The sequence below is a fragment of the Viridibacillus sp. FSL R5-0888 genome, from assembly GCF_038009105.1.
Lineage (GTDB): Bacteria > Bacillota > Bacilli > Bacillales_A > Planococcaceae > Viridibacillus > Viridibacillus arenosi.
The window spans coordinates 1441791-1499461 of record NZ_JBBPAU010000001.1 but is presented as its reverse complement, the minus strand read 5'-3'; the positions used below and the strand labels follow the sequence as shown (position 1 = coordinate 1499461).

60 protein-coding genes (2 of these 60 cut by a window edge) are annotated in these 57671 nt (G+C 35.6%); 14 read left to right on the top strand and 46 right to left on the bottom strand.

All coding sequences use genetic code 11. The annotated features are described in order from the left end of the window. The 11 genes from MKY02_RS07425 to MKY02_RS07375 form a co-directional block, all read right to left on the bottom strand. Positions 1-12 carry the 5' end (the start) of a YveK family protein gene (locus MKY02_RS07425; protein ID WP_340710887.1) on the bottom strand. Its footprint begins 720 nt before the window's first position, so 12 of the gene's 732 nt are visible here — the first part of the coding sequence; its start codon is at positions 10-12; the stop codon falls past the left edge of the window. A gap of 51 nt (positions 13-63) precedes the next feature. Beyond that, positions 64-819, bottom strand: coding sequence for a tyrosine-protein phosphatase (locus MKY02_RS07420; RefSeq protein ID WP_340710885.1), 756 nt, complete (start codon positions 817-819; stop codon positions 64-66). Positions 820-1224: 405 nt separating this feature from the next. Further along, on the bottom strand, positions 1225-2982 hold the full coding sequence (locus MKY02_RS07415) for an ABC transporter ATP-binding protein (RefSeq protein ID WP_340710883.1): 1758 nt from the start codon (positions 2980-2982) through the stop codon (positions 1225-1227). Between the two features lie 337 nt (positions 2983-3319). Next, positions 3320-3622: a hypothetical protein gene (locus MKY02_RS07410; RefSeq protein ID WP_038184735.1), complete on the bottom strand. Its 303-nt coding sequence runs from the start codon at positions 3620-3622 to the stop codon at positions 3320-3322. Positions 3623-3624: 2 nt separating this feature from the next. Next, positions 3625-3822 carry a helix-turn-helix transcriptional regulator gene (locus MKY02_RS07405; RefSeq protein WP_038184737.1) on the bottom strand — a complete coding sequence of 66 codons (198 nt, stop codon included), beginning with the start codon at positions 3820-3822 and terminating at the stop codon, positions 3625-3627. Positions 3823-4125: 303 nt separating this feature from the next. Further along, a complete protein-coding gene (locus MKY02_RS07400) occupies positions 4126-4905 on the bottom strand; it encodes a sulfite exporter TauE/SafE family protein (protein ID WP_340710881.1) in 780 nt (259 codons plus the stop codon). 66 nt (positions 4906-4971) lie between these two features. Then, positions 4972-5199 (bottom strand): sulfurtransferase TusA family protein, encoded by a 228-nt coding sequence (locus MKY02_RS07395; RefSeq protein ID WP_038184741.1) that lies wholly within the window; start codon positions 5197-5199, stop codon positions 4972-4974. 134 nt (positions 5200-5333) lie between these two features. Next, positions 5334-6461, bottom strand: coding sequence for an MBL fold metallo-hydrolase (locus tag MKY02_RS07390; protein ID WP_076065774.1), 1128 nt, complete (start codon positions 6459-6461; stop codon positions 5334-5336). A gap of 96 nt (positions 6462-6557) precedes the next feature. After that, positions 6558-6953: a DsrE/DsrF/DrsH-like family protein gene (locus MKY02_RS07385; protein ID WP_076065773.1), complete on the bottom strand. Its 396-nt coding sequence runs from the start codon at positions 6951-6953 to the stop codon at positions 6558-6560. A gap of 18 nt (positions 6954-6971) precedes the next feature. Next, positions 6972-7523 (bottom strand): sulfurtransferase TusA family protein, encoded by a 552-nt coding sequence (locus tag MKY02_RS07380; RefSeq protein WP_038184753.1) that lies wholly within the window; start codon positions 7521-7523, stop codon positions 6972-6974. 52 nt (positions 7524-7575) lie between these two features. Next, positions 7576-8052: a DsrE/DsrF/DrsH-like family protein gene (locus MKY02_RS07375; protein WP_038184756.1), complete on the bottom strand. Its 477-nt coding sequence runs from the start codon at positions 8050-8052 to the stop codon at positions 7576-7578. Positions 8053-8817: 765 nt separating this feature from the next. Here MKY02_RS07375 and MKY02_RS07370 point away from each other — a divergent pair. Then, on the top strand, positions 8818-9564 hold the full coding sequence (locus MKY02_RS07370; protein WP_340710879.1) for a YqcI/YcgG family protein: 747 nt from the start codon (positions 8818-8820) through the stop codon (positions 9562-9564). A gap of 25 nt (positions 9565-9589) precedes the next feature. Here the strand turns inward: MKY02_RS07370 and MKY02_RS07365 are convergent, their stop codons facing one another. Together MKY02_RS07365 and MKY02_RS07360 are read right to left on the bottom strand one after the other, a co-directional pair. Beyond that, complete coding sequence (locus tag MKY02_RS07365; protein WP_340710878.1) at positions 9590-10915, bottom strand: amino acid permease; 1326 nt, start codon at positions 10913-10915, stop codon at positions 9590-9592. Between the two features lie 34 nt (positions 10916-10949). Then, positions 10950-11897: an arginine deiminase family protein gene (locus tag MKY02_RS07360; protein ID WP_038184765.1), complete on the bottom strand. Its 948-nt coding sequence runs from the start codon at positions 11895-11897 to the stop codon at positions 10950-10952. Between the two features lie 225 nt (positions 11898-12122). Here MKY02_RS07360 and MKY02_RS07355 point away from each other — a divergent pair, with 225 nt between their 5' ends. Beyond that, positions 12123-12455 carry a DUF3862 domain-containing protein gene (locus MKY02_RS07355; protein ID WP_143691085.1) on the top strand — a complete coding sequence of 111 codons (333 nt, stop codon included), beginning with the start codon at positions 12123-12125 and terminating at the stop codon, positions 12453-12455. A 135-nt stretch (positions 12456-12590) separates the two neighbouring features. Here MKY02_RS07355 and MKY02_RS07350 read toward each other — a convergent pair whose 3' ends face one another. Further along, a complete protein-coding gene (locus MKY02_RS07350) occupies positions 12591-13940 on the bottom strand; it encodes an FAD-binding oxidoreductase (protein ID WP_340710877.1) in 1350 nt (449 codons plus the stop codon). A gap of 411 nt (positions 13941-14351) precedes the next feature. On the opposite strand from MKY02_RS07350, the gene MKY02_RS07345 reads away from it, so the two are divergent. Continuing rightward, a complete protein-coding gene (locus MKY02_RS07345; protein WP_038184771.1) occupies positions 14352-14615 on the top strand; it encodes a DUF3949 domain-containing protein in 264 nt (87 codons plus the stop codon). Positions 14616-14803: 188 nt separating this feature from the next. On the opposite strand, the gene MKY02_RS07340 is transcribed toward MKY02_RS07345, so the two are convergent. Next, positions 14804-15583: a YqhG family protein gene (locus MKY02_RS07340; protein ID WP_038184774.1), complete on the bottom strand. Its 780-nt coding sequence runs from the start codon at positions 15581-15583 to the stop codon at positions 14804-14806. Between the two features lie 84 nt (positions 15584-15667). Continuing rightward, positions 15668-17194: a DEAD/DEAH box helicase gene (locus tag MKY02_RS07335; RefSeq protein WP_038184778.1), complete on the bottom strand. Its 1527-nt coding sequence runs from the start codon at positions 17192-17194 to the stop codon at positions 15668-15670. A 261-nt stretch (positions 17195-17455) separates the two neighbouring features. Between MKY02_RS07335 and MKY02_RS07330 the strand changes: the two genes are divergently transcribed. The 4 genes from MKY02_RS07330 (at position 17456) to MKY02_RS07315 (ending at position 21778) form a co-directional block, all read left to right on the top strand. After that, the gene (locus MKY02_RS07330) at positions 17456-17881 is read left to right on the top strand and encodes a YugN family protein (protein ID WP_038184781.1); all 426 of its coding nucleotides are present in this window, start codon (positions 17456-17458) and stop codon (positions 17879-17881) included. A gap of 170 nt (positions 17882-18051) precedes the next feature. Beyond that, complete coding sequence (locus MKY02_RS07325; RefSeq protein ID WP_038184783.1) at positions 18052-19149, top strand: endospore germination permease; 1098 nt, start codon at positions 18052-18054, stop codon at positions 19147-19149. Positions 19150-19173: 24 nt separating this feature from the next. Next, the gene (locus tag MKY02_RS07320) at positions 19174-20631 is read left to right on the top strand and encodes a spore germination protein (RefSeq protein ID WP_076034679.1); all 1458 of its coding nucleotides are present in this window, start codon (positions 19174-19176) and stop codon (positions 20629-20631) included. After that, complete coding sequence (locus tag MKY02_RS07315) at positions 20624-21778, top strand: Ger(x)C family spore germination protein (protein ID WP_340710875.1); 1155 nt, start codon at positions 20624-20626, stop codon at positions 21776-21778. Before MKY02_RS07320 ends, MKY02_RS07315 begins: the two co-directional genes overlap by 8 nt. Before the next feature lie 384 nt (positions 21779-22162). Here the strand turns inward: MKY02_RS07315 and MKY02_RS07310 are convergent, their stop codons facing one another. Together MKY02_RS07310 and MKY02_RS07305 are read right to left on the bottom strand one after the other, a co-directional pair. After that, positions 22163-23278 carry a PRK06851 family protein gene (locus MKY02_RS07310; protein WP_340710873.1) on the bottom strand — a complete coding sequence of 372 codons (1116 nt, stop codon included), beginning with the start codon at positions 23276-23278 and terminating at the stop codon, positions 22163-22165. Between the two features lie 277 nt (positions 23279-23555). Beyond that, positions 23556-24062: a YfiT family bacillithiol transferase gene (locus MKY02_RS07305; protein ID WP_179078289.1), complete on the bottom strand. Its 507-nt coding sequence runs from the start codon at positions 24060-24062 to the stop codon at positions 23556-23558. A 151-nt stretch (positions 24063-24213) separates the two neighbouring features. On the opposite strand from MKY02_RS07305, the gene MKY02_RS07300 reads away from it, so the two are divergent. Beyond that, entirely contained in the window at positions 24214-24771 is a 558-nt protein-coding gene (locus MKY02_RS07300; RefSeq protein WP_038184800.1) for an AAA family ATPase, read from the top strand. Between the two features lie 89 nt (positions 24772-24860). On the opposite strand, the gene MKY02_RS07295 is transcribed toward MKY02_RS07300, so the two are convergent. The 5 genes from MKY02_RS07295 to MKY02_RS07275 form a co-directional block, all read right to left on the bottom strand. Further along, positions 24861-25466, bottom strand: coding sequence for a hypothetical protein (locus tag MKY02_RS07295; protein WP_038184802.1), 606 nt, complete (start codon positions 25464-25466; stop codon positions 24861-24863). 247 nt (positions 25467-25713) lie between these two features. Further along, the gene (locus MKY02_RS07290; protein WP_246832440.1) at positions 25714-26328 is read right to left on the bottom strand and encodes a hypothetical protein; all 615 of its coding nucleotides are present in this window, start codon (positions 26326-26328) and stop codon (positions 25714-25716) included. Between the two features lie 45 nt (positions 26329-26373). Then, positions 26374-26571 carry a cysteine-rich CWC family protein gene (locus tag MKY02_RS07285; RefSeq protein WP_340710871.1) on the bottom strand — a complete coding sequence of 66 codons (198 nt, stop codon included), beginning with the start codon at positions 26569-26571 and terminating at the stop codon, positions 26374-26376. A 708-nt stretch (positions 26572-27279) separates the two neighbouring features. Beyond that, positions 27280-27669: a hypothetical protein gene (locus MKY02_RS07280; RefSeq protein WP_038184808.1), complete on the bottom strand. Its 390-nt coding sequence runs from the start codon at positions 27667-27669 to the stop codon at positions 27280-27282. Positions 27670-27881: 212 nt separating this feature from the next. Next, a complete protein-coding gene (locus MKY02_RS07275) occupies positions 27882-28460 on the bottom strand; it encodes a DUF305 domain-containing protein (protein WP_038184811.1) in 579 nt (192 codons plus the stop codon). Positions 28461-28610: 150 nt separating this feature from the next. Here MKY02_RS07275 and MKY02_RS07270 point away from each other — a divergent pair, with 150 nt between their 5' ends. After that, entirely contained in the window at positions 28611-28925 is a 315-nt protein-coding gene (locus tag MKY02_RS07270; protein ID WP_081730084.1) for an antibiotic biosynthesis monooxygenase family protein, read from the top strand. 209 nt (positions 28926-29134) lie between these two features. On the opposite strand, the gene MKY02_RS07265 is transcribed toward MKY02_RS07270, so the two are convergent. Both MKY02_RS07265 and MKY02_RS07260 read right to left on the bottom strand, forming a co-directional pair. Further along, a complete protein-coding gene (locus MKY02_RS07265; protein ID WP_038184816.1) occupies positions 29135-29722 on the bottom strand; it encodes a hypothetical protein in 588 nt (195 codons plus the stop codon). Positions 29723-29860: 138 nt separating this feature from the next. Beyond that, positions 29861-30142 (bottom strand): phage holin, encoded by a 282-nt coding sequence (locus MKY02_RS07260; RefSeq protein ID WP_038184818.1) that lies wholly within the window; start codon positions 30140-30142, stop codon positions 29861-29863. Positions 30143-30693: 551 nt separating this feature from the next. On the opposite strand from MKY02_RS07260, the gene MKY02_RS07255 reads away from it, so the two are divergent. Further along, positions 30694-31887, top strand: coding sequence for a YbfB/YjiJ family MFS transporter (locus MKY02_RS07255; RefSeq protein WP_340708841.1), 1194 nt, complete (start codon positions 30694-30696; stop codon positions 31885-31887). A 191-nt stretch (positions 31888-32078) separates the two neighbouring features. Beyond that, positions 32079-32525 carry a VOC family protein gene (locus tag MKY02_RS07250; RefSeq protein WP_038184824.1) on the top strand — a complete coding sequence of 149 codons (447 nt, stop codon included), beginning with the start codon at positions 32079-32081 and terminating at the stop codon, positions 32523-32525. 108 nt (positions 32526-32633) lie between these two features. Here MKY02_RS07250 and rnz read toward each other — a convergent pair whose 3' ends face one another. From rnz to MKY02_RS07225, 5 genes are all read right to left on the bottom strand, one after another. Then, the gene (rnz, locus tag MKY02_RS07245; protein ID WP_076034684.1) at positions 32634-33578 is read right to left on the bottom strand and encodes a ribonuclease Z; all 945 of its coding nucleotides are present in this window, start codon (positions 33576-33578) and stop codon (positions 32634-32636) included. Between the two features lie 227 nt (positions 33579-33805). Then, a complete protein-coding gene (locus tag MKY02_RS07240) occupies positions 33806-34216 on the bottom strand; it encodes a hypothetical protein (protein ID WP_038184830.1) in 411 nt (136 codons plus the stop codon). A 25-nt stretch (positions 34217-34241) separates the two neighbouring features. Beyond that, positions 34242-35492 (bottom strand): DNA polymerase IV, encoded by a 1251-nt coding sequence (locus tag MKY02_RS07235; RefSeq protein WP_038184832.1) that lies wholly within the window; start codon positions 35490-35492, stop codon positions 34242-34244. Between the two features lie 260 nt (positions 35493-35752). Continuing rightward, positions 35753-36238 carry a chemotaxis protein CheW gene (locus MKY02_RS07230; protein WP_076034685.1) on the bottom strand — a complete coding sequence of 162 codons (486 nt, stop codon included), beginning with the start codon at positions 36236-36238 and terminating at the stop codon, positions 35753-35755. Positions 36239-36266: 28 nt separating this feature from the next. Beyond that, positions 36267-37385: a M20/M25/M40 family metallo-hydrolase gene (locus MKY02_RS07225; RefSeq protein WP_038184836.1), complete on the bottom strand. Its 1119-nt coding sequence runs from the start codon at positions 37383-37385 to the stop codon at positions 36267-36269. Positions 37386-37705: 320 nt separating this feature from the next. On the opposite strand from MKY02_RS07225, the gene MKY02_RS07220 reads away from it, so the two are divergent. Beyond that, on the top strand, positions 37706-38215 hold the full coding sequence (locus MKY02_RS07220; RefSeq protein WP_076034686.1) for a GNAT family N-acetyltransferase: 510 nt from the start codon (positions 37706-37708) through the stop codon (positions 38213-38215). A 205-nt stretch (positions 38216-38420) separates the two neighbouring features. On the opposite strand, the gene MKY02_RS07215 is transcribed toward MKY02_RS07220, so the two are convergent. Both MKY02_RS07215 and mce read right to left on the bottom strand, forming a co-directional pair. After that, on the bottom strand, positions 38421-39968 hold the full coding sequence (locus MKY02_RS07215; protein WP_038184838.1) for an acyl-CoA carboxylase subunit beta: 1548 nt from the start codon (positions 39966-39968) through the stop codon (positions 38421-38423). A 6-nt stretch (positions 39969-39974) separates the two neighbouring features. Beyond that, entirely contained in the window at positions 39975-40385 is a 411-nt protein-coding gene (gene mce / locus MKY02_RS07210; protein ID WP_038184839.1) for a methylmalonyl-CoA epimerase, read from the bottom strand. A gap of 124 nt (positions 40386-40509) precedes the next feature. Here mce and prli42 point away from each other — a divergent pair, with 124 nt between their 5' ends. After that, positions 40510-40602, top strand: coding sequence for a stressosome-associated protein Prli42 (gene prli42, locus MKY02_RS07205; RefSeq protein WP_168170728.1), 93 nt, complete (start codon positions 40510-40512; stop codon positions 40600-40602). Between the two features lie 371 nt (positions 40603-40973). Here prli42 and MKY02_RS07200 read toward each other — a convergent pair whose 3' ends face one another. Together MKY02_RS07200 and MKY02_RS07195 are read right to left on the bottom strand one after the other, a co-directional pair. Then, positions 40974-41513 carry a GNAT family N-acetyltransferase gene (locus MKY02_RS07200; protein WP_340710867.1) on the bottom strand — a complete coding sequence of 180 codons (540 nt, stop codon included), beginning with the start codon at positions 41511-41513 and terminating at the stop codon, positions 40974-40976. A gap of 239 nt (positions 41514-41752) precedes the next feature. Beyond that, positions 41753-41992, bottom strand: coding sequence for a hypothetical protein (locus tag MKY02_RS07195; protein WP_143691312.1), 240 nt, complete (start codon positions 41990-41992; stop codon positions 41753-41755). A gap of 330 nt (positions 41993-42322) precedes the next feature. On the opposite strand from MKY02_RS07195, the gene MKY02_RS07190 reads away from it, so the two are divergent. Further along, on the top strand, positions 42323-42559 hold the full coding sequence (locus tag MKY02_RS07190; protein ID WP_038184853.1) for a hypothetical protein: 237 nt from the start codon (positions 42323-42325) through the stop codon (positions 42557-42559). 47 nt (positions 42560-42606) lie between these two features. On the opposite strand, the gene MKY02_RS07185 is transcribed toward MKY02_RS07190, so the two are convergent. From MKY02_RS07185 to MKY02_RS07130, 12 genes are all read right to left on the bottom strand, one after another. Then, positions 42607-43605: an aromatic acid exporter family protein gene (locus MKY02_RS07185; RefSeq protein ID WP_038184856.1), complete on the bottom strand. Its 999-nt coding sequence runs from the start codon at positions 43603-43605 to the stop codon at positions 42607-42609. 78 nt (positions 43606-43683) lie between these two features. After that, entirely contained in the window at positions 43684-44124 is a 441-nt protein-coding gene (locus tag MKY02_RS07180) for a BrxA/BrxB family bacilliredoxin (protein ID WP_038184858.1), read from the bottom strand. A 94-nt stretch (positions 44125-44218) separates the two neighbouring features. Beyond that, the gene (locus MKY02_RS07175) at positions 44219-44626 is read right to left on the bottom strand and encodes a hypothetical protein (protein ID WP_038184861.1); all 408 of its coding nucleotides are present in this window, start codon (positions 44624-44626) and stop codon (positions 44219-44221) included. A gap of 149 nt (positions 44627-44775) precedes the next feature. Beyond that, positions 44776-45861, bottom strand: a complete 1086-nt coding sequence (meaB, locus tag MKY02_RS07170; RefSeq protein ID WP_038184863.1) for a methylmalonyl Co-A mutase-associated GTPase MeaB — start codon at positions 45859-45861, stop codon at positions 44776-44778. After that, entirely contained in the window at positions 45861-48014 is a 2154-nt protein-coding gene (gene scpA, locus MKY02_RS07165) for a methylmalonyl-CoA mutase (RefSeq protein ID WP_038184866.1), read from the bottom strand. Before scpA ends, meaB begins: the two co-directional genes overlap by 1 nt. Further along, positions 48011-49702, bottom strand: coding sequence for a methylmalonyl-CoA mutase family protein (locus MKY02_RS07160; protein WP_235175730.1), 1692 nt, complete (start codon positions 49700-49702; stop codon positions 48011-48013). The genes scpA and MKY02_RS07160 overlap by 4 nt, the downstream gene beginning before the upstream one ends. Before the next feature lie 130 nt (positions 49703-49832). Further along, on the bottom strand, positions 49833-51140 hold the full coding sequence (locus MKY02_RS07155; protein WP_076065763.1) for a dihydrolipoamide acetyltransferase family protein: 1308 nt from the start codon (positions 51138-51140) through the stop codon (positions 49833-49835). 19 nt (positions 51141-51159) lie between these two features. Then, on the bottom strand, positions 51160-52143 hold the full coding sequence (locus tag MKY02_RS07150) for an alpha-ketoacid dehydrogenase subunit beta (protein WP_038184875.1): 984 nt from the start codon (positions 52141-52143) through the stop codon (positions 51160-51162). Further along, positions 52143-53159 (bottom strand): thiamine pyrophosphate-dependent dehydrogenase E1 component subunit alpha, encoded by a 1017-nt coding sequence (locus MKY02_RS07145; RefSeq protein WP_038184878.1) that lies wholly within the window; start codon positions 53157-53159, stop codon positions 52143-52145. The genes MKY02_RS07150 and MKY02_RS07145 overlap by 1 nt, the downstream gene beginning before the upstream one ends. Before the next feature lie 16 nt (positions 53160-53175). After that, positions 53176-54603, bottom strand: coding sequence for a dihydrolipoyl dehydrogenase (lpdA, locus tag MKY02_RS07140; RefSeq protein ID WP_038184889.1), 1428 nt, complete (start codon positions 54601-54603; stop codon positions 53176-53178). Between the two features lie 184 nt (positions 54604-54787). Next, positions 54788-55882 carry a branched-chain amino acid dehydrogenase gene (gene bcd / locus MKY02_RS07135; RefSeq protein ID WP_038184894.1) on the bottom strand — a complete coding sequence of 365 codons (1095 nt, stop codon included), beginning with the start codon at positions 55880-55882 and terminating at the stop codon, positions 54788-54790. A 196-nt stretch (positions 55883-56078) separates the two neighbouring features. Beyond that, positions 56079-57671: the 3' portion of a sigma 54-interacting transcriptional regulator gene (locus MKY02_RS07130; protein ID WP_340710864.1), read on the bottom strand. The gene runs 456 nt beyond the window's last position; only the last 1593 of its 2049 coding nucleotides appear in the window; its start codon lies off the right edge, out of view — the gene reads right to left on this strand; the stop codon is at positions 56079-56081.

The window sequence follows — 57671 nt, the reverse complement described above, 5'->3', positions numbered from 1 at the left end:
CGTTTCTTCCATAAGAGTTGTTCCCTCCTTTTTTACCTTTCTTTTTGAAAGTTATTCAGTACATTAATCTCGACCTTTTTTGAAACTGATTGGACGTTTAGGTTGAAAACTAGTGCCATTTATAACGTGCTTTGCATTTTCACTATAATAAGAAACAAGTCCCTCGGAGAATTTTTCTCTTACGTATTGATATGCAGCTTTCAATAAAAATGGTCGCTTTATATGATGATGTGAATCTGAAGATATAAAATGGACTATATTATGTTTAACCAAATACTTAATGTATCTTTTTATAGCTCTACCATTTACCCCGATCAAACTTGAAGCTGTTACTTGTACGAGAGATCCTTTATTCACTATGTCATATAGCTTCTGCTTGTCTTTTCTAAATACCATATTCCTTTCAGGATGAACTATTATGGGAATATAACCTTTTAACTGTATTTGGAAAAGGATATCAAAAGTATAGGTAGGAATATGGTTTATCGGTAGTTCTATTAATATATATTTGCCACTATTAGCTAGTGTTAATAGATCCTTATTTAAATCAGATATCAAGCTATTGTATATATGCGTTTCTTGACCTGGTAGAATTTCCAATGGAATGGATCTTTCATAAAGTTCCTTATTAAAATTGAACACAGCCTCTTCAACTACAGAGGATGAGTTCATGTATTTACCGTCATGATGATGAGGGGTGGCAATTATGTGTGTTATCCCGTTTTCTACTGCATCTGTGGCAAGTAACAAGGCCTCTTCTATTGACTTAGGGCCATCATCAAGTCCAGGTAAAATATGATTATGAATATCTACAAGCAATTGCTCCGCTCCTCCAATATGATTGTGTTGACTAAACTAATGTCGTTAATAGTTTATTTAATGAAACCAACAGTAAAACCTATTTTTTATTGAATCATTCATCAAAATATAGTTCTTGTAATTACTATTTTTCATCTAAAATCTAATAAAACGCCTAATTCCTTGAATATTAATATATATGAGCTTGCTAAGAGTTTATTCGACTTTTAGAGTAAAAAGAACAAAACAAATTTAACTTTTGAAAAGTAAATGAATAGAAAAAAGCCGCCCTATGGATTTACATAGGACAGCTCTTAAAATTATTTTATTTAACTTTCATAATACGAAAATAGCATATCTACCTTAAAGTATTTGAACTCAAGATACCTTGTTAGCAACTACATTATTTATAACAACTTATCATATTCATTTACTAAAACCATGTCTTTCTATTTCTTGAATATCTTGAAACTCATCTGCCATTACTAATTGACTGTAAAGCGAGTGATTGTTTTTTAAGTCATTGTGTTTACCACATGTAATGGTTCCATCAGTGTCTACGACAAGAATTTGATCCACTCGTGAAGCAAAAGATAGTCGATGGCTGACAATAATTTTAGTTGAAACCAATTCTTTACTCCAAATCAACTCCGTGATTTCGGCGCTTAGTATAGGGTCTAATGCCGATGTTACCTCATCAAATATAAGAATAGCCGGATTTCTCAACAATGCACGTGCCAGTGCAATCCGCTGCCGTTCCCCACCCGAGGCTTGAACAGCGTTAGGGCCAAGAACCTCTTCTAATCCATCAGGCAATTTTTTCACAAATGACTCTAATCGAGTGATTCTTATTACTTCATCAATTCGTTCGGAAGATATTTGATGCGCATTTGATATGCCATACAAGAGATTTTCTCTTAAAGTACGGTTCCAAATGACAACGTTTTGGGGTACGATTCCAATTTGTTTACGTAATTCGTCTTTGTTCCAATCAACAGTAGGTATACCTGCAATGCTTACTTCACCTTTGTTTGGATAGTACAAACAAGTTAGTAAATCAATTATTGTACTTTTCCCTACTCCACTTGGGCCAACAATCAAGGTAGTCGAATTTTGTTTTGCGGTAAAATTTATATCTATTAACCCTTCTTGGCGGTCAGGATAATGAAAATCCACTTTTTTAAACTCGATTTCTAAAGCTTTATCTTCCATATTTTTTCCTTTGTTTTTAGGATGCTCTGACTGCGAATCAAGTAAAGTATAAATTTGATTGAGTACAATTTTCACCTTTTTTGTGCCGAGTTGAGCTCTTTGTAAACTTGACACAGATTGAAAAACCATAGGGACATATGCTATAAAAGCAACGATACTGCCGAGGCTTAGCAAATCATTTTGAACTCTTATGTATCCATAAATAATGACAATACTTAAACAGAGCGATTGAATAAAAATCAATATACCATTTACATTTAAATCTGAAATTAGTCGTCTTTTCATCCAGAAACCACGATCTATTTCCAACCACTTCTTCCAATTTGCAATTTCTCTATCTCTATTAGTAAAAAGACGCACTGTTCTAACGTTTGCCAACACTTCTTGAAGAAAATCCGCACTACCTATTCTTGCACCTCTATATTTACTTTCAACCTCCTTAACCTTCGTCCCTGTCATCGCTGTTAAGAAAACTGTTAGTAGTGAAAATGCTAATATTATTAGGCTAATAGGTATATCAAGCAACAGCATGGATCCAAAAGTTAAGAGTAACGTAAAAACAGATAATATGGCTGGAACCAGCTCGTAATCAATATAGCCATCGCCAACTATTATAGAGTCTTGTACATTTTGATACATGCTGCCAGCTGAATTTTTGTCCAGATACTCTGTTGGTTGATTTAACATACTTTGAAATGTATCTTCACGGAGTTTTTGTGAAATTTTTTGGCCAATACCAGATAGGAAATATGTTTGAATATAGGAGATTACAGTAGCTAATATAGGAATAGAAATAAGTAGAGTAACATTCCTAATGAAAGAAGTCGTTTGTCCACCAGTAAGTGTATTAATAAGATTCTTCATGACGAGTGGCTGTGAAACCATAAGTAGTGTCGATACTAAAGATAAAGCTAATCCTATTATAATGGGTTTCCATAATGGTCGAACATAATTAACGAACAGACGTTTCAATACGTTTCCCCCTATTATAAATTCAGTTTTTATTAGAGATTTATTAGTTGCCATTTGGCGTTTACTAGAGTGAGAATATACTAAAAAAAAATCCAAGTAGATTAAATCACTTGGATGCACTTTAGAATAAGCATATTTCCTTTGAACCCTCTATAATAAAGTGATTATTTAGATAATTAAAATTAGAAATAAGTAAATACTAAGTAGACGAATTTATTTCACTTCTCTTTAAAAGAATTATCACCACACATTCTACTAGATAACATAAATTTAATGTAACTCGAGATGTTAAATTGTACCATAAATAGAGTTAAATATAAATATAAATTAAATGATACTAATTTTGACTTTGGGCAACTGCTGCTCCAATGATGTAGGATACCATGTGACCTACAAATATTGCTGTAATTAAGAAAAAGGACAGTAATGAATCAAAGACAATAAGCGCTAATAGCCATACAATGACAATAATCCCTGTTGACGCAAACCATGAATATGAACGACCTAGATGATGGATACGATTAAACCGCTCATCAACAATTTTCTTCTTTCTCAAGTACATATGGGGTCCTACAAATGATAATAATACAGTTGCCACTATAAAAGTAATCATTCCAATCCCAATCCACATTCTTTCCATTCTTATTCCTCCTCATAAATAAAAACATCTTCAATTGAACAGTTGAATAGTCGAGAGATCTTAAAGGCTAAAGTAATTGAAGGATTGTATCGTTCCTTCTCCAAAGAAATAATTGTCTGTCTAGATACCTCTAATTTTTCCGCAAGATCATCTTGCGTGTAATGATGTTTTACCCGAAATGCTTTAATGTTATTTTTCATTTTATCTCCATCTTCTTAGTAAAGTTACCTTTACATTTATATTAATTTACAATTTATTGAAAGTCAAGTTCACTTTACATTATACAAGAATTAAAAAGTACCAACAAACAAAGTATTTCCATCTACCTCTCCTATAAAGCTGTTCGGATACAGCAAATTAGCTAAAAGACTTTGCTCTAATTGTTGATATAAGCAATAAAAAGTCATAAAAATAACCATTCTTACACCTTAGTTATCATCTATTTCTTACATTCAATATTAAAATGCAGGATATATTTGCATATCCTGCATCTACAACTTCTTCTACATTAATATGTCCACCCAGATTTTTATAGCAGTTGCACCAATGAGCACTGCTAGAATCATCTGTAATAATTTTGTATTCATTGATTTACCGACCTTGGCTCCAATTGGCGCTGCAATCAAACTTGCCGTTACCAGCACTAACACTGGCCCCCATTCTACTTGTCCAGTTGTAATTTTCCCAATTGATCCACCTATGGAAGAAATAAACGTAATTGCTAAACTAGAGGCGATTGTTATACGGGTCGGGATTTTTAAAATGACAAGCATGATAGGTACTAAAATGAAACCATCTCCTGCTCCGACAATACCGGAACCTATGCCAACGATAAACGCTAAGCCAGCAGCAAGAGATTTATTAAACTGCACTTGATGCACTTGCACATCAGGAATTTGTTTTCGAGTAATAAACATCAAAATTGCTGCAAGTAATGCAAACATTCCGTACACAACGTTAATACTTTCCGCAGATAGCTCTTTCGACACTAAGCTACCAAGTAAGCTACCTGCTAATACTGCTATGCCCATTATAAAGATCAATGATTTATTTAAATACCCGCCTTTACGATACGCCCATACACCAGCAATAGATGTCACCAGTATTTCAACTGCACTAATACCCGCAACTTCGTGTGAAGTAAAACTTGTTAAACTAAGTAATGCTGGAATATATAACAGCATCGGAAATTTAATAATAGCGCCACCAATACCAAGCATTCCAGAAATAAATGAACCTACAAAACCAATGAGAAATAAGACAATTACTAATGAAAAACTCATTTTTTCTCCTTCTTCCTATCTAAAAAAGCGAGCATCGATTGCTCGAGTACTCGCCCATTTATTCTTTTATGCTTTTTCTATGAAGAAGCTTAATACACCTGCATCTTCTTTCTGTTCTACAATATTGTGACCTCCAGATTTTGCCCAAGCTGTAAAATCATTCAATGCGCCTTTATCCGTTACCAATACTTCTAGTACTTCGCCAGAAGCAATAGTATCGATTGCTTTTTTAGTTTTTACTATTGGCATTGGACAGGCTAACCCTTTTACGTCTAAAGTTTTTATGATATTCATCTTTGTTTCTCCTTTTCAATTCGTTTTATTATTTTTGTTGGAAAAGATCTTTACCTTTCCTTATTAAAATTGCATGTAAGTAATATGCAAACATATACATGACATTTCTATCTTCTATTTCTAAGTTCTAAAAATCATCTTACAGCACAACGGTTTGGTCCAATTTCCATCTCCGTTTGTGCCTCATTATCTGGTGTGATTTTACCCATGTTCACTCGTCGAATTTCTTGGTATGCGTTTGGCTGTGGTGGTAAATTCTCGGTTACAAGCGTACGAAATTCATCTTCTTCTTCGATATTCAAACCGTGGTTTTCTACAAATAAATCACCTAAGCGTTTAGCGACTGTACCATCTTCATTTAATTCATCAATGTTCATAAAGTGCGAAGGATGAACGATTAGGTCCTCTGCTAAATCACGGTAACGTCTATAAAGCGTTTCACGTAAGTCACCTACCCAGTCCTCTGCAAGGCCAGCTAGGTCAGGACGGCCAATTGAATCGATAAATAAAATATCACCAGTAAATAAATATTGACCGTCGACTACTAAAGAAGTTGATCCAATTGTATGACCTGGTGAATATAGCGCACCAACATCAATTTTTGAGCTACCTAGTTTTACTGTTAAACCGTCTGCAAGTTCTGTATACTCGAAAACAACTTCTGTAGCATCCGCTTTTGGTAAGTAATACTTAGCGCCAGTCGCAGTTGCTATGGTACGACCACCTGAAATATGATCAGCATGTAAATGTGTATCAAAAACATGTTTTATTTCAACACCTTTTTCATGAGCAAAGTTTGTAAATACTTCTGTAAAACGTACCGCATCAATTAAAGCTGCTTCTCCATCAGAAACCACCATGTATGAAAGACATCCTTTACCCAGACGAACAAATTGGTATATTTCACCGCAGTTCGGAAGTTCACCTACTTTAATTGGCTCTAAGTACATACTCCAAGATTTCATACCTCCTACAAGATAACAAACGTCAAGTCCTTCGTCTGAAAGCATTTCAGCGATCATAATTGATGAACCTTCTTTTGCACAAACGATTAATACATCTTTATCCGTTGGAATTTTTGGAAGGATTTCTTCCACACCATCAAGTAGCTCGAAATAAGGTATATTTAAGTACTCAAATTTCTGACCTTCAATTTTCCAATCTTCAAATGCATCTGAATTTCGTACATCTAAAATGAATAATTCCTTCTTTTCGATAACCTTACGTGCAACGTCTGCTGCAGTACATGTATTTACTGTCATATCCAACTTACCCCCACAGGTATTATTTTTCCGATTTTTTATGCAGTAGAAAGTGCTCCTACTGCACGGATTACAAGTAGTATTTAATACATTAATCTAAAATGTTAATGTTGGAGAAGCATCTTTTGCAAATTCTAAGAATGTAACAGCTCCACCCACTTCAATCCCCTCAACGAAATCTACGATTGTTAAGCCCATAACATCCATTGTCATTTGACACCCTATGAATTTCACACCTAACTCTTGTGCCATTTCCACTAATTGAGGAATTGTCGGAACGTTTGCTTTTGCAAAACCTTCAGCCATGAACTCTTTTCCTTCTGGCATTGATAAAGCTTGCATTGCTTGTTTATGAATTAAATTTAAGCCTTCAAATGTAAAAAAAATCGTGACTTCTTTCTCAGAAGCAGCTGCAGCTGTTGCAATATTAAATACTTTATAAGCATCGAAAAGACTACCATTACTTGCGATAATAGCTACTTTGTTTGACATTGATTTTCCCTCCACAAATTATATATTTTTTGTTAATTCACCTGTCCATGCTGTCATCCCAGGTAGTACGTTGTACACTTTATCAAATCCAGCGTTTGCTAACTTTTGTGCAGCCATATTACTACGTTTACCTGTTCGGCAAATCACATAAATTTCATTATCCATATCTAATTCTTTTAACCGTGCATCAAGCTCTCCAAATGGAATCGATATTGCACCTTCTATGTGACCGAATGCGTATTCAACTTCTTCACGAACATCTAGGATTACTCCAGGTCGCTCTGTGATTTCTTCATTTGAAATGGTATATTCAAATATTTTTTCCACATTTATGTCATTTGAACATTTACGAATATAGTGATATAAGATTTCATTCTCTTCAATAGTACCAATATACTGATGTCCAATATTTCTTGCCCATGCAGCTAAATCTGCCTTTGATCCTTTATCTGTTGCTTGTACCTCAAGAATTTCACCATCTACTAAGTCAGCCATTGCTTTTTTCGTTTTGACGATTGGCATAGGGCAAGCAAGGCCTTTAGCATCTAATTTTATGTCTGCTTTTAACATCTCTTATACCTCCATACCCATAGGGGTATTATTTATAATAAAAAAATATATTTTAGATGAATAAGTTAACATTGCCGTCTTCAGCATCTGCTAGGTACGCTGCAACGCCTGCATAATGTATTCCATCTATTAATTCCTCTTGTTGAAGTCCGAGTAGATCCATTGTCATCGTACAGGATACTAATTTAATATCTTGTTCCAGTGCCATATTAATCAATTGCGTCAATGTTAAGGCATTATGTTTGTTCATAACGTGCTTAATCATTTTTGGACCCATACCCATCATTTGCATTTTTGATAAACCGAGTTGTTCTGCACCTCGTGGCATCATTTTGCCAAACATTTTTTCAAGGAAACCTTTCTTCACTTTTACACCTTCTTGTTTACGAAGTGCATTAATTCCCCAAAAGGTGTGGAAGATTGTTACTTCATGATCATATGCGGCTGCCCCATTTGCAATAATATAAGCTGCCATCGCCTTGTCATAATCACCGCTAAATAATACGATTGTCGTTCTTTTCTTCTCCATTCCAAACTCCTTTATACCACCAGGGGTATTATTTCTTTTAAAAAATAAATAGTCGCAAGCCTAAGTGACTTTTCCCGACTACATTTACTGCTTCCTTAAACACTTGATTTTTTTGAGTTGTCTTTATCTGCTCTTTTAATACATTTCAGAAGATTATCTGTCTCTGTAACTATTACACAAATTTTCACTAGAAACCAGAATGTACTGCCGTATGCTGTACGATTACCTACTTATAACTCTTTCCTTCTTCCAACGTTCGAAGAAATGCAAGCACTTGAACTACTTCACTTCAATAAGTTTTAACCGATTACTCACTTTGTATCATAGTTCAAATTCAAATACTCATACTTTCGCAAATCGCTGACAACTTTCTTACAAACACCATATTATACCCCCATGGGTAAACAGTCAACTAAAATATCTTGAAAGAGTCTAGCTTGATTAACCGTGGTTCTTATTCATTTCGGAATATTGAACTATCTTAAAATTATTTAATCCCCTTAGCTACTTAATACTATTTTTAGGTTAGGAATATATGGGGCAGTATTATCAAAACATCTGATATGTATAGCTTAGTGCAACTATTATTCTACAGTATTGACATATTTCTAAGCATCTTCTTGAGGGATAATTCCATAAACCCCGTTAGCAATTTTAGAAAAGTTTATGAAGCATATCTGCTGATTTTCAAATAGCTCCAGACCGATAGTCACCCATTTGTACCTCCTTTAATAAAGTAGTTAAGTATAGAAGGAGGCTTCTGAAGTGAAAGGTCTTTTAGAAAAACGCTGGATAGATGTACATTTTGAAACACTTCCATTATGGCAACAATCAGCTTTTACATCCTTCTCTTCCATGATTGCAGATGAAGACAATACGTATCCGTGTTTCCCAGCAAGACATGCATTTTTATCGAATTACCTTAGATTTAGTTTTGTAGGAGATCCTCGGGAACTAAGTTCTCTAAATGATCTTGCAAACTGCTTGAGGACGTATGGAAAATGTTCACGCGATTCAGGGAAAAATACCGCTTTAGCTATTTTCTTGGAAACACCAGAGGAAATTATTGAGGACTATGACTGGGAGGACTATCGCAAATTATTTTGGTCCATTTTAAATCAGCTGACAACATTTGATGAAAAAGATTGGCCAACAGATATGCCAATAGATCCCTCTCATCATAAATGGGCATTTTGTTTTGAAGGAGAACCTTATTTTATTTTCTGTGCCACACCTGCTCATAGATTACGAAAGAGTCGTCATTTCCCATCTCTTCTCATAGTATTTCAGCCACGTTGGGTGTTCGATGAAATTCACAACTCTACTGATAATGGACTCAAAATGAGAAAGTTGATACGTAAACGCCTTGTTGCATATGATGGCATTTCAGTTCATCCTGATCTAAAATGGTATGGAAAAGAAGACAACCTTGAATGGAAGCAATATTTTTTAAGCAATGATGATACTAGCGAATCCAAATGTCCTTTTATGAGTTTAAAAGGCAAATTGTGAATTCGCCCTAAATAAGTACCTTTTATCAACCACTCTTTTTACTACTCCATTTTTTCGCCATTATAAATGTACAAACTCCTATTATGACTATGAAGAGCAGACTCACATATAATCCGAGTCTGCTTGTTTTTTCACCTAACGTACCTGATATTGTTATAACGATCAACAGCATTCCTATAATTGTTTTCACTCGTTCCCATAGCGACACTTTCATTAGCTTCGTATAAGTCACTAAAATGAATAACCAATTATACAGGAGCATCAAACCAGCAGCTGTTATCATGTATTCAAAAATCTTCTCTGGCAGCAAAAAGCCAATGATAATGGTTATGAGCAAGCCACCAGCTAAAAAAAGAAATGCAGGTAACGGTATTTTCATTTTCCCTTTTTTCGCTAGGAAAGCAGGTGCATCATGATCTTCTGCAAGCGAAGTTAATATTGTCAGTACTCCGTACAATGAGGCAACCATCGTTGAAAAACCAGCTATTATCAGAATTCCATTGAAGACGTCCATCACATATGGGAGCTGAAAATTTTCAAGAGCTGTAATAAATGGACTTTCTTCTACTTTGAATTTTTCCCAAGAAATGAGTGTCAAAGCAAGAGCAATGGACAAAATATAGATGACGGTCAGTACAATTATCATAATTTTTCCGGCTTTAGGTGCTTCTTTGGAATCTTTTAAATCAATAGCTAAAAGGCCCATTACTTCAATTCCACCGTAAGCATAAAATGTATAGAGCAGCGCAAGCCAAATCCCTCTATAGCCCTCTGAAAAGAAGTTCTTATAGTTATCTAAAAACAAATTAACGTCACCCGTTTGACTAGTCATCCCTCTGCTCAAAAGGATCACGGCAACAATGATGAACATGACTATAGCTGCCATTTTCATCACTCCAAAAATGTTTTGAAATTTTTCAAACCCTTTCATGCCTGTAAGAATAACCAATAACCCTAGTACAGCGTAAATGGATGTTCCGATCCAAAGAGGTAAAGATGTAAACCAAAACTGCGTAAATATCCCTAACGCCATAAGTTGACTTCCCATAATGAGCATTTCTGAAAGTAAATATACCCATCCATTACTAAAGCCAGCCCACCTTCCAAAAGCTTTCTTAGCATATGATTGGAAAGATCCTTTATCAAGATGCACTACAGACATTTTCGATAGTGCATCGTAAACGATGTAAGTTCCGATTGCAGCTAAAATAAAGGGAATTAATACAGCAGGTCCACTTTTCTCAATGGCTATACTTGAACCAAGAAAAAAACCTGTTCCTATCGTACATCCTACTCCAAGAAGAGATAACTGCCACCATGACATAAGGTCTTTCTTTATTTTTGATCCCATCAGGGTCACCCCTATACATTTATTGCTAAGTGTATTATTTTAATGATTTCCGTCTAAGAGGCAGTGTCATACAGCGAATGCCTCCTCCACCTTTCTCTAACTCTGTTACCTCAATTTCAATAATTTTCTTCTTTTGCAATTTAGGATGATTTTTGATCATCTGCTTATGTGCTTGTTTGCTTATTAATAATGTTTCTGGATCTATGTTAAGAAAATTAATATCAGGAATAGTGTTATATTTATCTAGCCAGTTCACCTCAAATCCATGACGTTTTAAAAATTGTTCTGGCATTTCAAATCGAGATGAATTCTCTGTCAAAACATTTATAGGTAAATAGCACACGAAGCTCTTTGCTATGAGTAAATCCTCGTTTGCTACATTACAATTCATATCCAAATGAAGCGTATCGGACCTACGAGGCAAATCAATTATTCCTATTTCAGAAAAACCAGCACTAAAAATCTTTCCCTTAATTTTTTCCACACTTTCTTTACTTGTCCGCATCCCAATATTTATTAACACAGCATCTCGATTAAGAATTAGAACATCGCCAAATTCTAGTGCTCTCACATTATCATTTTCATGTAATAAAAAGGTTTTTGGAAACCATTTTTCCATTAGCGAATGTGCTTGTACATACTCTGGACGCCTCATCGATACCCCTGCTTCTCCTGGTAAAATGATATCTCCAAACACACATGCAAGATCCCGTACAAAATAACGATTAAGCAGCTGATCACTTAAGTTTCGTTCATCTTGCGATAGCTCCTCTGAATAATCGATGACCTTAATTCCTCTATTCTCTAAGGTATATTTGAACTCCATGAAATTTTGTTGTGCTTTTGCATGATTAACAGAAGAGCTCCACCCTACATACTCAGCAGTTTTTAATTTTGGTACCTCTAACTTAGATGGTGAACAAAGCAAAACAACTTCAAGCTCTTCATGCTCTGACCAACAATTAGGTTGAAATGATAACATGTGGATCCACTCCCTTTTGTACATATCTTCCTTATTGTTAGCACTCTGAATGGGATTATGCATATGGATTGGCGCAATCTTCTATTAGTATAGAAGCAAGTAAAACTTTTAAAGAGAACGTATTATTTGATGAAATTTTAAAACACAGTTTTTTCATTAATAACTATTAATATATTGCATAATTATGTATAATAAGTAAAATATAACTTATGTGAGGGTAATTAGATGAAGAAAATTATTATTGGTCTTTTAGTGGCAAGCGTATTAACATTCGGAGTAGTTACACCCATTTCAATTAATGGACAAAATGTAGCATACGCGAAATCAAAAGTAACAATAACAAAAAAAGAATTCAATAAAATTAGAAATGGCATGTCTTATAAGAGTGTAAAGAAAATCGTTGGTGGTAAAGGAGAATTAATTTCCGAGGTTGGCCAAAAAGGAGAGCCATATTATACTTATATGATAATGTATTATGGTAAAGATGGAATATCAAATGCTAACTTTACATTTCAAGGCGGGAAATTACAAATGAAAGCACAATTTTTATTAAAATAATAGAATAATATATATTAAAAACCCCTTCTCATAGAGTTGGGGTTTTTAATTGGGAAGATCAAAATGTCGACTCTACCCAATTGGTTATTTCGACGCCATTTCTTAGATTTAGGGTTAATTGATGTGTACTCTCTTTTATATCCACCTCTTATAAGGAGGGATACTTTGAGGGAAATTAAATACATTGAATGCATCATATTTTGTTTTTACTTCTCGAAGGCGTCTAAAATTATTTCCATAGTACGTTATCGGCCAATTTTTAATATATAGATCTGGAAAATTTACATAGTCGCCATCTGTAAAGGGAGATAATGTGTTTCTTACTTCTTCTACCCACCTAATATTTTGCTTTTCTTCTTCTGGATTTTCCCATGTAGTAAGGTACTCTTGAGCAATGATCGCATTCCTATAAAAATAAGCCGTATCATATGAAGCGATTTTGCCTACTGCTCCACCCAGAGATTGATGCCAAATGCTCGAATTTCTATTTGGAGCGTTTGCTAATAAATGCTTCATCCTATTGATTGCTCTAAGTGGAAAAGGTTTTTTAATAAAGGAACCTGATCTCTTACGAAGTGCTGGTTGGTTTCCACTTGGTACGTCAAAGAATCTGACCGCTTCAATATATGGAACTTCCTTTACCCATACATTTGTTGGTGAGCCGGCAGAGGTAATAGGCTTTAATAATTTCTTTAACTTGGAGGCAGAACCAACAAATATGCCTTGAGAAATGATTTCTCCCGCTTCTTTTGATTTTAATTCAATCTGCGAAGTTAATTTTTCGTCCGTTTGGTGTGCCCACTTTTGCCAAGCATCAAAGGCAACTTCAAGATCCTCCCACTTCCATGAAACAGAGAAGAGAGATACATTTGAAATAGGATGCAGTTTAAATGTAAGGGACGTGACAATACCAAAGTTACCCCCTCCTCCCCCGCGACAAGCCCAAAATAGATCCCTGTTTTCATTTTTATTTGCTTTAATCAGTTCTGCGCCTTTATGTCCATCTGCTCTTACCATTTCAATTTCAATCAGATTATCACAAGTAAGTCCGAATGGGCGTGATAACATACCTATTCCTCCACCGAGTGTCAGGCCAACGATGCCCACACTACCTTCTGTCCCTGCAGGTATGGTCAGGCCGTATTTCCATAGTTTTTTATATACTTTTCCTAAATCAGCACCGGCAGCTATTTTTGCCGTCATTGCTTCCTGGTCAACCTTAATTTTATTCATTTCACTGACATCAATGATCAAGCCATTATTGATTAATGAAAAATTCTCATAACTATGTCGACCACTTCGTATCCGGAATGGTTCGTTATTTTCTCTTACCCACCTCAATGCATTTAATACGTCTGCCGTCTTTTGACAGAATACGATTTTACTCGGGAATTTTGGAATGCTTAAGTTGTTATTTATTCTTGCCTGTTCATAGTCAGGATCATCAGGGGTAACAATTCGGCCTGTGAGCTCAGTATTAGCCAACTCATAACTCCTTTCTCAAAGAAGATAGTGCACATGTAACATACTATGCAAAACCTTTGAGAAAGATATTTCCTTAGAAAGGCTCCCACATGAACTGTGGCTACAATAAATTCTCATCTTCAAGCATCATTTTAAAGGTTCCTAAAAATTGTAAGACTCTCTTTAGGAACCTAGTTCTGTAAGTTTGCCCTGCTTATTGCTTAGTAAGAATACTATCAGTGCTATGACCAAAAATGCAGCAATATAGCCTAATAGCACCACGATACTTCAATTTATTTGAAATTAATTAAACTGAAAACCGGATAGTTAGTAATAAAGTGCATCAGAAATAGAATGAATGCGTATATATATGTATAAGTGGAGAGAAACCGACCTTTTTCAATAAACATTTATGAAAGGGGGATTTTTAAAATGGGGTTAAATATAACATTATGGATTGTTGCCGCTTATATTTTATTATCGTTCATTTTAATGCCTATGCAATATAAGTACATTACACATTTAAAAGAAACCGATAAGAAAATAAAGGAATTGGGTTTAACGAAAGATGAATACTATGAGAAGATGAGTTTCGAAACGCAAGTGTTAACTTTTAATGCACAAGGAAATTTATTGTTTTTGGGAGCAAACCTTTTCTCTACACTTTTGTATAATTGGAAGCAACGAAAGAATTGAACATTAAATTCGAAATTTAGAGCTTAATAAAATGGGTTAGTTTTTCAATTCCCTATCCTTCTCTCTTTAATCAAAAAAAGTACATTACTACAAGTTCTTAGTAATGTACTTTCATTTATATTACTTGCAGTTTTAAAGCAAGTTTTTTCTTATTTAACTCTTATCAGCACTTAAAGTCAGCTGCATAATCATTTCAAATAAAACAATCCACCATTAATTACTTCGATTTTAATTCTAGGGTCGTATTGTTCTTCTAGTGCTTGCTTCTCCATTTCGTAACTTTCCGGCTTATCTTCAACCCCATCATAAAAGTACTCTAATACTTGTTGTGCCTTTTGCCACCTTTTGTTCGCTTCTTCAGCCCAAGTATGGTCATCTTGTTGAACGATAGTTTCTATTGCTACATTTAATCGTTCTAATGCGCGAATTGGTTTTATAATATAAGGGAGCTCAAATGCATTGTCTGGCATGGTTGGTACTAAATCCACTTCACTTAAAGATTCTTGAAAGCCATCTAAAAGTTGGCCAGTCATTAAATTTAAGCCAAAAGAATTCAGCATTTCTTTTGTTTGATCGCTGTAATATGACACTTTATAATTTACAGCAAGCCATGGGGTTAAAATGGTTTTTGTTTCAAGATGATTTACATTCTCAAACATTTGTACAAATGCACCTAACTCTTTAGTTGCTTGAAACAATTGACTGAGTCGAGGAGAACCGAAATGCACAACTTCTCCTTTGATATTGTCATCAAGCTTTGTTTGATCTGTAATTAAAGTTAATTGAGCTGGACATGGTACACCGTTCGTACTTTCTAAATATCTCCAATAAAAAGGACGGTTCATAATCCGTTTATCCATATCAATCGTTAATTGCACAGTGATGTAATGGTCACTTTCATTTACAATATGACAATCGTTCTCTAGAAAAAAATTCCGTAAGTACCCATGAACTTGTTGTGGGAACATGTAAACCCTCCTCTGAATTCTCCTGGCGCATCTTTTTCGGGCAAAAAACATATACCACCGTTACTTTTTGTTTTAATTGTACTTTTATAAAGCAGATAAAATGTCGTCTAATTCTCCGACTACTTTTTCAAAGACATCAATTTTAACGTAGAGCATGTCCAGTATATCTTTTTCAATAGTGTTATCTGTCACTAGATTATAAATTTGAACGTCATGTTCTTGTCCTAAACGATGGACACGGCCAATTCGTTGCTCTAACTTCATCGGGTTCCATGGTAAATCATAGTTTATGACATGATGACAGAATTGCAGGTTTATCCCTTCCCCACCTGCTTCCGTTGCAATGAGGACTTGTGCATGTTCCTTGAATAAGTGCTTCATGTAATCACGTTTACTTTTCTTGAATTTCCCATTAAAAAGAACACTTGTAATACCTTTTGAATTTAAATACCACTGCAAATAAGCTTGACTTGCTCGATATTCGGTAAAAATAATAACCTTGTCAGTTGTCTTGGAAATAATCTCATAAGTCTTCTCCGCTTTCGAGTTTACTTCCAATGCCATTAGTTTTTGAATGACTCCTTCAACGTAATCTTCCTCTTCTTGGTCACCACAATTTTGACGCATATTATTTAAGGTTAAGTAAGTAGCTTCCTTGCTACTACACATTTCCTTTTGTAAAGTAATCATTGAAAATGCGCCAGAAAACGCAGACGAAACATCTTTTAAATCCAAAATCAAATTGTAAACTTCTCTTTCCTCATCAGTAAATTGAATTGGGATAATTTGTACTTGTCGATTTGTCCATTCAATCCCTGTATCCTGCCTTCTATTTCTGACCATCACTTGATTAACTAATTCTCTTAAATACTCATCGTGCTCTAAATTATGTTTGCTTGCTGAAAACGAGGACTGAAACATTTCATAATTACCTAAATGTCCAGGCTTTAATAAAGAAATGAGATAAAACAATTCAAATACATCGTTTTGAATAGGCGTAGCAGTTAATAATAGACAAAACTTCTTCTTTAAACTTTGGACAAACTCGTAGATTTTCGTTTTATGATTTTTTAGTTTATGTGCCTCATCAATAATAATCATGTCATAATCCTGAGCATATATTGCCTCTCTATGAGGACTCTTTTTTGCCGTATCCATGCTCATAACTACTATATCGTATTGATCTAACTGAATATTTTTCTTATACGCAATTACAGGAATATAAAATTTATAATTTAATTCCTCGACCCATTGATTAATAAGAGAAGCTGGAGCTAATATTAATGCTTTTTTGACAAGCCCTCTTATTAAATATTCTTTCAGTATTAGACCTGCTTCTATCGTTTTACCAAGACCTACTTCGTCTGCAAGAATCGCTTTTCCATTCATCCTTTCGATGACTGTTTTAGCTGCTTCTAATTGATGAGTAAGGGGTGTTAGGTTTGGTAAGTATTTAGGAGATTGGAGACCAGAAAAGTCAGTAATAAGATTTGTTTTTACTACGTCGTAACTCATATTGTAGAGTTTCCAACTATCCCATTCACCATTACTCTCCAGCTTGTTTATGAAGTCTTCTTCCCACTTAGACGACCTTTCAATAATCATGATCATCACCTCTTGAGATTTTTTCTTACTTATGTTGTCCCAAAAAGAAATACCTATGATTATTTATTTAAAAATAAACTCGTATAAGTTTATTAATATGTGAATAGAAAGGAAAATACACGTACCTAAAAGTTTTAATCTCATGTTTTTTCGCATATTCTTTCAATTTATATTGATCAACTTTATTCAACTCCTGTTACTTTTTTGTATGAGATTCTTCATTTTGTAAAGAATAGTAATATTCTTTTTTAACTGGAGTGAATAATAATGATAAAACTACAATCCCCCATTGAAGGAAGAAAAACTCATTTTGGATATATTCGTGATATTTTCGAAGAATATGGTTGTGATTTTTCTTCAAATTTTGAGTATGACCAAGGGCAATTTGATAGCATTTTATGGCGAGACGCTGGAGAGACGATCTATTTAAGACTTCCCTTTATAGTATTAGAGGGAGAATTAGACCACTACGAAGCTTTAATTGCATTCGGTTCCCCTTATGTCATTAAACATGTTGTGAATATTGGTTTAGACCGTGATGAAAATGCATTAGCTACCGTAGCTGGGATTAGTCAATTTCAAAAGCCTTTGGATAAAGACGGTCATATCGAAGATAAAAGTAGATGGGTACAAGCCAGCGAAAATAAAATAGAGAAATTATTGTATTCTCTCGAAGAGCCATTAAGTTCCTGATTAGATTTGTAAACTGTTAAAACCGCTTGAATATATAGATTCAAGCGGTTTTATTTTTTACTCTATAGCTCCTGAATATTAGATACTTCTACAACTTCCCAAAATCACATTATAAACTCCTGCATTATTGGCAAAACTAACAGATACCAATAGATGTTAGAGGGTGCAATGTGAAAAACATCGGTTCAATTAGTATATTACACGTCATATTCTTGTCGATGACCGTCATCGGTTTAAAAAATCATGTAACCATTATTCCGTCATTATTAAAAGTTGCTGAGAGGGATGGATGGGCTTCTATAATATTAGCGACAGTAGCACTATTTCCTTGGCTGTTTCTCTTAGTTTATATTCATAAAAAATCAAAACAAGAACCCATAAAAGATTGGCTAAAAAATAAGATAGGCAAAGTGGGCTCTTCCATTGTGTTATATATTATAGCTATTTATCTTATTATTATCGCTGCTTTTACAATGAGAGAAACTTTGCAATGGATTACTACTACTTTTCTACCTAAAACACCAATGTTAATAATGTTGATTGTTTACACTATTCTATGCATTTTACTTGTCACATCGAATTTACAAACCATTGCTATGATTAATGTTATGGTACTTTTTGGAGTAGTCGTTTTTGGTTTTTTTGTAGCATTTACGAACATTCAAGTAAAGGAACCTGAGTTATTGCGTCCTTTTTTTGAACATGGATTACCACCAATTTTGAAAGGAATGGTGTACCCAGCATCCGGATTTATCGAGTTAGTGCTGGTTTTATTCCTTCAACATCAAATTAAAGGCAAAATTCGGTGGTATCATTTCACAGTAATGCTTCTAATTTTAATGGGATTAACACTTGGTCCACTCGTTGGAGCTATCATTGAATTTGGACCAACTGAGGCTGCAAAACAAACCTATCCTGCTTATGAAGAGTGGGGACTCATATCAATAGGTCGTTTTATTGAACATCTTGATTTTCTTTCAATTTATCAATGGCTTACGGGTGCATTTATAAGAGTTGGATTATTACTATACGTCGTTGTAGATATTTTCAATATGAACGGAAAGAAAAAGCGTATTTGGTTAACACTATCTCCTGCTTTCTTCTTTGCTTCCTTATCATTATTTCTATTGAGCGACAGTATGTTTCTTGAAATAAAGGGGCATTATTTATTAACTGTTACCTTTTACTTCTTTTTAACACTTTCCCTTTTTCTTGGTATTGTAGCTTTCTTTTCAGGAAGAGCAGCCAAAAAAGCTCAAGCAAAATAATTACTTAGAAAGTAGTGAAAATCGATGGAATCTGCTAAAGAGCCAATAGATATCAATGCCTTGAGGCAGTTATTTCAAAAGTCTGCGGATGTTCATTTTCAAGCATATACATTCAATCAACATAAAGTACAATTTATTACTTGTGATGCAATGGTAGATCAACAGCTTTTAAATGAAGTTATTATCCAAAGAGTGCAACAATTATTATCTAACAATATAGAGCAAACTTTGGAAGAAGCCATAAAAACACAATTAATCATTCCTGATTTAATAAAAGTTGAAGATAAAGAAGAAGCTATATCACTCGTATTTACAGGACACTTACTTCTTTTTTTTGAAGATGAACTTCTCCTATATTCAAGTAATATTGCTAAAATGCCTAATCGAAATCCTGAAGAAACTCGAATGGAAATGGTTATTAAAGGACCAAGGGATAACTTTATCGAAGATATTTCAGTTAATATTGCATTAATTAGAAAGAGATTACCGACAAATTCATTGTGTGTGGAAAAATTTGTACTAGGAGAGCGTTCAAAAACTTCAGTAGCCATTCTCTATTTTGACGATATTGCTAATAAGGAAATATTGAGCGAAATCAAAAAGGAATTAAATAAAGTCGATACTGATATTGTTTTTAGTGGAGACTTATTAATGGAACGCATTATTAAAAGTGGCATGCTATTTCCAAGGACTGATTATACGGGAAGGCCAGATCATGCCATTCAATCCCTTGTCAGGGGGCGTTTTCTTATACTAGTTGAAGGGGTAGCCTACGTTGTTATCACGCCAGTGAATTTGTTTTTACTCTTAAAATCGGGTGAGGATAATGAAAATACCATCGTTTTCAGTTCATTTGAACGGATACTTCGTGTGTTTAGTATATTAATTGGTTTACTCCTTCCTGCATTTTGGCTCGCTTTAACTACTTTTCATCAAAATCAAATGCCACTTCAATTACTAGCGACCATTGTACAATTGAATACAGGACTTCCTCTTCCATCCGCAATAGAAATGCTCCTTATGCTCCTCATGTTTGAATTATTCAGAGAGGCGGGCTTACGTCTTCCATCTGCCATTGGAGGAACTATTAGTGTTGTTGGTGGATTAATTATTGGAGATGCAGCAATCCGAGCAGGCGTAACCAGTCCTGCGATGATCGTCATTATAGCGATTTCAACCATTGCAACTTTTACGCTAATCAATCAATCCCTTGTTACTGCAGTAAGTGTGTTACGTATTTGTTTTATAGTCGCTACTGCATTTTTTGGTTTATTCGGCTTCTTTATGTCTCTTTACTTCACCTTATTTTACTTAACAAATATTCGAACATTCGGAGTTCCATACATGAATATTTCCTCAGATTTAAATTGGTCGACAATCAAAAAATCGCTCTTTAGACTTTCTCCAAAAAACTATTCTAAGCGTCCTAATATGTTAGACCCACTGGATAAAACACGGACAAAAGAGAAAAAAAATGAATAAGAGAATTTGGATTATTGTACTTTTACTCTCGACTCTTCTTTCTGGTTGTTGGGATGTAGACGAGCCTGAAAGGATGCTATATGTGCACGGGGTGGGCGTAGATTTCAAGGATGGTGAATACGAAGTCTACACTCAGATTATTGATTTTACCAATACTGCAAAAACCGAACAACCTACTAATAACCCCGTACAGTCCGAAGTCGGTTATGCCAAAGGGAAAACGATTGATGAAGCAATTTTCAAATTATATCATTCCATTGATCAAAAAGTTTTTTGGGGTTTCTTTACATTTATCATTTTCTCGGAAGAAGCCTTAAAGGATGGGCGAGCAAATCCTATTATAGATAATTTCCTTCGTTATAGAGAAACTAGATATCAAATCTGGATGTACGGTACTAATGATCCGATTAAGGATTTATTGTTAACAACACCCATCATAAATAAATCTCTAATATTGTCAAAGTTGGGTGACCCAGAAAATTCATATGAACAAGAATCCTTTATAAAACCCATCAATTTCCGCGAGTTAATCATTGGACTAAACGAACCAAATCACGAAATGGCTATACCATTTATATCTGTCAATAAACATTGGGAAACGGAACAAAACGAAACCAATACCATTTCTTTATCTGGAGTAGGATTACTCTCCCCAAAAGAATTTAAAGGGTATCTGCCTGCAGACAAAATACGTGGATTACAGTGGATGACAAAAGAAACGAAACGTGGGGAAGTTACAGTCCAACTAGATTCTAATGATTCAGTAGAATTCACTGTAGTTGTCGATAAATTAAAATTGAAAGTAAAACCAATTGTTAGAAAGAATGATGTGAAATTCGATATTGCTATAAAAATGAACGTCACTGTTAGTGAATTTCATGGAGATTTATCGTCTAATGAAATTCGAAGAGAGGTAATTAAAGAAGTAGAAAAAGAAATAAGAGGCACATATGAAGAAGCATTAAATCATAATACGGATATCTATCGATTATCTGAGTACCTATACCGTAAAGAATTCAAAGCCTGGAAAAAGCTTCAGAAAGATGGAAAAGTAGAACTAACAGAGCATTCTATACAGAATATTAAAGTGGAAATTAGAAAGTTAAAATCACAAAGAAAATCGTCTAAGGAGACTATTGAAAAATAACGTTGCTCCGAATATCTGAAATATACATTGTGAAATACTATCTAAATATGCACTAACATGGTACATGTATTTATAGGGAGACTATTTTTAAGATTGTTGTGTAGCAAGCCAATCTTGAAAGTAACGGTCTCCCTTTTTCTAGTTAACTAATTATGTAAGTTGTTTTACGTTTTAAAAGTAAGCTATTGTATTATGTTTAAATTCTCATTGGATTAATAATCTATACTTTTATAAATTTGAATAGCCTATAAAAAAAGTTACTGAATTTCTCCAGTAACTTAATCTTATATATTTTTTCACTAAAAACTTAAATATTATTAACAGATATACATCTGATGTACAATTAAGATTTGCGCTAATAGACTATATCTTTCTTATAATACGTTACCTAAACTCATTTACAGTTGAGCCTTTTAATAGCTCAACTATTGTGTTTTCAATTTCTTTTTGTATACCTTCAACAATAGAGAAATCAACTGCTTCGTAATAAATCGCTTCTAACTTATCGTGCGATATTTTTGCTTCAGCTAAACTTGCTGTTCCCTCATTCATTTTATTTCGATATCGTTTGGAAATCTCCAAAATTTGCTCTTCATAAATTTCATCCGTTCTTGGGAAAACGGCAACATTGTATAAATCAATTATTTCGTCGCCTTCACGAGATGGAAAATATTCATGAGGTGCTGTACTGTCAAAAATCGCGATTCCAAGTTCTCTGAGGATGACCATATCCAAACTATTTGGATCAAATCCGCAGTGATAGATCTCAACATCTAAGCCTCTTTCTTCAGCTGTAGAAGCTAATTTCTTCAGAAGAGTTGATTTTCCTGAACCAGGTCTGCCTTTTAAAAAGTAACGCTTACGAATGTTCTCAGTTAGATTTGGAACATAATCTACTGCTCCTATTGGCGTAGCTGCTCCTAAAAAACGATGTCGGACATCTGCTTCCTTATTTAAATGAATTTCCCCAAAAAATGTTACTTTTATCTCCTCAGTCAATACATTTAACTTTTCAAAATCCATATTGGCAATATAGATTGCTTCCCATTCATCATGAACGGCTAACGCTTCTGCATAAGAATGATAAGCTTGCCCATACGCTTCTTCTTTTTCCTTCATTAATTGAATAATGTCATCCGTTTTGGTGCCAAGTTGTTGTGAATTCCACGCATTCCCTAGATTCACATACTCCTCAATAGCACCAGGAGCTTTAGGTTCTATGACATGCGGTTCCGTTCCATCAACAATCCCTATCTTTAATGTAGGAAAAATAACACCATCAATAGAATCTGAATCAGAAGCACAATGGATGAATTCTACATCATACCCTTTTTCCTGCCAGTCACTCGCAATATTCTTCATTAAAGTCGACTTCCCAGTCCCTGGACCACCTTTTAATATGAAGATCTTCTCTAATCCCGCATAAATAGAATCGTATAGGCTAAAGAAACCTCTTGCCGTATTTCCCCCAAAAAAATAATGTAACGCTTTTCCGCTCACCAAAAAAATCTCCTCTCTAACTGGAAGTTTTTCTATAGATGTAAGGTATGCGAAAGAAGAGATATAGGTGAATGCCTAGTGAAGATTACTGGGAAAATTGAATAGCATATGTAATATGCTATTCCTCCCTACCTTTCAGTCACCATGTAGATTTAAAGTATAGTTTTAAAAAAAGAAACAGCTGCTCATTTATTAACTGCAAACAAAACGAATCCATTTTGAAAACAAGTATGTTCAAAATGGATTCTTTATCTTTCAGGAAAATTTAATTTTTTTATTACTTTAAAGCATTTTTTATATGAGCTAAGTGATGATTACCATGCCATGCATAAATACCAATGTTTTTTTCGAGCGATACAGCACCAGAATCAGGATGGATAAATGTTCTTTTTAGTTGTTCATCAGTTAAATTTTCAATTAAATAAATCCAACGCTCATGTAAGGATTCAATGATTTTCAAAGAAGTGGCGATGGGTAATTTTGAATCCGGCAACTCTGCCCATTTATCTTCAGAATACGGTTTAATTGTTGGAGTTTCTTCTGTTAATGCTAGTTTGAAACGGATATAAGCATTCATATGACTATCTGCAATGTGATGGACAATTTGTCGAATAGTCCAACTACCTTCTCGATATGTATTCTCTAGTGCTTCGTCAGTTAAATGATTGACTACATCCTTTAATCTTATTGGTAACGTACGAATTTCATTTTCCCAAGACTTTATTTCTTCTGTTGAAATGTGTTCTGTACAAACGAATTCTCCTATAGGAAATCTTTCATTCATCATCTATTTATCCCACCCTATTCTTTATTTTCAAAAACTGCGTTAAATCCAATATTTGTTATATATTTTACATTTTTTACTGTACAATTAATATATCAATATTCAAGAAAAGTGCAGATTACCTTGAATTTTTAAGATTGGAGTTACGTTTATGAATAGACTAGTAATTATGACTGTTGGTAAAACTCATAGCGGTAAAACTACATTTGCAAAAGCTTTAGAAAATCAGATGTTTAACTCTGTTGTCATTGATCAAGATAAGCATGCTGAATTCCTTCAAATGAATTACCAAACAATATTACCGGAACAAGGAAAGAATACAATTAAATACGCTCTGACACAAACCATTGTTAATTATGCTACTACTGAGACGAATTGCCATCTTATTTTGTGCAACTCAAATCGTAATCAAAAAGGACGTTTGAAGCTACTCGAACAATTCCATAACAAAGGATTTAAGAGTATTCTTGTGGATTTTGATATTCCTGAACATGTTCTTAAAAATCGTGTTGCGAAAAGTCAGCGTGATACTTCCATACTAAGAACCGCATCAACTTTTGCTGAAGTGCTTAGTCGACAGCACAATGAAACGAATCAAGATGATGTAGTCGCACCGATTAAAGGAGAGGCAGACCATTTATTTGTCATTAAAAACTCCACTGAAGTTGAATCGGTTATCCGAAAAATTGTTGATCTTGCTCAAATTTGATACAACACTTAACTGTGTTAACTATCGAAAGCGAAAATTAAGGATTTGCCAAACGAATTAAACAACATTATTTCTTTTATACATTTGCACTACTCCAAATGCATAGCAATCTCCAGTCCCGTTGCTTTATCATTAAAGATATCGCTGTATTCTGTAAACACTAAAGTCATCCCCGAAATATCGTCAGGTACTGGTGGAGAAACAATGAATGAATGCATGAAGTTCCCAGTCGATCCTGACGCTCTGTCATTTCGACAATCATAAGCTTGTCCAATAGACAATGCAAAATGATTATGATTTAATTGATGATTCTTTCGTGTATCTATTGTTTCATTCCAATCGATATTAAGATGGACAATACTGGCATTTTCGTACTGTCTTATAAATGTGACAGTGTAAAATTTTTCATCAACTTCAACTGATTTTAAAACTGGTAGATGCTTTCTAAACCCACTAGGCTCAACTTGAGGTTTAAAAAAGTCATGCATTCTAACAGTTCCAAATAACGAACTTAAATATTCTTCATACAAATCATATTTTGTTGCCCATTTTGAAAGCACTTCATCAGGTGGAAAAACTGGATGATCCATTGAAAGGTCCTTGCGTTGCTTTAATAAAGTACAAATTTGTTCATCAATCGAGAAAAGCTGTTCATTATAGTTATTTGAAGATTGCTCAATAGAGTTTCGTTTCATCTAACTTCCCCTCAATTCTATAATTTCATTAAAACTATATTACCTTTATTTTATACGATATAGAAAATTATAGTAAGTTAGTTGATTTTTTCTAATTACTCATGTAAGCTTCACAATTAGAAAAGTTATCTAGAAAATAATTATTTTGAATACTATATGAAAAATAAAAAAAGTCGAATTCCTATTAAGTGAAGGAATCGACTTTTCTTTTGCATTCAAAGTACCTATTTTTGTATCAATATCATAGTTATTTTTTTCGACGTCTTCTAATGATTACAACAGCTATCAAAAGTACTAACATTATTAAAGCAATATATATTTGTTTATTATTTGTTACGTTTACAGAAGGTGTTTTTTCTTGCCCTTTAATGTTTTCCAAAACTAATGTTACTTGTTCAGTAGGCGTCTGACCTTTTCCTAAAGCTTGAATATCCTCTTTAGCTCCGGATAAAGGCGCAGTTCTTGAACAAGCGTTAACTCTTAGTTCTCCATTGTCCTCATATGCATATATTAAATACTCCTCTTTTAAAGAGAATCCATAGCCACAACTGGCTGAACTCCTTTCTGTATAAACAATGACTTGTGTTTGGTCAACACCTTTCCATGATTTATCTACGCTAAATAGTATAGCAATTGGATCTGCAGAAGATTGTATTTCATTATTTTTGTTTCTATCAACAATTTCAATAACTTTACCAGAGAAAACTGCCGAACTACTTTTTAAAGCTTCTTTTGGCGGATCCGGCTGAGCACATGAACAAGCATAACTTTTATCAATGGGATAAATCAAAACACTAATAAACAACATAGATAATAAAATCACAATACGTATTTTGTTTATTTTCACAGTCTTTTTATTCAAATTGATCCCTCCATCTATGCTTATAGATTTTACAAAGTTGAATTCCTATTTTGTCTTACCTTCTTCTCTATATGTATCTACACAGTTTTTGCAAATACATTGCTTCCCCTTGCTCTCCTGAGGAACTAAATCAAAAATCCCTTTAGGAAATTTCTCCATATAACACCAGCATTCATTTTGCCCTTCTATTCCTGCCATACATTTGTTTTCCTCACCACATAAAGGACAATGTTTTACAGTCAATTTTCTCCCCCCTGTCTATTTCACAATATAATTCAACAATTAACATTTTTAAGAGGATTCCTGATGATACTTATTAAAATCACAAATTTTGTTTTGCATAAAAAAATACGCCATGTATTTTATGTGATCTATATACCCGCTATCAGACAAATGTTCATACTCTTTGTCTTTTGTTAACGGCAAAATATTTTTAACACTACCTTCTATCGTATTCGTATCAGATTGAACATTGACCAATACAGTCATGTAAATTCTATTTTTATATTCCACTGTCCCAATAACTTGTTTTTTCTCTAAATTAATATGAAGATAATTTATTTTTATGCCAATTGATTTATAAATTGTATAACCAGCTTATGAAAATCCAAATGATTTACGTTTCATGCATTCAGTAATAGATCATACACTCATAATTACTGCAAAGATTAATGTAATAGTTGATATGATTTTATAGACTTTGTACATTCACTATCCCACTACCTTCAACTACGGCAATTACTGTATTTTACCATATAAAAAAAGTCGACTTCCATTAAGAATCGACTCTAATTTTTTTCACTCTTATAGCAATATTAGTCCAATAGTCAATAGAATAGTAAATTACTTGTCCATTACAAAATTAAATTGTCTGTTTATTAGTTTAATTTCAATAAAAAAACAGGCTTATATTTGCATATAAACCCTGTTTTCAGCTCATTACTCACCCTCTTAACAACCTGGGAATCCCGGGGGAGCGAACCTACACCATGGCGGTCTTGGTGGCCTTGGTGGTCTCGGAGGATTTGGTGGTTGTGGTGGAAATGGAGGTCGCGTATTTTGGCATAACTGGCCGGCTTGAGTAATTGTTTGTATATCTCTTGAATGCAGGGGTAGTTGTTGTGGAATGCCGTTAACAAATCTTGTAATTTGTACTCCGCCAAAATTAGGATTTGTCAATTCATTTCCCCATTCACTAACAGAATCCAATCGAACATTACAATACAGTTGTCCGTTGTTCATCTGGATATCCACCATAAAACCTACAAATCTTGTAAGTTGAACTGGATTCAAAAAGGTATTGATTGCCACTTTATTGCCATATGGATCATAATAGAACATCTTTCTATCTCTCCTTTCTTCGTTCAATATTGTAAAATATTCTTATATACATAATTAGGAAGTTGTCCTTATTCAATTGATTAATACACCTAATATTGTTACTTTTTATGGTTATCACTTTTTCGTTCTAAAACAATTAAAGATATGAAAAAAAACCTCATCAAAAAACGCCATTAACCTTAATGGCGTTTTCATTTACTATCTCAATAGTTTCAACATCGATCAAGATGCCATAGTAGTTGTTGCATTTGTTGGATACCTTTACATTGAGAACTGATGATAGCATAGAGAATTGGCTTTAGTTCTGGACAAATATTGAACATAAGTACGTTATAGGACATGCGGACAGCGCCTTCATGATGTGGAATCATTTCCCTAACAAAATTTGCATTTACGTCGTTTGTAATTTGGGCTGAGCACATTTCGTTAAACATCATATCTGAAATTACTTTAAACTCATTCATATAGTAAGTATTTTCATAATCTGTATTAGTTATTTTACTACACTTATTCTGTATAGCTTGCATATTCGTGATACTTTTCGTTTGTTCAGAAATAATATTTGTAGCAATACTTTGTAATTCAAGATTTGTAGTGTATCGTAAAATATTCTTAGACATTTCGATTGCTGCTCTATGATGTGGGATCATCTGCATAATAAAATTATCTGAAATACTCTTCGTAAGTATTACACTAGTCATATCTTTTATCATCGTATCCAAGATCTTATAGTACGCTCTCAAATATTTTTTCGTCACAATACTTAAACTTAAAGGACAATTACTATTCATTAGGCGAAAATCTCCTTTTTGAATAGTGTATGTAGGCGTATATGATGCTGTGTCATAGGTTCCAATGTGTGAATTTTATTCCTCTTTTTAGATCTCAATAGTATAATCTATTTAAAAATAGAATGTAATATATGAGGGAGACTGATGATCATGGTTCATGAATCAAAGGGTTCGCATTATGCAGTTATTTTTTCAAGCCAAAGAACTGAGGGTGATAAAGGCTATGGTATTATGGCAGAAAAAATGGATCAACTAGCTAGTAAACAGCCTGGTTTCTTAGGAGTAGAAAGTGTTCGGGATTCTTTAGGTTACGGCATTACCATTTCCTATTGGGATAGCTTAGAGGCAATCAGCAATTGGAAAAATAATCAAGCACATCAAATTGCCCAGCAAAAAGGGATAAACGATTGGTATCAAAATTACAGTGTAAAGATTTGCAAAGTTGAGCGCGAGTATACTAAGTAATTCAATAGCCATTGTAGTGACTAAATTTACTAAAGAATCATCAAGATTTTGTACATATTGAGCTATAGGATCTTTTTGGATTTCCTGATACTCCTAACCCTTTTGGTGGATGACTTTAAATTGAATTAAATAACTATTCTCATATAAAAAAGCGCTTAAATCAGCGCTTTTTTACATATTAAGCAAGGAGGAATTCTACTAATCTATTTCTACTTTTTTGACAAAAGTACCGAAATATTTACATCATTAAAGATAATGATGATTTTATTTGAAAGGTCGTAGTATTTTAAAGCATCTGTATATGTTGGTGCTTTTTTTATAAATTGGCCTCTTGATAGCTGAATTTTCATGTTTCGAAGTTCATTAAAAGTTGTAAATATTTCTCCATCTATTAAGTTATATTCTTTTAATAGGCGAATGTCTTCATGTGAAAATGTTACTTCATCATTTAACTGGTTGATACCAAGTCGGTGTACTGTAGTTTTTAGTTCGTTTTCTACCATTCCCCAGATCATTGAAATCGACTCGCCTGGTGATTCTTTTGCAATTTTGAGAATTTCATAATCCATACTATCAAGTTCAAAAATTTTGTTCTCAATTAGGTTAGAGTTATTTAATTTCTTTTCTAAAACATCTAGTTTTTTTCCAAAATCCAACTCTATATTGTTGAAAGAAAATTTGGTGAGATTCGTTAGTATAAATCCTATTTGCTTTCTAAATAATAGGATAGCTAGTAGTATAACAATTGGCCAAATCATATCATCAATTAACGCAGCAACAAATTCTGTTACATTCATAGTACCCCTCCCATCTATAAATAATGCTTTAATTATTAGAGGTATTGTTACTTTAAAGGTTCTATTTCCTCCTCAGTTTAATGTATTAAATAAATCTTATTTTGTGTGGTCAACTTGTACCGATTTTTTTCATGAATATTATTTTTCATCACATTTCACTTTTGTATATCGAAGTGCTTGTTTACTATCACTTATGCCACTCGTTGTCGGATCAATAACAGAATTATAAACAGCAACGATCACCGTAAAAAGAACAAAAGGATTTGAAATAGCTTGAAGTAGGACATCAAATAATTTTGGCCAAGTACTGACATCCTCCCCTGTAATACCGAGATATCCCCCTATAGATGATGTAACTGCCAAAAACATATGAAACCAAAATTGCGGGTTTTTTAATCGAATTTTCCAGTTTATCCTCATTTTCATCCCCCCTTTAGATAGTTATACATATGTTACGGTTGATGCTTTCTTGCTTAGAAGTATGATAATTGTGGAGTGTTTGGTTGGTTTTTGGGTTGCTCGTATTTACTTTGGCGCTACTCGGGCTCCCTTTGGCGCTACTCGCTCTCCCTTTGGCGCTACTCACTCTCCTTTTGGCGCTACTCGCTCTCCCTTTGGCGCTACTCGCTCTCCCTTTGGCGCTACTCGCTCTCCCTTTGGCGATACTCACTCTCCTTTTGGCGCTACTCGCTCCCTTTGGCGCTACTCACTCTCCTTTTGGCGCTACTCGCTCTCCCTTTGGCACTACTCACTCTCCTTTTGGCGCTACTCGCTCTCCTTTGGCGCTACTCGCTCTCTCTTTAGCGCTACTCTCCCTATCTTTAACACTACTCACAACCTCCATCTCCAACCGCTCATTCCCCCTTAGCCCTCCAATCATTTTACATTTTCATCTATATCCAAAACACTTTTACTAATTTATACTGTTATTAAGGTTTTTGGTCTTTTTTTCTACATATGGGGGTGCTTTGGTGAATCGAAGACATGCTGGGATGATTATTGGGGGAATTTTGTTTTTAGTAGTGGCGATGGGGATTAGCCGCTTTGCACTTACACCGATTTTGCCATTTATGCGACAAGATGTTGGATTATCTGTAGAAACTGCGGGGATGCTGGCTTCTGCAAATTATGTAGGATATTTCATTGGGGCACTTTGGGCTGGTTTTATAACCCGCCATCCAAAAGGAATCCTCGGATGGTGCGCATTCATCAATGTACTTTCTGTTTTTGGTATGGGGTTGCTTGATAGTTTATGGATTTGGTTGATTTTACGCTTGATTGCGGGGATTACAGGTGGCTTGATGTTTGTATTAACTTCTAGTATGTTGATGGATTATCTTGCTGGTCATTTGTTGACGAAATGGTCAGGCTATATTTTTAGCGGTATTGGTTTAGGAATTGCTCTTTCGGGCATTTTTGTCCCTATTTTAGAATCGGCTTTTTCTTGGCAAGGTGCTTGGATAGGGCTTGGTATGTTATCCGTGTTGTTCGTATTAACGACGATGTTCTTGTGGCGTAAGCTGACAGCTCATGAACAGGATAAGAAAGCAGTAGTCTCCGAGAAGGTTTGGAAAGGATTTATGCCTTGGATGGCACTTGCTTACGGATTAGAAGGTCTTGGCTATATTGTGACCGGCACGTTTTTAGTTGATATAATTCATGAAATTCCTAATTTAAGAGAGTATGCATCCTATAGCTGGGTTGTTGTCGGTATTGGTGCCATTCCATCTGCTCCACTTTGGATTATGTTGATGTCAAAATATTCACCTGTTCGTATCATTTCGATTGCGTATATTTTACAAGTCATTGGTATTTTACTTCCAATCGTCTCTCCGACTATTTTCGGTGTAATGACATCGGCATTTTTATTCGGTATGACGTTTGTTGGAATCGTGACGATGACCACGTCTTATGCAAGACAATTATTTCCAGCAAAGAGTGCTAGTGTTGTATCTGCTCTAACGACCCTCTATGCGCTTGGGCAAATTATTGGCCCATTAATTGCTGGCAAACTTGCCGCTTATTATAAGAGTTATAATGTTGCTCTCATTTTTGCTGGAAGTGTAGTAGCAATTGCACTTTGTCTCATGTTGTTTGGGAGATGGAGGACAACGGAAAAAGAAGTACCAGAAAGTTATATGGCTCTAAAAAATATCGCTAAGTAGTTATTCTAAGTGATTTTTTGATTGTCAATTTCTATAAAGTCCTGAGCATGTTTTGAAAGAATTTTTTCAAACCATGCTTTTTTCAATATGTAAAAAGGTCAAACATCTAATAAAAGAAGGTTATTTGAAACTTAAATAGAATTACATCAATAAGGCTTTAAAAAATAGAGTATCTTAAAGGGGATTGGAGCATGAATCGTTTAAATTTAGTTACTTTGGGTGTTAAAGATATGTTAAAGTCATTACGTTTTTATCGCGATGGACTTGGATTTGAAGCATTTGTATACGGGAACGACGCCGATCCAGATGTAATTTTCTTTAATAATGGAGGAACAAAAATTTCACTATTTCCAATTGATCGCTTAGCACAAGATATTGATGAAGATAATCCACCTGCAATCAACCATGGCTTTAGTGGATTTACCCTTGCTTATAATGGAAAGTCAAAAGAAGAGGTTGATGAAATATTTGTATTAGCAAAAAAAGCTGGTGCGAAAATTGTGAAAGAACCTGAAACAGTTTTTTGGGGTGGATATAGTGGCTATTTCCAAGACCCAAACGGCTATTACTGGGAAGTTGCTTACGGAGAGAACTGGGAGTTCGATGAGAATGATATGTTAATAATTACTGAAGGTTAACATGAGAATTTGATAAAACTGTGTATGAATTTAACAGCTTGGTTGTTACTCTATATTCATTGTAAAAAAGCTATCCAAAATTAAATGGATAGCTTTTTCTCAATTCTATTACTGACTAAAAGGAGCTAACTTTTCTTGATGCCACTCATATTCCTCGAAATCGGCTACGATATAGGCATTTTCAAACACTTCATGTACTTCTTGTAACATGTTTTTTATATCTTGAGGGAAAAATCTTGCGCTTAAATGATTTAGCAATAAATATTTTGCTCCTGCTTTAATAGCTATGTTTGCTGCATCCATATTTGTGGAGTGACCGTAATTGGCAGCTAGTGCTTCCGTTGCATGATCAAATGTTGATTCATGCACGACAATATCCGCATTTTCACTAAGTAAAATAGCATTTTCACACGAGCGTGTGTCTCCTAAAATCGAAACGATAAAGCCATCTTTAGGTGGATCTGTGACGTCACTACTTTTCACTATTCGACCATCTTCTAAAGTAATGTCATAGCCATTTTTCAATTGACCCAATAGTGAGCCCTTAGGAACTCCCAACGCTATAGCTTTTTCAATTTGCAATGTTCCTGGTAGAGGCTTTTGTTCAATCCGGTAGCCAAAGCAAGATATGACATGCTGTAATGGTTTTGCTGTAACGACAAAATCATCATCTTCAAAGACCACGCCTTCAGTAACCTCAACAAATTCAATAGGATAATTAAGATGGGTTTGTGACAGCTGTAAGGTTAATTCTACCCAATTCTTTAATCCTGCTGGTCCATAGATGGTAAGTAGTTCTTCTCCCCCTTGGAAAGAGCGAGAACTAAGTAAGCCAGGGAGCCCAAATATATGATCTCCGTGTAAATGAGTGATAAATATTTTTTCTAATTTTCTTGGCTTTAATGTTGTATGTAAAATTTGGTGCTGCGTCGCTTCACCACAATCAAACAGCCAAAATGTACCACGTTCTTCTAATAATTTAACGGCTAGTGCACTTGTATTCCGTGTTTTTGACGGCATTCCAGCACCTGTACCTAAAAATTGTATATGCAAATGAAGTCCTCCTTACGAAATATACAATGATCAACATATGAAGAATCCTCATAATGATTCCTTGCTATTTATGCTTCGGTATTGCTAATGTCTTATAACTAGTATAACAAAAAAAGATGCTCATCAATCACCAAATGGACATTGATACACACCTTTAATATGCAATACATACTCTTTAGTTAGGTTTATGATTGTTACTATTATTTCTAATGAGAGCTAAATTTAATTTATTTTACTTCAATTAAAAAAGAAGTTATTTCTTTTATCTTTGAGGTTTTTCCGGCACTTGTGAAATTATAGATATCACAGAAAGCATAACGCTTCTTACTTTCTAAAATTATAATGCCATTAATAGAACCAGTACTCCCATGCGTAATAATGTTATTAATATGTAACTCTGTTGCTCTGTCTTTCTCCTTTTTTGACAATATTTCAACAACATGATTATTGCCTTGGATCTGCTTATTACCAACGATATCCCAACATACATCATCCTTCAAATGCTCAAGAATGAAACTTTGATCATTTTTTGCAATAGCAATAGTAAGTTCTTGAAGTAACTTCTTTTTAGGTGCATTTCCGCAATCGTAAGGGCAGACTACTTTTAGACTTCCATACTCTTCATTTAACTTATTCATAATGTTCCCCCTAAAGATTTTTTTATTAATCCTTATGATCTTCCAAAAAGTCTTTGCTAAAACTCGTTTGTGATTCATAATTGGGCTTTTTCTTTTCTTTCATACCTTTTGAGATGATTTCTTTACCGAATTTCTTTTGGAGCTGCTCCACTACTTGGATAATTGGTTCCTCTTTGGCATGTTGTTCATAGTTGAAAATAGATAACTGCTCTGCTGTTTCCTTGCGGTCAATCACATTACTCACCGTCACGCCGAGTAATCGAACAGGTTCACCATGCCAATGTTTTCTAGTCAAATCAACGGCTATTTCAAGAATATCTGATTTTTTATAAATAGCATTGGAAAAGGTTTTGCTACGACTTGAGTTATGCCAATCTGCATCTCGAATTTGAATGGATAACGTATGGCCTGCTAAATTTTTAGCTGAAAGACGTTTTGCCACTCTTTCACAAAGACCATCGATTGTTTTACGAACTTCATCCCATTCGACTAAATCGATTGGCAAAGTTGTAGAATTACCTACGCTCTTGGTATCATAAATCGAATTTGGATCGACTTCCCTGTTATCAATACCATTTGCTCTGTCTTTTAACCTTGCACCATTTTTTCCTAAGTTACTTTTTAAAAAGGCTTCAGAGGCTTGTGCTAGATCACCAATTGTGTTGATTTTTAGTTCGTTTAGTTTTTTTGCTGTACTCTCACCCACGCCATGCATTTCAATAACTGGTAATGACCATAAAATATTTGATAGTTCACGTTTTCTTAAAACGGTAATACCCATAGGCTTTTTCATGTCAGAAGCTGTTTTAGCTAAAAACTTATTGGGTGCAATTCCAATAGATGATGGCAAATCCAGTTCATTTAAAATCCGTTTTTGAATGCTTTCTGCGAGCTCTATCGCTTCTCTTCCATTTACAAGTTCCGTAACATCAATATAACCTTCATCGATTGATACGGGCTCTACAAGTTCGGTATATGTTCGAAGTATGTCAAATATCGCTTTTGAAGCAATACGATAGCGTTCAAAATTCGGTGGCAACAAAATGAGCTCAGGACATTTTCGCTTTGCTTCCCACACAGCCATCGTCGTATAAACCCCTTTTGCACGCGCTTCATACGAACAAGTGACGAGAATGCCACGTCGCTCCTTCGGGTTACCCGCAATGGCTATTGCTTTACCTTTAAGTGTTGGATCATGTGATTGCTCTACAGAGGCATAGAAACAGTTCATATCGATATGAAAAATTATTCTCCCTTTTTGTTTCAGCTCTGCCATCACACATCTCTCCTGCTTCTTTTATTATGAATATTATAGCAAAAATAACGAACAGATGTTGGTATTTTTGTTCTTATAAGATCTAGTGATACCTTCTAACTTCTTCCTTTTCGCATATTAATAGCTTCACGCCATTTCATTTAATGGTACTGCCCCTTCGCCGCAATCCTAAGTTAATTTCTAATTCGATCACAAGACTTTAAAACCACATAAAAAAGCATCCTCAGTCTTTGACTAAGGATACCTTATTTACTAACGAACTAGGCTTTTGCTGCTCTTTCGTCTTCTTTTAATTTTTGCATATAGGCTTTGAGTTCTTTAATACCTTCAAGCGAGTCAACCAGTACTGTAGGCGAAACGATTGTAATTATTCGTTCTTCTAGATTGGCAACTGCTGTGAAATATTTTGTTTTGGAATAATTCACTAGACCTATTTGTTGCAAATGTTCAGCTGGAATATCGAGAATTTCTTTTGCTTCGACAACGAGTAGACCAAATAGGAAATCACCTGTTTGTAAAACAACTATTCGCACTTGATCTCCCGTTGCTTGACCTCTGTATAAGATTTGCTCGAAATCTAATATCGGCATTAGTTCTCCGCGCATTCTCATTAAACCCGTTACATAGCTTGGTAAGTGTGGAATGGGATTAACATGTTCCATTTTCTCGATCGATACGACGTGATCGATAGGAACCGCATATTCTTCTTGACCACAACGGAAAACGACTACTTTACTACTAGACATTGGCTTCTACCTCTTCTTGTAATATGTGTTATTTAACTTCAGCTGCGCATTTTACAATTTCCACTAATAAGTCCGCAAGTTTTTCTAATTCTTCAACTGGGATACGTTCTTTTGTCGTGTGGATGTCTTCATAACCGACAGCAAGATTGACTGTAGGAATGCCAAATCCAGCGATCACATTTGCATCACTACCCCCACCACTTGTCAAAATTTCTGGTGTACGACCAATTTTACGAACTGCTTCTTGAGCCACTTTCACAACTAAATCTTCCTCAGTGAAACGAAAACCTGGGTACATGCGCTTAATAGTTACTTCGGCTTTACCACCCATTTTTTCAGCAGTTTGTTCGAAAACTTCTTTCATATGGACAGTTTGTGCCTCTAATTTCGCTTCATTAATTGAACGGGCTTCAGCTAAAATATGCACTTCATCACAAACGATATTCGTTGCTTGTCCACCTTCAAAGCGACCAATGTTTGCTGTTGTTTCAGCATCTAAACGACCTAATTTCATCGCTGCAATTGATTTTGCTGCAACTGTAATAGCTGAAATTCCTTTCTCAGGTGCAACACCAGCGTGAGCTGTTTTACCATAGATAACAGCTTCTACTTTCGCTTGGAAAGGTGCTGCAGTTACGATGCCACCTACTTTACAGTCACTATCAACGGCGAAACCATATTTAGCAAAGATTTTAGATGGGTCTAGCTCTTTCGCTCCTGCTAAACCACTCTCTTCGCCAGCAGTAATAATGTACTGAATATCACCATGAGTAATATTTTGTTCTTTTAAGCGTTTTGGTAACTCAAGAAGAGCTGCTATTCCAGCTTTATCATCCGCTCCTAAAATCGTAGTACCATCAGAATGGATATAGCCATCTTCTTTGAGGATTGGTTTAATTCCTTTACCAGGTACTACAGTGTCCATATGTGATGTAAAGTAAATTGGTTGTGCATCTACAGTCCCGCGTAGGGTACAGATTAAGTTACCTGAAGCATGGCCATTACGGCTTGCCGCATCATCTTCTTCAACTTCAAAGCCTAATGCTTCTAATTTAGTTTTTAATACAGGTGAAATTTTCTCTTCATGGAATGTTTCAGAATCAATTTGTACGAGTTCCAAAAATTCTTCTACGATACGACTTGTCATTATGAAAGAACCCCTTTATTAACTAGATTTTACTATCTTCTTATTCCCTTATTTTAGCATAGAATTTAAGTGAACTCCTGTAATTTACTTAGGCATTCTCTAATTTCTAATTTAGTTTGATAGATTAAATGTATCGACTTTGTATTAATATTGGCCTCTACACATATTTTTCTTCATGCGCAGCGATATTAATTGTATATTCAAACTATTAATATGAAGGATTTTTATTGATGTGAGGAGAATTTACTTAAAGTAAAAATGGATAATTTAAATTTTCAATTTCCTTTAATTGTCATTTTTGCTATTTGAAAGGAGCACTCATGGATATTAGATTGTTAGAATCATCAGATGCAAAAAGTTATTGGGTTTTGAGATTAGAAGCATTAAAAAATAACCCAGAAGCATTTTCTTCAAGCTATGAAGAAGCTATTAAAAGAGAATTCCCTGTTGAAACTGTGTTGAAAAATTTATCGACCGAAGGAACTTTCACATTTGGGGCTTTCAATGATCAAGAACTAATAGGTGTTGTAACTTTGGTTCAAGAATTCACTTCAAAACTTCATCATAGAGCTAATATTTTTGCCATGTATGTAAGTCCTAAATTTCGTAGATTAAGCGTTGGTAAAGCACTCCTATTAACGGCAATCAATCATGCAAAGTCAATTGAAGCAATAGAAAAAATTAATCTAGAAGTGATAACAACTAATGATAGAGCGAAAAATCTCTATATTAAAATGGGTTTCAAAACATATGGACTCGAAGAACGCGCACTTAAAATCAATAATGATTATTATGATTCAGAGTATATGGTGCTGTTCCTTAAAAAATAATGTTTAACTACAACTGATTAATTACCAAATTTATGTCTGGTCATAAAAGCACCTCCTATTGTTAGTTTTAACTAACGATGGGAGGTGCTTTTCATAAATGTTGGTCTTGACTGTTTTTCTTGCTTGTCTTGTATTAATAAGCGCTTTGGGCTAACAGGATGTTAGTCATGCAACCGTTGCGACAGGACGTCGGACATCCTCAACATTAAAGAGGAATATTCCCATGTTTCTTAGCTGGTCTTGTTTCTTTTTTCGTTTTCATCATATCAAGAGCTTGGATAAGTTTGATACGTGTTTCACGTGGGTCGATTACATCGTCTACTAAGCCATGAGATGCTGCTACATATGGATTTGCGAATTTTTCGCGGTATTCTTCAATTTTCGCTGCACGTGTTGCCTCTGGATCATCGCTGTTATCAATTTCGCGAGCGAAGATAATGTTCGCTGCTCCATTTGGTCCCATAACGGCAATTTCAGCGTTTGGCCAAGCGTATACCATATCAGCACCAATTGCTTTAGAATTAAGTGCTACGTATGCACCACCGTATGCTTTACGAAGGATTACTGTAATTTTCGGTACAGTTGCTTCTGAGTATGCATATAAGATTTTCGCGCCGTGACGGATAATCCCACCATGCTCTTGTTTAATGCCCGGGAAGAAGCCAGTAACGTCTTCAAATGTGATGATTGGAATATTGAATGAGTCACAGAAACGGATGAAGCGAGATGCTTTATCTGATGAGTCAATATCCAGTCCACCAGCCATTACTTTTGGTTGGTTACATACTAGACCTACTACGTCCCCTTTAATACGCGCAAGCCCCACTACGACATTTTTCGCAAATTCTTTATGTACTTCCATAAAAGAACTTGGATCAACGATTTCTTCAATAACTTTGCGAATATCGTATGGACGCGTTGCTTCTACTGGAACTAATTCAATAATATTTTCTAAATAATCGTCATTATCTTGTGGTTCAATACTTGGTGGTTTTTGTTCATTATTTTGAGGTAGGTAAGCAAGTAAATCACGTACTTGTTGTAATACCTCTTCTTCAGATGGCCCGCGGAAGTGTGCAGCTCCACTGATTGAGTTATGAACTTTTGAGCCACCTAAATCTTCAGAAGAAATTTTCTCCCCTGTTACTGTTTCGATTACTTTTGGTCCTGTGATGAACATTTGGCTTGTCTTATCTACCATGAATACGAAGTCAGTAATTGCTGGTGAATATACTGCTCCTCCTGCACAAGGTCCCATAATAACTGAGATTTGTGGAATCACACCAGAATAGATTGAGTTTCGGTAGAATATATGACCATATCCATCAAGAGATACAACACCCTCTTGGATACGAGCACCACCAGAATCGTTTAAGCCAACGAAAGGCGTACCGTTTTTAGCCGCTAAATCCATAACATTCGCAATTTTCATTGCATGCATTTCCCCAAGTGCACCGCCGAAAACTGTAAAGTCTTGTGAGAACAGGTAGATTGGACGACCGTTTACTTTACCGTAACCTGTAACAACGCCGTCTCCAGGTCCTTCTTTTGTATCCATACCAAAGTCTGTAGTTCGATGTTTTACGAAAGGATTAATCTCAACGAAAGTACCTTCGTCTACTAGTAAGTTAATACGTTCACGTGCAGTTAATTTACCTTTTTCATGTTGTTTTACGATGCGGTCATCACCGCCACCTAATTCAATTTCACGTTTTCTATCATATAACTCATTGATTTTATCGAACATATCCATAGATGATTACTCCCCCGACTCACTTTTATCGTATAACTCGTAAAGCACTCCATTAGATGACTTTGGATGAATAAAGGCCATTTTTGAGCCACCAGCGCCTGGACGTGGTTCATCTGATAGTAGGCGAACACCTTGTTCGCGAAGGTCTGCCATCTTCCCTTCAATACCCTTTACCCCTAGAGCAACGTGATGAATACCTTCTCCTCTTTTTTCAATAAACTTAAAGATAGCGCTTTCTTCACTCATCGGTTCAAGCAATTCAATATGTGTATTCCCCGCATCTATAAATGCTACACGAACTTGCTCAGTCACTACTTCTTCTATTTTTAACAAAGGTAAGCCCAACACATCTGTGTAATATGTAATTTGTTCATCAAGATTACGTACTGCAATACCGATGTGGTCAACGTTCTCCACTTCTCCCCAACTCCTTCTTTGTTGTATAACACAATTGTACATAATTTATAATAAAAACTCTAGCACTTGTGTAATTTTTCAAATTTGATAGAATATTTGTAGGAAAAGAAGGAGCGAACGAGAAATGAGTAATAAGAAATTTCAAAAAATTGTTGTTTATGCAATGATTACTATTATGGTTATTTCTACATTAGCTTTCGGCTTAGCAATGTTATAATCTACTTTGCGCGTCTGAAATTTACTATTGTAATCTACAACCATACAAACTAAAAAAACAGCGTTATACCAGGTTAAACCGGTGTACGCTGTTTTTTTATATACAAACCTTAAAAATCTAACTTTCATATCTTTACTATTATATCAATATTACATTCGAGAGATGTGGGGCACTCATCACTTTTTAGGGGACTACTAAATATACAGAGACTTATCTCTATTATAATTTTAGTAATCGCATGCCCATGCCGTACCTAGCCATACGCACTTCGGCCAAAAAATAAAGTTGTTTCCAAGTTGTTTAAATTTCAGAGAAAGAATATTTTAAAATTAAGATCACTTTCACAAAGACACACAACTTCTAAAAAAAGATTATTTTAATGGCAAATTTTCATAATCTTTTCTGAGTATAGCCATGATAACTGCATCCGAGTAAGTCCCGTTATAATATAAAGATTCACGTAAAACACCCTCTTTTACAAATCCAACTTTTTCATATACTCTTATTCCTCGCAGATTATGACTGAATACCTCTAGTTGCAAACGATTCAATTTCAATTCTTCAAAAACAAAGCGCAATACAATTATTATAGCTTCAGTCCCATATCCTTTTCCAGTTAATTCAATAGAACTCATTGATATTCTAAAACCTGCTTTATTATTTTCTTCATCAATTTCAAAGATAGATAATTCGCCGATCATTTGGTCATTATTTTTTAAACAGATGGCAAAATCATAACGTGATGAATCATTATTTACATTATTTATATGAGCTTTAATCTGATTTAACGTAAAGTTAGGTTTTGTACCTGTCATATAACGTATTTCTTCATCTGTTGTATTTTCTAGCATTATTGGTGCGTCTGATACCTGAAGATTTCTTAAATAAATTCTTTCATTTTCTAAATACATCTTACCTTCCTCCTAATAACTGCCCTTTTCTTAACTATACAAATATTCATATATCATTTTGTATATTATACTTAATAATAGAAAAAGATGGTATAAAGTTATATTCAAACCATTTTTTAAACAACTTTTTTATTTTACTCACTGACAAACGAACGTCATCCTTTAAGGGGTTTTGGTCGCCTAGGCATTCGTTTGTGTTAGAGAAAAAAAGCCACACCGGTTAGATGTGACTTTGTTAATTAAAATATCTCTTTTTCAATCTCTGTAATTTCTTGTTGTAGTTTAATCTTTACTTCTCTTACCTTTTCTAATTCAATTAATTGTTTATTATCGATTAACTCTAATTCTGCCTTAGCTAGGTCTATTAATTCGCGAGACTTCTTAGTATGCTCATCTAATAATTCTTTGTTTATATTTTTCCCCATAAAAACCAAACTTTTTTCGATTATTATAGCACGAATGGGAATATCTATAGTCATTACATATAGCTTATTTTTAGACTGGTTTATTAATAGTAATCTGATTAGCAGTATTACTAATCTATCAACTTCCACTCATTCAAACGAACTATATCGATAACCCTAAACAACCGTATTTGGTCCGAATCATTCGCTTGCCTCAACGTAATTTAAAAATATATAGAGTCCATAGTGAATTTTCTAACCTGTGATATATTTCTAATTTCCGAAGTAAAAGTCTAGGAATGGTAGGCGTGGTTTAAAGATGCACCTCTTGCTCTCTTCATGTATATCTCATCTTTATATAAATAAAAAGGAGCACCAATTATACGCAGTTAATGCGTAAATTCAGTGCTCCGAGTTGTTCTCGTAAGAGGTTACTCATTTATATTTATTTTAACACACTTAAATTTCATTGTTTTTGGATTCATCGCAACGCTTAGATGGAATTGGTGTGGAACTGATGTAGTGACTGTTGCAAATCAACTAGGTGAATCATCCGAAATGGTCTTAAAAGTATATACTCATGCTTCTGATGAAAACAAAAATGTATCACTTGAAGTATTCAAAGATGCACTTCAAATTTGATACATTTTCATTTTTCGTTAAAAATGGGGTACTTTTTGAGGGACTAGTCAGTTTTCAGCATTTGATTTCTTTTTAAAATGCTTACGTGACGGGCTTAGTCCTTTAAAATCTCGCTTTTTAGCAAGGTAGAGATCCATTTCCTCGATGAATTGATATAAGGACGCCATCGCAACGAAAGCTTCATGAGTTGTTGGTAATGGTAATTTTGCAAACTCTGCTTTCACTACCCCCAACTTTTCCCTATATTTATTAGCTGTATTTCCTGAATTAATATTTTGTGACATATCCGCTAGAAAATCCGCTACAAGTTCAGCTTGATCTACAATGACCGGAAGATCTGTGATTTTAGGTAACACACGTTCAATTATTTCTAATTGTTGTTCACGGATATCAAAATACATATAGTATAAATTTTCTCGTCTAGTTAAGTGATTTTCAACATCCTGAAAGGCTAAAGATTTTGCTCGGTTTAACACTTCAACAGCTTCTACTAGTTCTTTACCATCCCAACTGGTGTCACCATTGCGTAAATACTTCTCTATCTCAACAAATATTGCAGTATAAAGCTCTTCAATTCGTATGCGATATTTCTCTAGTCTGTGTTTTATATCTGGCATATAAATATTCAATGCTAAACCTGTTCCGAATCCAATTAACATTAATGATAATTCATTCATTAAAAGTCCAGTTGTAAAATTCCCTGTATGAAAAATGTGTAAAATTATAACGACACTGGAGACAAAAGCGGGGGTTATCTTCAACATTACTAAAACCGGCAAGAATACCAGTATCATACAGCCTAGTACAATCGGATGATATGCGACACCTTCAAAAAATAGAAATGCCATCATCATGCCAATAATGCTCGCTAAAACACGTGTATAAACTTCATGGAGTGACTTTCTTTTCGTAGTTTGAATACTTAAAATCGTTAAAATGCCTGCAGAGGTAAAAAAATCTAAGCCGAAGTATTCTGCTAATCCAATTGAAATCGCTGCACCTATTGCCGTTTTCAGCGTACGATAGCCTATTGAAAATCCCTTCACTGAATAACCTCCTTGTCATTTTAAGCGATAAAAAGGCCATCTCTAGTCAAATATGACATTAGAGACAGCCTATTTCTATTATACTTCTTCGCAGTATTCTTCAAATAGTGCTTGAATACTAGTAATAACTGACATTGGATCATGTCCTTCAATTTCGTGACGTCCAATTTCAGCTACAGCTTGGCCATCTTTTAGTAAAACAAATGATGGAGATGATGGTAAATGATCTTCTCCGAAGTGCATACGTGCTTGAGCAGTTGCTTCTTTATCTTGTCCAGCGAAAACGGTTACCAAATGTGTAGGTCGTTTATCATAATGTACAGCATGCGCTGCTGCTGGGCGTGCGATACCACCTGCACAACCGCACACAGAGTTTACCATTACTAGAGTTGTACCAGGGCGTTTAATTGCCTCATCTACTGCCTCAGGTGTAGTTAATTCTTCATAGCCACTAGAGACCATTTCTCCACGCGCTTGGCGTAGCATATCTGTCATAAACAAATCATAATCCATATTCATGTTGTAACGCTCCTTTCAAATTCTCTTTAACTATAACAGGTGAATACATGCATTACAAAGCACTTGTTCAAAAACAAAGCGATTTCCGATACTATCACAAGTTTTGATAGTATTCCGGGTCTCCGCACAAATTATTCGTTGGCCAAATAAGAGTGCCTTCCTTCATATCTTCTTTATAGATATATATTTCGCTAATACTTGCCCAATCCCCTTTATCTTCAACAATTTCAAATCTAGGATTGTTATTCATACCAATTTTGCCTTCAACTTGTATATACAATTTATTATCAATAATTGTCATATGCTTACCTTCGTATGTATAAAAAGAATTCTTTACAGACCCATCAATATTCAACTGTGAATCATCAATTGAACGAAAAATACTTGCCTGATGAATTTCAATAGCAGATGCAGATAATGGTTTTGTTTGCAATGCTAAATAACATCCTACAAAACAAACACTAAATGCTACTAAGGCACCCCACATCAATTTTCTTTTCATGAATGTACCTACTTTCTAAAAAAATGATATTTTTATGATAAATCAATTTAAGTCATAAGTACAGTATTGAAATGTTCCACCAGTTAGAAATCAAAAAGGACCATCGATTAACAAAGATGGCCCTTTCCTTTTTATACAAATGTTAATATTTATTCTTTATTAAATAATTGATCGACGCCTTGAGTGACAGTTAATCGGCCTAGTAGAATCTGCTCTTCTAAGCTTTTTACTTGTTGCTTGCGTTCTGGCACTCCGTAAAAAGAATCGATTAAATGATCCGTAATCATTGAGCGGAACCATTCAGTTGTTTGTTCATTTCGCCTATTGTACCAATAATTCGATTCCTCACCAATCTCTTTAAACTGTAAAATCGTATCCCAAACTTTATCTAAGCCTTTATTTTCATACGATGAAACAGCCATAGATTGTGTCGTCCAGCCTGGTGTCGCTTGTTGTAGGAAGTGTATAAATTGTTTATATTCAGCAACTGTTTTTTTAGCAGAACGGACATTGTCACCATCAGCTTTATGAACAACAATTGTGTCAGCAAGTTCCATAATGCCTTTCTTCATGCCTTGTAGTTCATCTCCAGCCCCTGTTAAAACGAGTAAAAGGAAGAAGTCTACCATGCCACGGACGATCGTTTCACTTTGTCCAACACCAACTGTTTCAATCAAAATAATATCATAACCTGCTGCCTCACATAACAGCATTGTTTCTCGTGATTTTTTATGCACTCCACCGAGAGTTCCTGCAGATGGAGAAGGCCTGATAAAAGCACGTGGATTTCGCGTTAGCTCTTCCATTCTTGTTTTATCTCCGAGAATGCTCCCACCAGTCAGGCTAGAACTCGGATCGATGGCAAGTACAGCCACTCGATGTCCCATATCACATAATTTGCCACCAAATGCTTCGATAAATGTACTTTTACCAGCACCAGGGACACCTGTAATACCAACACGTATACTATTCCCAGTATGAGGCAATAGTTCTTGTAATAATTCTTGGCCCTTCTCTTTATGGTACTTATTCGTACTTTCTAAAAGAGTAATGGCTTTTGATAAATGGAGTCTAGAACCAGCCAGAACTTGCTTCGCGAGCTCTGAGATATTAATATCGTCATTATTCTTTTTACGGAATTTTTTTCGACCTGAGGGCGCCATTCCATCATGAGATGCGGCGATACCATCCATTACAAATAATGCACCATCGTCCATCCCTTTGTTGTGGTCCATTACTCTACCACTTCCTCGTAACCTAATTTTCTATAGATTTCTTCAATTACTTTTTGTGCACTAACAGGGATTACTGTACCTGGTCCGAAAATAGCACAAGCGCCATTATCGTATAAGAATTGATAGTCTTGTGCTGGGATGACCCCGCCAACAACAATTAAAATGTCTTCGCGCCCAATTTTCTTTAACTCTTCTCGCAGTTCAGGCACTAGAGTTCTATGACCAGCTGCAAGTGAACTTACACCAACAACATGAACATCATTTTCTACAGCCATTGCTGCAGTTTCAGCTGGTGTTTGGAATAATGGACTGATATCAACATCAAAACCAAGGTCTGCAAATGCTGTTGCAATTACTTTTGCTCCACGGTCATGACCATCTTGTCCCATTTTCGCAATTAGGATACGTGGACGACGGCCTTCGTTTTCTAAGAAGCCTTCAGCCATATCTTGTACTTCTCGAATCTCTTCTTCATTTGAGAAGTTTGCACTATAAACGCCACTAATTGAGCGAATAATTGCCTTATGACGACCCGAAACAACCTCAATCGCATCCGAAATTTCACCTAGCGTTGCGCGAGCACGTGCTGCATCTACTGCACAAGCTAATAAATTTTCACCGCCTGTTTCAGTTGCATTTGTAATACGTGCAAGTAAGCGTTGTACTTCTTTATCATCACGTTTGTCACGCATCGCCTTAATACGGTCAATTTGTTTTTGACGCACGATTGTGTTATCAATATTCAAAATGTCGATTGGTTCTTCCTCTGTTAGACGGAATTTGTTAACACCGACAATTGTTTCAGCTTTAGAGTCAATTTTCGCTTGTCGTTTTGCAGCCGCTTCTTCAATTTTCATTTTCGGAAGGCCTGTTTCAATCGCTTTCGCCATGCCACCTAGTTCTTCGATTTCTTCGATATGTTCCCATGCTTTTTTCATCAGTTCATCTGTTAATTTTTCAACGTAGAATGAACCGCCCCATGGATCGATTACTTTCGTCATTAACGTTTCTTCTTGTAAGAATAGTTGCGTATTACGTGCAATACGAGCTGAGAAATCCGTTGGTAGTGCGATAGCTTCATCTAGCGCATTTGTGTGCAATGATTGTGTATGCCCCATTGAAGATGCATTTGCCTCGATCAAAGTTCGAGTTACGTTATTAAAAGGATCCTGCTCTGTTAAAGACCATCCAGAAGTTTGTGAGTGTGTACGTAATGCTAATGTTTTTGGGTTCTTGGGATTGAATGTGCTCATCATTTGAGCCCAAATACGACGTCCAGCACGCATTTTAGCCACTTCCATATAGTAATTCATACCGATTGCCCAAAAGAACGACAGGCGCGGTGCAAATGAATCGATATCGATTCCTGCTTTTAAACCAGTACGTACATATTCAAGACCATCTACTAAAGTGTAGCCAAGCTCAATATCTGCTGTTGCACCTGCTTCTTGTAAGTGGTAACCAGAAATAGAAATTGAATTAAATTTAGGCATGAAGTTTGAAGTATATTCGAAAATATCGGCAATAATTTTCATAGAAACAGCTGGTGGGTAAATATATGTATTACGCACCATGTACTCTTTCAAAATATCATTTTGTATTGTCCCAGCAAGTTTTTCAGGTGTTACACCTTGTTCTTCGGCCGCTACAATATAAAAAGCTAAAATTGGTAATACTGCACCATTCATTGTCATTGATACTGACATTTGATCTAGTGGAATACCATCAAATAAGATTTTCATATCTTCAATAGAGTCAATGGCAACACCTGCTTTACCTACATCCCCTGTTACACGAGGGTGATCTGAGTCATAACCACGGTGAGTGGCTAAGTCAAATGCTACTGACAGACCTTTTTGTCCCATCGCTAAGTTACGGCGGTAAAAAGCATTACTTTCTTCAGCAGTAGAAAAACCTGCATATTGGCGAACTGTCCATGGACGACCTACATACATCGTTGGATATGGTCCGCGTGTATTTGGTGCAATACCTGGCCAGTCTTTTAAGTGTTTTAAGTTATCTAAATCTTGCTCAGTATAAGTAGATTTGATCTCTATGCCTTCATTAGTCATGAAATTTTTGTCTTCTTTTACTGCTTGATTAGCTGTTAATATGGCATCGATATCTATCTCTTTGAAATTTGGCTTACTCATAGTTGGACCCCCTTCACATCTGCTGTTAAGCTCGTCAATTTTTCGATGATATTTTGACCTGCGAAGATGAAACCATTTAAGCCTGCTTCAATCCACTCATTTTGCTCTTCTTTGAACTTACCTGCTACATCTAGTGAGATATGTGCTGGCTTAACTTCTAATAGTGCTGGAATATATTCTTTCATCGCTTCATCTTGCCCACAAACTACGACAAATTTCGCATCTGTTGTAGATAACCAATCCTTCGCTCCATCCACCGATTGAATTTCAGGGCTTTTCTCTGGGACAATACCAGCTGTTGCAAAGAAGCCAGAGACGAAATCTGCACGTGGTTTGAATTGTTTTAATTGACCTATTGTTAGTAGTGCAACTTTAGGTTGGTTTTTAGCATAGTTTAAGCAAAGCTCTTCAAATGGTTTTGCTAGGCGATTGTAATCTGCGAATAACGGATTATTGCGCTCATCAATTTCATCTGCTGGGTTTGCGTATATATTCGTACCGATTAGCGATTTTTTACGTGTTTCTACTTCTTTCATACGCTGATCCATTGTTTCTTTTAATAAAGCATCTAATTGTCCATTTGATTTTACAGCATTGTATCCGCCTGCTTCTTGTAATTCATTAAATAATGCCCATGCTTCTTTAACTAATTCGGCAGTTAAAGTCTCGATGAAATATGAACCACCAGATGGATCAATGATATGTTCTACATGTGTTTCTTCTTTAACAACTAATTGTACGTTTCGTGCAATACGGATAGATTTGTCATCTGGAGCAGATAAAACATCATGTGGATGTACTGTACAAACGTCAGCGCCACCAAGAATGGCTGAAAACGCTTCATTACCTGCACGTAAAAGGTTCACGTACACATCTAATTTAGAGAAGCTACGTAAAGATGTTTCAGTAACAATTGCTACTGGTACGTCTTTATTAGTACCATAAGCTGATGTAAACGCTTTCCAAAGTACTCTGAAAGCACGGAGTTTAGCAATTTCAACGAAGAACTGAGTATCTACTGCAAAGGTAACAAAGAATTTCTCAGCAAATGATTCGATATCTTCTTCTGTTTCCATGTACCCGGCAGCTTGTAGTAATGCGATAGCCAATTCTTGTACTGCATGCGCACCATCATAGTGAGCTTCTAGTACATTAGCGTTGCGTGTACGTACGTTATGGAACCCGTCTAAATTGATAGTATCTGTACTAGATATGAATCCTTTAACAGCTTCTTTTTGGTCTTCGTTGATATAGTTAAATACTTGTAATAAAGCATCTTGATTGTTTTGTATATTCAGTTTGAATGAATTTTCAGTAATAAGTACTGACAATTCTTTCAAAGTTTGTTCATCCCATGCAAAATTCACACGACTATCAATATTAATAATATCGTTTCCTTTTGCCAAGGATTCTTTAACCCCTTGAAGTAAAGCTTCAGGTGAATCTGCAAATGTTTGTTGTGCTGCTAAGCATTCTTCCCCTGTTTTTAGTGAACGAATAGTCGAAACTTGTTCTGCTAATTTTCCATCTAATTTCTCAACTAGTTGGTCTTGTGTATAAATTGGCTCAAATGAAATACCCTCGATTGTTTTTGTAATTAAAGATTCGAACGGTTTACCTTTTAAAGCCTTAACAGCAGATTCTTGCCATTGATCGTAATTAGCTTGTGAGAATTCAATTTCTTTCATATTGTTCTTCATGTGGACGCTAACTAGCTTCCCCCCTTCGGTAATTCTATTCCTATTTTACACAAGTATATCGAATCGCAAAAGTATAAAAAAATCTGAAAATCGCAATATTGCGATTTTCAGATTACTGTCAATAAATAGAAGTGTTGTCTTTCGATGTATTTTCGAGAATTTCTTTAACTCTAGCAAGAAATTTCCCGCAAATCAATCCGTCTAAAACTCTATGATCTAAAGATAAACATAAATTTACTATATCTCTTGCAGCAAACATTCCACCATTCATAATTACTGGACGTTTAACAATTGACTCGACTTGAATAATCGCTGCTTGTGGGTAATTAATAATTCCCATAGACTGCACCGAGCCAAATGATCCCGTATTATTTACAGTAAATGTTCCACCTTGCATATCTTCAGATTTCAATTTACCAGCACGAACTTTTCCTGCAAGATCATTAATCTCTCTAGCAATGCCTTTTATTGACTTTTCATCGGCGTGTTTGATCACCGGAACAAAAAGTGCATCTTCAGTTGCGACTGCAATAGAGATATGAATATCTTTTTTCTGAATAATTTTATCGCCTGCCCACATTGAATTCATCATCGGGAATTCCTTTAGAGCTTGCGCAATAGCTTTCACGAAAAAGGCAAAGTACGTAATGTTGTAACCTTCAGATTGTTTGAATTCAGTTTTAATGGAGTCACGGTAATTAACCAAGTTCGTAACGTCTGCTTCAACCATCATCCAAGCATGTGGTGCTTCATGTTTACTACGTAACATATTATTTGCGATTGCTTTTCGAATATTAGTTACAGGGATTTCAATATCACCTGGAGCTGTTTGTACTGCTGGAACAGGTTGTGACTTTTGTGGTTCAGGAGCCTGCGTTACTTGTTCAACAATTGCCTCCTGTGGTTGTTGCACTGCTGGACTACTTGTAGGAATGTTTCCACTATCCACAAGTTTTTGAATGTCTTTTCGTGTTATTCGCCCTTCAGCACCTGTACCTTCTACTAATTGAAGATCTATATTATGTTCTTGCGCAAGCTTTAATACAGCTGGTGAATAGCGAGCCTTACCCGCACCACGATTCACTACTGGCACATTTATAGTTTGTTGAGGAGCTGGAGCTGGTACTGATGCTGGCTGTGAGATTTGCTCTGCCCGTTGTGAAGTAGGTTGTTGCTCTATTACCTCTTCTGTTTCAATTGTGCAGACGCTTTCACCAACAGCTAGTGTATTGCCTTCGCCAACGATTAATTCCTTAATGACACCTGAGAAAGATGACGGCAAATCTGCTGTGACTTTATCCGTATTCACTTCCGCCAAAGAATCGTATTTCTGCACTGTATCACCAGGTTTTACTAACCACTTCTCAATTGTACCTTCCGTAACACTTTCCCCAAGTTGAGGCATCTTAATTGTTTGAATTGCCATGAATATCTCCCCCTTTACATCAGAACGCCGCTAATTCGCGCATTGCCTTTTCAACTTTTTCTGGATTAATCATGAAATATTTTTCCATCGTCGGTGCATATGGCATTGCCGGTATGTCTGGTCCAGCAAGTCTTTTTATTGGTGCATCTAAATCGAATAAGCAGTTTTCTGCAATGATTGCTGCCACTTCGCCAATAATACTACCTTCTTTGTTGTCTTCGGTAACAAGTAGCACTTTTCCTGTTTTAGATGCCGCTTCAATAATTGCCTCTTTATCTAATGGATAGATCGTGCGCAAATCTAGAATGTGAGCAGAAATACCGTCTTGCGCCAAACGTTCAGCTGCTTGTAATGCGAAGTGTACTGCAAGACCGTAAGTAATTACAGTAATATCTTCCCCTTCACGTTTTACATCCGCCTTACCTATTTCGATCGTATAATCCTCTTCAGGAACCATACCTTTAATAAGGCGATACGCTCGTTTATGTTCAAAAAATAACACAGGATCCTCATCACGAATAGCTGCTTTTAACAAACCTTTCGCATCGTAGGGAGTAGATGGAATAACAATTTTCAAACCAGGCTGATTCGCAAATACAGCCTCTACTGATTGTGAATGATAAAGAGCACCGTGAATTCCGCCTCCGAATGGTGCGCGAATTACTATCGGACAAGTCCAATCATTGTTTGAACGGTAACGAATACGTGATGCTTCTGAAATAATTTGATTGACTGCTGGCATAATAAAATCCGCAAATTGCATTTCAGCAATAGGTCTTAAACCGTACATTGCAGCACCGATTCCGACACCCGCAATCGCAGATTCTGCAAGCGGTGTATCTAACACTCGGTCTTCGCCAAACTGATCGTATAATCCTTGAGTTGCTTTAAAAACGCCACCTTTTCGGCCAACGTCTTCACCTAATATAAAAACACGCTCATCGCGTTCCATTTCTTCTTTCATCGCAAGAGTAATTGCATCAATATAGGATAAAACTGCCATTAGATACTCCCTCCATCTTCAGCATAGACGAATTTTAGCGCATCTTCTGGAGCAGCATATGGAGCTTGCTCTGCATAATCCGTCGCTTCGTTTACTTCTGTCATAATGCGTTCATTGATCTCTATTTCGAGAGCATCTGTTAAAATCCCTTGCTCATGCAAGTATTTTGCAAATGTAATGATTGGATCTGTAGCACGGCCTTCTGCTAAGTCTTCTGCCGTACGATATTGACGATCATCATCATCAGAAGAGTGAGCAGTTAAGCGATAAGTTACCGTTTCAATTAAGCTAGGTCCTTCCCCATTACGAGCACGGTCAGCTGCTTCTTTAACCACCTTATATACTTCAATTGGATCTTTACCATCTACAGTAACACCTGGCATCCCGTATCCAACTGCACGATCTGAAACATTTTTACACGCTAATTGTTTTTCAACGGGTACTGAAATCGCATATTTATTGTTTTCAACCATAATAATTACTGGTAATTTGTGTACTCCTGCAAAGTTTGCTCCTTCATGAAAATCTCCTTGGTTAGAAGAACCTTCTCCGAGAGTAACAAATGTGATGAAATCTTTCTTTTGCATTTTACCCGCAAGTGCAACCCCAACAGCATGAGGGACTTGTGTCGTAACAGGTGATGATCCTGTTAAAATGCGATTTTTCTTTTGACCGAAGTGCCCCGGCATTTGACGTCCACCTGAGTTTGGATCTTCCGCCTTAGCAAAGGCAGATAGCATTAACTCTTTTGTTGTCATACCAAAGTGAAGAACAACTCCCATATCACGATAATATGGAGCAATATAATCTTTTTTGTTATCAAGTGCATAGGCCGCACCTACTTGCGCTGCTTCTTGCCCTTGACAAGAAATCACAAACGGAATTTTTCCAGCACGGTTTAATAGCCACATACGTTCATCGATTCTACGTGCAAGTAACATTGTTTCGTACATTTTCAGTACATCTTCGTTTGTTAAACCGATTGCTTCATGACGATTTTCAACCTTTTTAACCATTTATCCCAGCTCCTTCTTACATATGAATTGCATTACCATCAACTGCTAATGCTGCTTCTCCAAGTACCTCACTTAAGGTCGGATGTGGATGTACACTATGCGCAATTTCCCAAGGAGTTGCATCTAACACCATTGCAAGGCCCGCTTCAGCAATCATATCTGTTACATGTGGCCCAATCATGTGCACTCCCACAAGATCGTTAGTCTCACTATTCGCTATCATCTTCACAAAGCCTTCTGATTCACCGTAAACAAGCGCTTTGCCAATTGCTTTAAAAGGAAACTTACCAACTTTAATAGGAATTCCCTCTTTCTTCGCCTGTTCTTCAGTTAAACCAACACTTGCTGCCTCAGGACTTGAGTAAATACAACGAGAAATCCATTTGTCATCTACTTTTTCAGTTGTGATTCCTGCAATATGCTCTATAGCATGCATACCTTCATGGGAAGCAACATGAGCAAGCTGCAAACCACCAATGACATCCCCAATGGCATATATATGTGATTCCTTTGTTTGAAAGTGATTATTTGTTTGGATAAAGCCATTTTCTACAACAATCTCTGTGTTCTCTAGTCCTATACCTTCTACATTTGCCTGTCTGCCAACCGAAACAAGTATTTTGTCTGCATTATAATTTTGATTTTCGCCCAATACTTCTGCTTCTATTGATACTTTATTATTTGCAATTGACAGCGTATCTGCTAATACTTTTGCAGAAGTTACAAATTTAATCCCTTTATTCTCTAATAACTTTTTCATTTCTTTTGAAATATCTTGATCTTCAGTTGGTAGTATACGATCTGCATATTCAATAACAGTTACTTTAACACCAAAATCGTTTAACATTGATGCCCATTCAATCCCGATGACACCACCACCAACAATTATAATGGATGCTGGAAGCTCTTTTAACGCAAGCGCTTCATCAGAAGTAATGACGAATTCACCGTCAATTGTTAACCCTGGTAACGTACGTGGTCTAGAACCTGTAGCCACAATAACATTTTGAGGAATAAGCATTTCATTTTCCTCACCGCTTACCAGTTCAACCGAAATTGTTCCTGGCATGGGCGAGAAGATAGAAGGTCCAAGAATTCGACCAGTTCCTTCATAAACGTCGATCTTGCCTTTCTTCATCAATGCTTGCACACCTTGATGTAATTGTGCCACTATGGAATCTTTTCTTTCCTGCACTCTACTAAAATCAAGCGTTACTTCTCCTGTATTCACTCCAAATGAAGAAGCATGATTCTTGGTTGTCGCAAAGACTTCCGCACTTCTAAGTAATGCTTTACTTGGAATACAACCTTTATGTAAACATGTACCCCCTAGCTTCCCTTTTTCAACAACGGCTGTTTTTAATCCAAGTTTTGCTGCTCGAATTGCTGCTACGTAGCCACCTGTACCGCCACCTAAAATAACCACATCATAGTCCTTAGCCATTTGAACACTTCCTTTCATCCACCATGTAAAACTAGCTCTATTATAATATAACATTTCGTAGTTGACATTCCCCAATGCCAGCCTATTAAACTCACAAACTTATTTGCAGTTCGTAAACTCTTCTCCCATTATAAATCCGTTCAGAAATGAAGTACCCCTACCTTATTTCTGAACGGCCCTTTTATTAACGATTAGTTAAAATGTGCTTTCCATTTTGCAAAAATGTGCTACGTGATTTTGCCATTCTCTCAATACGTTCTTCTGCTAAACGATTAGCAGCTAAATACGTTGGAATTCCATCACGTTTTGCTATATCTATTACTTTCTCTATATTATCGTAAATTCCTTCTACACGCTTCATCGCACGGTCACGGTTGTAGCCATACAATTCATCTGCAACATTGATTACTCCACCTGCATTAATAACATAATCCGGAGCATAAATGATTCCCTCATTATGAATAATATCTCCGTGAATTGAGTCTTTCAACTGGTTGTTAGCTGATCCAGCAATGACTTTTGCTCTTAGTTGCGGAATAGTTTCATCATTAATAATAGCACCAAGTGCACATGGTGCAAAAATGTCTACATCTTGAGCATAGATATCTGTTGGGTCAACAGCAGTTGCACCAAAGTCTTCTACCACTCTCTTTACAGCGCTTTCATTTATATCTGTGACGATTAATTGCGCGCCTTCTTCGTGTAAATATTTGCACAGTGTGTATGCTACGTTTCCTAAGCCCTGTACAGCAATTTTCTTACCTTCTAAGTGCTCGCTACCAAATGCCTCTTTAGCAGCTGCCTTCATACCCACAAATACACCATATGCAGTTACTGGCGATGGGTTCCCCGATGAACCAAATGCAGGAGAAATACCTGTTACATAATTTGTTTCTTCATGAATTAAATCCATATCTGCTACAGTTGTACCAACATCTTCTGCTGTAATATATCTACCATTCAAACCTTGGACGAATCTTCCTAGCGCACGGAACATTTCTTCATTTTTATCTTTTAAAGGATCTCCGATGATTACTGTTTTTCCCCCACCGAGATTTAACCCCGCAGCTGCATTTTTATAAGTCATGCCACGTGCTAGGCGCAAAGCATCTTCAATCGCTTCTTCCTCTGAAGCATATGTCCACATACGAGTACCACCAAGTGCTGGTCCTAAAGTTGTGTCGTGTATAGCTACTATAGCTTTTAGTCCTGAAGTTTTATCCTGACAAAACACTAATTGTTCGTAATCATATTTCTCCATGTATTTGAAAATTTCCATTGTGGTGCCCCCTTTGATATGTTGACCAATCTTTTAAAAAAGAACTTAGTCATCTTTTACCCTAGTTTTCTAGGTCACTATATTATTAGCAAAAAGCGTGCCAACATATAAAAAGACAAAATGCTGTATTTGACAACATTTTGTCTTTTTCATCCATGCAAGATTTTGCACACCGTGCAGTTTTTTGCACGCAAATTTATGCAAGATTGTATTTTTCTAATTTATAATACAAACTCCGGATTGATATTCCCAATATTTTTGCAGCTTGCATTTTGTTATTTCGGCTATCTGTTAATACTTGTTGCAGAATTTGTTTCTCTGTTTGTTCTAACTGCTCGGCGAGTGATCCATCAAAAGAATGCCTTTCAACGTTAACCTCCTGATGTAAGGAATGGAAAAGCGTTTTGGGTAAATGTCTCTCATCTAAAATAGTTTCGTTTGATTGCATGAAAATCATTGCTCGGCTTAAGACGTTTTCAAGCTCTCTCACATTTCCTGGCCAATCATGTCCTATTAATAGCATTAATGCGTTTGAGGTCACTTTATGAATATTACGTCCATATTCTTGATTCAATTTAACAAGAAGGCGATCTACTAAAGGAGGGATGTCTTCTCTCCTTTGACGCAATGGCGGGATATGAATAGGCATCCGATTTAATCGATAATATAAATCCTCTCGGAATGTACCTTCTGACAATGCTTTTTCCATATTCACATTCGTAGCTGCGATAATACGAACATTTATCGAAATCGGCTTTGTTCCACCAACTCTGACAATTTCACCTTCTTGAAAAATACGCAATAGTTTTGCCTGAGTATTTAAAGACATTTCTCCAATTTCATCAAGAAAAATACTTCCTTTATCAGCTTCTTCAAATAACCCGCGCTTTCCACCACGTTTCGCTCCAGTAAAAGCTCCTTCTTCATAACCAAATAATTCACTTTCCAGTAAGTGCTCAGCAATCGCCGCACAGTTTACCCTAATGAACTTATTGTATATACGATCACTTGCAGAATGTATAGCATGAGCAAACAATTCTTTACCAGTCCCTGACTCTCCGCGCAAAAATACCGTGACTGGTGTTTTTGCAGCTAATTTCGCTTGTTCTAGTGAAATGCGCATTTCCTCTGAATCGCCAATAATATCTTCAAATGTATATTTAGATTCCAGCTTTCGTATAATCGTGCGCGCTTGATCTAATTCTTTTGTTAAGGACCGCATTTCTGTCATATCATGTATAACTCCTACGCTACCTTTTAAGCTATCATTTACGACAACAGGTGCAACATTCACAATAACTTCGCGTTTATTAGGACCGAGTCGCATATTCACACCACGAATAGGCTTTTTTGTTTGTAAAACTTTTAAATGCATACTTTCACCTTCAGAAATATCTATCGTAGCAGGTTTCCCTAAAATTTCTTCCGGTTTTAATCCTGTAATTCTAGTATACGCAGGGTTAACGAGTATCCCTCTACCTTCCTCATCAACTACAGAAATGGCATCATCACTTGATTGAATAATCGCTTCTAACATCATTTGAATTTCTTTTAAATTTGTTATTTCTTCCGCTAAATTGACGACCTCTGATATATCTTTGAATACAGCAAATGCACCAATTCGATTCCCACTACCATCAATCATAGGAAAACGAGACGTGACAATTTTCTTCTCATTAGACAACTTTAGCTCTTGATTGATTTCTGCTACACCTGATTCAAACACACGTGGCAAAGCACTATTTATTATTATATCGTTAATGTGTTTACCAACCGCTTCTTTGACAGT

Excerpts from the sequence above, each read along its gene's own strand:
- MKY02_RS07305 (WP_179078289.1), bottom strand. The coding sequence starts at position 24,062 with ATGAATGAAAGATTTCCTATAGGAGAATTCGTTTGTACAGAACACATT.
- MKY02_RS07200 (WP_340710867.1), bottom strand. The coding sequence starts at position 41,513 with ATGTATTTAGAAAATGAAAGAATTTATTTAAGAAATCTTCAGGTATCA.
- MKY02_RS07230 (WP_076034685.1), bottom strand. The coding sequence starts at position 36,238 with ATGTCTAGTAGTAAAGTAGTCGTTTTCCGTTGTGGTCAAGAAGAATAT.
- bcd (WP_038184894.1), bottom strand. The coding sequence starts at position 55,882 with ATGGAAATTTTCAAATACATGGAGAAATATGATTACGAACAATTAGTG.
- MKY02_RS07405 (WP_038184737.1), bottom strand. The coding sequence starts at position 3,822 with ATGAAAAATAACATTAAAGCATTTCGGGTAAAACATCATTACACGCAA.
- MKY02_RS07335 (WP_038184778.1), bottom strand. The coding sequence starts at position 17,194 with ATGATCATGATTATTGAAAGGTCGTCTAAGTGGGAAGAAGACTTCATA.
- MKY02_RS07145 (WP_038184878.1), bottom strand. The coding sequence starts at position 53,159 with ATGGTTAAAAAGGTTGAAAATCGTCATGAAGCAATCGGTTTAACAAAC.
- MKY02_RS07395 (WP_038184741.1), bottom strand. The coding sequence starts at position 5,199 with ATGAATATCATAAAAACTTTAGACGTAAAAGGGTTAGCCTGTCCAATG.
- MKY02_RS07220 (WP_076034686.1), top strand. The coding sequence starts at position 37,706 with ATGGATATTAGATTGTTAGAATCATCAGATGCAAAAAGTTATTGGGTT.
- MKY02_RS07365 (WP_340710878.1), bottom strand. The coding sequence starts at position 10,915 with ATGGGATCAAAAATAAAGAAAGACCTTATGTCATGGTGGCAGTTATCT.
- MKY02_RS07295 (WP_038184802.1), bottom strand. The coding sequence starts at position 25,466 with ATGAAACGAAACTCTATTGAGCAATCTTCAAATAACTATAATGAACAG.
- MKY02_RS07225 (WP_038184836.1), bottom strand. The coding sequence starts at position 37,385 with ATGACAAGTCGTATCGTAGAAGAATTTTTGGAACTCGTACAAATTGAT.
- meaB (WP_038184863.1), bottom strand. The coding sequence starts at position 45,861 with ATGGACCACAACAAAGGGATGGACGATGGTGCATTATTTGTAATGGAT.
- lpdA (WP_038184889.1), bottom strand. The coding sequence starts at position 54,603 with ATGGCTAAGGACTATGATGTGGTTATTTTAGGTGGCGGTACAGGTGGC.
- MKY02_RS07155 (WP_076065763.1), bottom strand. The coding sequence starts at position 51,140 with ATGGCAATTCAAACAATTAAGATGCCTCAACTTGGGGAAAGTGTTACG.
- MKY02_RS07400 (WP_340710881.1), bottom strand. The coding sequence starts at position 4,905 with ATGAGTTTTTCATTAGTAATTGTCTTATTTCTCATTGGTTTTGTAGGT.
- MKY02_RS07250 (WP_038184824.1), top strand. The coding sequence starts at position 32,079 with ATGAATCGTTTAAATTTAGTTACTTTGGGTGTTAAAGATATGTTAAAG.
- MKY02_RS07315 (WP_340710875.1), top strand. The coding sequence starts at position 20,624 with ATGAATAAGAGAATTTGGATTATTGTACTTTTACTCTCGACTCTTCTT.
- MKY02_RS07345 (WP_038184771.1), top strand. The coding sequence starts at position 14,352 with ATGGGGTTAAATATAACATTATGGATTGTTGCCGCTTATATTTTATTA.
- MKY02_RS07175 (WP_038184861.1), bottom strand. The coding sequence starts at position 44,626 with ATGAAAAGAAAATTGATGTGGGGTGCCTTAGTAGCATTTAGTGTTTGT.
- MKY02_RS07160 (WP_235175730.1), bottom strand. The coding sequence starts at position 49,702 with ATGAAAGAAATTGAATTCTCACAAGCTAATTACGATCAATGGCAAGAA.
- MKY02_RS07375 (WP_038184756.1), bottom strand. The coding sequence starts at position 8,052 with ATGGAGAAGAAAAGAACGACAATCGTATTATTTAGCGGTGATTATGAC.
- MKY02_RS07280 (WP_038184808.1), bottom strand. The coding sequence starts at position 27,669 with ATGTTCTATTATGATCCATATGGCAATAAAGTGGCAATCAATACCTTT.
- MKY02_RS07320 (WP_076034679.1), top strand. The coding sequence starts at position 19,174 with ATGGAATCTGCTAAAGAGCCAATAGATATCAATGCCTTGAGGCAGTTA.
- MKY02_RS07235 (WP_038184832.1), bottom strand. The coding sequence starts at position 35,492 with ATGGCAGAGCTGAAACAAAAAGGGAGAATAATTTTTCATATCGATATG.
- prli42 (WP_168170728.1), top strand. The coding sequence starts at position 40,510 with ATGAGTAATAAGAAATTTCAAAAAATTGTTGTTTATGCAATGATTACT.
- MKY02_RS07240 (WP_038184830.1), bottom strand. The coding sequence starts at position 34,216 with ATGAATAAGTTAAATGAAGAGTATGGAAGTCTAAAAGTAGTCTGCCCT.
- MKY02_RS07340 (WP_038184774.1), bottom strand. The coding sequence starts at position 15,583 with ATGTTCCCACAACAAGTTCATGGGTACTTACGGAATTTTTTTCTAGAG.
- MKY02_RS07180 (WP_038184858.1), bottom strand. The coding sequence starts at position 44,124 with ATGAATATGGATTATGATTTGTTTATGACAGATATGCTACGCCAAGCG.
- MKY02_RS07355 (WP_143691085.1), top strand. The coding sequence starts at position 12,123 with ATGAAGAAAATTATTATTGGTCTTTTAGTGGCAAGCGTATTAACATTC.
- MKY02_RS07260 (WP_038184818.1), bottom strand. The coding sequence starts at position 30,142 with ATGAGGATAAACTGGAAAATTCGATTAAAAAACCCGCAATTTTGGTTT.
- MKY02_RS07330 (WP_038184781.1), top strand. The coding sequence starts at position 17,456 with ATGATAAAACTACAATCCCCCATTGAAGGAAGAAAAACTCATTTTGGA.
- MKY02_RS07270 (WP_081730084.1), top strand. The coding sequence starts at position 28,611 with ATGGTTCATGAATCAAAGGGTTCGCATTATGCAGTTATTTTTTCAAGC.
- MKY02_RS07360 (WP_038184765.1), bottom strand. The coding sequence starts at position 11,897 with ATGTTATCATTTCAACCTAATTGTTGGTCAGAGCATGAAGAGCTTGAA.
- scpA (WP_038184866.1), bottom strand. The coding sequence starts at position 48,014 with ATGAGTAAGCCAAATTTCAAAGAGATAGATATCGATGCCATATTAACA.
- MKY02_RS07265 (WP_038184816.1), bottom strand. The coding sequence starts at position 29,722 with ATGAATGTAACAGAATTTGTTGCTGCGTTAATTGATGATATGATTTGG.
- MKY02_RS07380 (WP_038184753.1), bottom strand. The coding sequence starts at position 7,523 with ATGTTAAAAGCAGACATAAAATTAGATGCTAAAGGCCTTGCTTGCCCT.
- MKY02_RS07275 (WP_038184811.1), bottom strand. The coding sequence starts at position 28,460 with ATGAATAGTAATTGTCCTTTAAGTTTAAGTATTGTGACGAAAAAATAT.
- MKY02_RS07410 (WP_038184735.1), bottom strand. The coding sequence starts at position 3,622 with ATGGAAAGAATGTGGATTGGGATTGGAATGATTACTTTTATAGTGGCA.
- MKY02_RS07215 (WP_038184838.1), bottom strand. The coding sequence starts at position 39,968 with ATGGATATGTTCGATAAAATCAATGAGTTATATGATAGAAAACGTGAA.
- MKY02_RS07150 (WP_038184875.1), bottom strand. The coding sequence starts at position 52,143 with ATGGCAGTTTTATCCTATATTGATGCAATTACTCTTGCGATGAAAGAA.
- MKY02_RS07300 (WP_038184800.1), top strand. The coding sequence starts at position 24,214 with ATGAATAGACTAGTAATTATGACTGTTGGTAAAACTCATAGCGGTAAA.
- MKY02_RS07385 (WP_076065773.1), bottom strand. The coding sequence starts at position 6,953 with ATGTCAAACAAAGTAGCTATTATCGCAAGTAATGGTAGTCTTTTCGAT.
- MKY02_RS07390 (WP_076065774.1), bottom strand. The coding sequence starts at position 6,461 with ATGACAGTAAATACATGTACTGCAGCAGACGTTGCACGTAAGGTTATC.
- MKY02_RS07195 (WP_143691312.1), bottom strand. The coding sequence starts at position 41,992 with ATGACTATAGATATTCCCATTCGTGCTATAATAATCGAAAAAAGTTTG.